This is a genomic window from Rhodanobacter thiooxydans (assembly GCF_021545845.1).
Taxonomy (GTDB): domain Bacteria; phylum Pseudomonadota; class Gammaproteobacteria; order Xanthomonadales; family Rhodanobacteraceae; genus Rhodanobacter.
In genome coordinates this window covers 2,838,938-2,892,958 of the sequence record NZ_CP088923.1, presented here as the reverse complement: position 1 = coordinate 2,892,958, position 54,021 = coordinate 2,838,938, and the positions used below count along the sequence as shown (strand labels likewise).

Here is a 54,021-nt window from a genome sequence, read left to right as displayed (position 1 = left end):
ATGTGTCGCATGACGGTAGAGGCCGATGCGGCCGAGCAGGTGGTCGAGCAGCCACAGCACGGGCAGCAGCAGGACGGCGAGCACCAGCACACCGGGAAAGTAGATGCCGCCGAGGGAGACTTCATACGGCATGGGCGGCTCCCGGCGAACGCTGCAGACGGTGCTGGCGGGCGACGCCGGCGGCCAGCATGGAATCGCCGTCCTCCAGTGCGCCCAGCAGCAGGTGCAGGTGTTCGCGCAGCGTCGGGTGAGTGAAGTCGATCTGCGCCAGGACATGGCGGATGCGGGCGAGCGCAGCGGCGCGGTCGGCCGGGTCCAGCCGTTCGTAGACGCGGGCCAGCGCGTCCAGCGCGGCGGCGAGGTCGGCGTGCAGCGCGGGCGGCGGCGCTTGTTCGGCCAGGTCGTGGCGCAGCTCGATCAGGGTGTGGCCGGTTTCATGCACCATCAGGGCCCAGCCCAGCAGTTCGTGCGAATGCCGACTGCCCGGCCGGGTCTGCGCCACGATCTGCTGGAACAGGTCGCGGGCGAGGCTTTCGAAACGCGGCAGCAGGCCCGGCAGCGGCGCGCTGGCGGCAAGCCGGACCAGCCCGCGCAGGCGGCGCAGCAACCGGCGACGACGCCCCTTGCTGCCGTGGCCCGAGGGAATCAGCTTGAAGATCGCCACCGCAAGGCAGGCGCCCACCGCGAAAGTCAGCCCGCTGTTGAGATACATCGGCGCATCGACGTGCGGCGCCTCGCCGATCGCCAGCGCGACCAGGATGCCCACGCTCATGGCGGTGCCGATGATGGCCAGCCTGGGCCGGGTGACCAGGTACAGCGACAGCATCAGCAGCGGCAGCGTGCCGAGCACCAGCAGCGGGTAGGTGGGCAGCAACGGCAGCACGCTGTAGGTGGGCAGCGCCACGATCGGCGCCAGCAGGTGGCCGGCTGCGATGCGCTTGGAGACGAACACCGGATCCGGCGCCGCCGAGGCCATCGAGATCAGCGCCACCAGACCAAACAGGACGATGCCGCCGCCGGTCCAGCCGCTGGAGAGCCACAACAGCGACAGCACCAGGGTCACTGCCGCCGAACGCAGCATCGCCAGCATCACGGCATGGCTGTCGTTGGTACGGGCGAAGTGCACGCGGCCACGCGCTCGCGGCAAGGGCTTGCCGGCGCGGCGGCCCAGGTCCAGGTGGGCCTTGATGCGCACGTAGTCGCGCAGTTCGTCGAGAAAGCGGCGGATCAGCGCGTAGCCGGTATCGAAGTCGTCGTGGCAGGGCGGCTCCAGCGCGGCGCGCTCGTGCGTCGCCTGCATGACGATCCGTCGACGGCAGGCGGCAAGCTCGTCGGCCAGCCGGTCCAGGTCGTCGCGCGTGGCACGCTGGTCCAGTGCATCGCCCAGTGGGCGTAGCAGGCGCATCAACGCCTGCACGGCGGCGGTCGAGCCCTTGCGCCGCAGGCGGTCGATCAGGTGATGCAGTAACTGGAAGCGCGAAGCCGAGACCATGAAGCGCTGGTTGAGCAGCTTCAGTACGCCGTTGCGGGTGCGCAGGGAAGGGTCGTCGAAGAACGCGGCGGTGCGCAGGTCCTCGAAGCCGAGTGCACCGCGCACCACGCGCATCTGCGTGCGCTCCATCGCCTCATGGTCGACCAGCGCGCCGCGGCTGCTGTCGCGGATGAAATCCAGGAAGCCGTCGAAGTTGCGGTCGGCGCTGCCGCGCAGGTCGCCGCGCAGGCGGACCGGGAACACCGCGTCGAACACCACGCTGGCCACCAGCAGGCCCAGCAGCACCTCGGAGGTGCGCGCGAACGCGCTGTCGAACACGTTGACCGGATGGTGCATGGCCGGCAGCACGATCATCGCTGCGGTATAGCCGGCCAGCACGAAGGCATAGGCGCGGAAGTGGCGGAACAGCACCGCACCGCCGGCGCACAGCCCGGCCCACAGCGAGATGAACAGCACCAGCGGCAACGGCTGCTGCGGGAACAGCGCCACCGCCAGGATGGCGCCAGTGCAGCCGAGCAGGGTGCCCAGACCGCGATAGAGACTCTTGGCCAGCACCATGCCCGACTGCCGGTTCATCACCACGATCACGGTGACCATCGCCACCGACGGTGAGCCCAGTTGCAGTCGCATCGCCAGCCAGCCGGTGAGGTAGATCGCCAGCAGGGTCTTGAGGACGAACAGCCACGCGGCCTTCTCGCCGGCCATGGCGTGGGCGATCTGCTGGCGCCAGGACGGCGCCGGCGTTGCCGGCAGTTCCGCGCTCGCGGCGTTGCTCATCCCTGCGACTCCACCCCGCGCAGCACCTTCTTCAGCAGGTGTTCCAGCTGGCTGCGCTGGGCGTCGGTGATGCCGGCGAAGAAGCCCTGCAGCTGCAGGGTGACCGCCGGCACCACCTGCCGGATCAGCGCCTCGCCTTCGTCGGTGAGCTGCACCAGCAGCTTGCGGCGGTCCCCGTTGCTGGGCGAGCGGGTGAGCAGGCCCTTGGCCAGCAGCTGGTCGATCAGGCGGGTGGTGTTCGACGACTTCTCGCTGGTCGCTTCGCCGAGCTGCGACGGACTCAGCCCGCCCTTGCTGCCGTCGAGCATCATCAGCACGTTGTATTCCGGGTGGGTCAGGTCATGCGCGCGCAGCAGCAGGTTGGCGTGGTCGCTGAACAGCTTGTGCAGCAGCTTCACCATGCGTACCAGCATGGCCTGGTCGCGGGGGAAGCCGCGGTGCCTGCGCGTGCTGACCGCGAGCTTCTGTTCGATGGCCAAGAAGTCGCTCATATCTTCGTTGTGATTGTTTCCATAACTGTATATTACAGTAATGTACTAAAAAGAGAAAGAGGGCGGCGATCCCGCAGGACGGAGGGCCGATGGGATAAAATCCGCCGGTGAGCCCCGCGCTGTCCCCCGCCGTGAAGATTGGCCTCTCGATTGCCGTGGCGACCGGGTTGTACGGCGTGTCGTTCGGCGCGCTCGGCGTCGCTTCCGGGCTCGGCGTGTGGCAGACGGTGGCGCTGAGCGCGCTGATGTTCACCGGCGGTTCGCAGTTCGCCTTCATCGGCGTGCTGGCCGGCGGCGGCGCCGGTTCGGCAGCGTTCGGAGCGGCCACCTTGCTGGGCGTGCGCAACGCAGTCTACGGCATGCAGCTGAACCGCATGCTCAGGCCGCGCGGCTGGCGCCGGCTGCTTGCCGCCCAGCTCACCATCGATGAATCTGCCGCCACCGCCGCGGGCCAGCTCGATCCCGGCGAGCAGCGCCGCGGCTTCTGGAGCGCGGGGCTGGGTGTGTTCGTGCTGTGGAACCTGTTCACCCTGGCCGGCGCGCTGCTCGGTGACGCGCTGGGCGATCCCCGCCGCTGGGGCCTGGACGGCGCGGCGGTGGCCGCGTTCCTCGGCCTGCTGTGGCCGCGCCTGCGCGCCCGCGAGCCGGTGGCGCTGGCCGTGGTCTGCGCGCTGGTGACCGTGCTGGCGATGCCGCGGGTGCCGCCGGGCGTGCCGATCCTGCTCGCTGCACTGGTCGCGGCGCTGTGGGGCTGGTTCAGTCGCGGGCCGGCGGACGAGGGGCTGGAGCCGGACGTCGATCCGGTCGGTTTCGATGGTGCCGACACACCGCCGCAGGAGCACCGCTGATGGCGCTGTGGGGATGGCTGTTGCTGGCCAGTGCGGCGGCGTACGCGATCAAGCTGGCCGGTTACCTGGTGCCTGCGCGCTGGCTGGAGAACGAACACATGAGCCGGGTGGCCGGCACGCTGACGATCGGCCTGCTGGCTTCGCTGACCGCGATGAACACGTTCAGCGCCGGCCCGGTGTTGGCATTCGACGCCCGGCTCGGCGCCTTGCTCGCCGCCGCTGCCGCTCTGTGGCTGCGCGCGCCGTTCCTGCTGGTGGTGGTTGCGGGCGCGCTCGTGGCGGCGCTGCTCCGGCTGGCAGGTATTGGCTGACGTGGTGCCGGCGGCCCGTCAAGTCGAGTTGAAGCGCCCCCACAAAAGCTTGATGGTCACGCCGGCCAGCAGGAGGCTGCCGATCACCAGCATGGCTTCGCCCGAGTGCTGCTGGTCGTCGAGCAGGTAGTTGTTGCACAAACGTATCGGCGAGACCAGATACAGCCAGCCCAGCCGGAAAAACGTGGCGATCAGTTCGAGCAGGAACACGCCGCGTACCACGAAACCCATGCGCGGCCAGCCCAGCCCCAGCGGCAGGCCGATCAGCAGCGGTACGCTGGTGAATTTGGCGAACGCCATCCAGGCCTCGCTGGCGGCGGCATCCAGCGAGCGCGGTAGCATCCAGAACATGCCAGCCAGGCTGGCCAGCACCAGGCTGGTGATGCCGTGGTGGTTCCAGCGCGCGATGCTGGCGTCGAGCCGCGGCGGCAGCGCGGCCGGCAGCAGGTAGCCGACGCCGATCAGCAGCGGGATCTGCACCAGCATCTGCAGGGTCATGCTGCCCTCCAGCCACGCCCGCGCCGGCAGCAGCAGCAGGGCTACGAACAGCACGGCGGCGAAGGCCGGCGCCAGTCGCTGGCGTCCGGCGATGCTCATGGCAGCTTGCGCCGCATGACCTGCGCGACGGCCTGCGGATTGCCCCCGTCCAGGATCCGCACCAGCCGCCCCTGCGGGTCGACCACCTGGATCGCGGCGTTGTGCACGTAGCCGCCCATCCCGTCCGGCACCACGGTGACGCCGAAGGTGCGCAGCAGCTGCCGCAGGTCGTTCTTGCTCGTCGGCCGGGCGATGAGCCAGCCGTGGTCGCGGCCACGGAAGCGCTGCCGGTAGGCCGCCAGCTCGGCGGGCGTGTCGTGCGCCGGGTCGAAACTGATGCTGAGCAGCACCAGCCGGCCGTCGGCCAGCGGCGTGGCGAGCTGATCCTGCAGTTGCGCAAATTCGCCGCCCAGCGCCAGGCACCAGGTCAGGCAGCGGGTGTAGATGAAGTCGACCAGCACCCAGCGACCGCGCAGCTCGGCCAGCTTGACGTGCGCGCCTGACTGGGTTTCCAGCGTCACCGCCGGTACTGGCGGCGGGTCGTGCCGCACCGCGAGGCGGCGTGCGGTTTCGCTGGTGAATGCGTGGAAACCGTCGGTGGCAACCGTCAGCACGGCGCCACCGAGCACCAGCAGCAGGGCGCTAGCCAGCAGGGTGCGCAGCATCGGCATCGACCGGCGCCTTGAGCAGGCCGACGATGATGCGCGTGGCGAACACCAGCATGCCCAGGATCAGCACCATCGCGGCGATGGAACCGGCCCGGTCGTATGGCAACCATTCCGGCAGGTGCGTGGAGAAGCGCCGCGCCACGCTCATGTGGCCGGCGTACAGGAACACCATGCAGAAGCTGATGCCACCCACGACATACAGGAGCAGGCCGGCGCGGTCGGTTCCGCTGTTCACCGGCGCCCGCCGGCGGCTGCCGACCACGTGGTAAAGCAGGGTGAGGACCATCGGCAGCACGCCGAGCAGCAGGTAGAAGTGGAAATGCCCCGGCACCCATTGCGTGTTGTGCATCACCCGGTTGACGCCGATGGTGCCGTCGATGATCGCCGGCACGATGCCGGCGGCCCAGCCGAACAGCGCCAGCACGGCCAGCATCGAGGGCATCGTCCAGCGCAACCCGGAGCGATGGATGTTGGTCAGCACGCCGTAGGCGGTGACCAGGAACACTGGGAAACCGGCCGCATAGGAGATGATCTGGCCCATCACCAGCATCCAGCGCGGCTCCGCGTAATCCATCAGCAGGTGGTGCGGGAACACGATGATCACGAACACGGTGCTCGCCGCCCACGACCACAGGAACGGGCGCGAGACCCCGTAGGGTTTGCCGGTGTAGCGCGGCAGCAGTTCGTAGACCGCGATCACGCCCATGTAGATGGTGGCGTTGATGATCATGTGGCCGAACCAGTAGATCAGGTTCTTCGCCACCAGCGCGTTCAGCGCGATCTCGGGGTCGTAGACGTTGATCAGGCACATCACCAGCACCACCGCGCCGGCCAGGATGCCCAGCGAGTTGGCGATGATCACCATGGTGCTGGCGACCACGGCCTTGGGATGGGTCGGGTCGATCGCGCCGCCGAACAGCCATTGCAGGCCCAGCCCGCGACCCAGGTTGCCGTAGCGCTGGATGATCGCCGCGGCGGCGTCCAGGTAGAACAGCAGCATGCCCACGCCGATCAGCAGGTAGCCGACCATGAACACGGCGGCGGCGCCGTTGCTCCACAGGCCCATCGAGTGCACCGGCAGCGGGTACAGGAAGGTCCACGCGCTGGCGAAGTCGCCGACGAACACCGCCCAGATGATGCACAGCGCACCCAGCATGAACAGCACGTAGTTGCTCACGAACGCCCACAGGTGCAGCGACACGTACTTGCGCAGGAAGAACCACATCACCGCGATGCTGGCCAGGCTCATGGCGCCGACCATGCCGGCGCCGTGCATGGTCATGATCTTGTAGAACATCGCGGCCTGCACCGGTGTCCAGTCGGCCTGGGTCATGCGCATGGTCAGGCCCAGCAGCATCATCAGCACGAACAGCAGCAACGCGGTGATCATGTACAGGTTGAACGCCACGTGTTCGCCGCGCGGCAGTTTTTCGTCCTGCGGGTAGAGTTCGAGCGAGCTCATGACTTGTCCCCCCGGGCAGCGACGTCGAGTTCGGCGGTCATCCCGTTGTGCGCGACGCCGCAGTACTCGAGGCACATGATTTTGTAGGTGCCCGGCGTGCGGAAGGTGTACAGGATCTTGTTGGTGAAGCCGGGCATCGCCTGGGTCTGGATGACGATGCGCCCATCCGGGGCGTAGATCGCGAAGCCGTGGTTGACGTCGCCGGCGGTCACCCGGAACTCCACCGGCTCGCCTGCGGTCAGGTGGGTCTGGCTGACGTCCCAGGTCCATTGGTGGCCGACCACATCGACCACCTGCGCCGCCTGCAGCGGCGCATGCTGCGCCGGGATGGGAAAGGGTCGCAGGCTGGCCCAGGCGATCCCGATACCCAACAGCAAAAGCGCCGCGAACAAGACGCGGCGCAAGCTGATGGAAGTTCGATGTGCCCGCTCTGCCTCGGCGGTATCGGCTGGCCTGCCAGCCTGCGCGATCGCGTAGATGAAGCCCAGTGTCACCAGCCCCATGCCTGTCAGCGTGATCGCCCAAATCACGTTCTGGAAAATCATGGCCGTGCCTCCCCGAAAAGCACCACGTCGAAGCCATTTACCCTATCCGGGTGGCAGTGTCAAGGAAGGGTGGTGAGGAAAAGTTTGTTGCTGTTCTGCTGCTGTCCGGAATAAATCCACGCCCTGCGCCCAAGGCCACCATTCCCGCAATCTTCCCGACCGTCATCCCGGCGAAGGCCGGGATCGCACTTGATTCGGTGGCCTGAATGCGTAGGGCAGTGCGACAACTCGCTGCGCTCGCCCCTGCGGAGCCAGCCTTCGGCTGTTCAACGCTCACGTGGCTCGCTTTTGTCCCGCCTTCGCAGCAATGACGGCAAGGCGAGCGGAGATTTTGGGGCGAGGTTGCGGGTGATGACCGCCCAACACTGTGCCGCAGCTCTTCCGCCGCCCTGCGGCGAATTCATTCCGGACAGCAGTGCGGGGAAGCCAGGATGACGGCCGTGGTACCTGTCCCGGAACGGCCTTCCAGACGGCCGCGCTGCGACGCGCGTGACGCCGGCACGGCCACCTGTCGAGTCGAGGTCCCAGCCGCGGTAGCAGCGCGTTACGGGGAACCGCCGAGTCGCGAAGCGATGCGCACCTCGCCGGTCAGCACCTTGTGGATCGGACACTTGTTGGCGATCTGCAGCAGGCGCTCGCGCTGCTCGTCGTCCAGCTCGCCCTGCAGGGTGATCACGCGGGTGATGTCGTTGCCCGACTCGGGCGTGCCGTCGGGGTTGAACGCGAGCTCGACGTCGACGTGTTGCAGCGGCCACTGCTTGCGCGCCGCGTACATCTGCAGCGTGATCGCGGTGCAGGCGCCCAGCGCGGACAGCAGCAGCCGGTGCGGCGCCGGACCGGTGTTGGCGCCGCCTTCGTCGAGCGGTTCGTCGGCGTGCCAGGTGTTGCCCTGGTCGTCGGTGAAATCGACCGCGTACGGCGCATTGCCGGTGCTGGCGCGGACGGTGGGGATGCGCATGGCGGGTTCTCCTTCGTCGGGTTTCAGATCACGTCCCACATGTAGCCATCGTGCGCTAGCACCGCGCCGGCCAGCTGTTCGATCGCCTCGTCCTCGTTGCGTTCCAGCCCGCGTACGTTGCGCGCCATGCGCCGGCGCGCCTGGCGTGCGAATACCTCGGCGATGTTCACGGCTTCGTTGGCGGCGGGATGCGCCTGTTTCAGCAGACTGTCGGCGCGCGACAGCACGCACAGGCCTACGAACAGGTCGATCGCGATGTCGCCCAGGCGCTTCTGCGCGTGCTGCATGTCGGCCACCTTCTTGCCGTAGCGGCGCAGCAGCGCGTCGGAGGATCTGGACAACTCCACCGTGTACTTCTCGTAGGTGGCGGCCACCTTGCGCAGCCGCGGCGACAGCTCGTGCGCGATGCGGTCGATGCCGTAGCCGGTGGCCTCGCGCATGCGCCGGCCGGTGTAGCTGCCGAGCACGCCGAAGCCCTTGATCGGCTCGTTGAAGATGTCGCCCACCGCGGCCTTCAGCTCGCTGAGGCCCGCGCCCACGCCCTTCAGACCGGACAGCGCGATGTACAGCCGCAGGATCTCGTTGGTGCCCTCGAAGATCGACAGGATGCGCGTGTCGCGGGTGATCTGTTCGTACGGGAACTCGCGCATGAAGCCGTTGCCGGCGGCGATCTGCAGCGCCTCGTAGGACGCGCGCTGCACCGCTTCGCTGGCGAACACCTTGCTCATCGCCGCCTCGACCGAGTAGTCGCTGCCGCCGCCGTCGATCAGGTGCGCCACCATCCACACCGCGCTCTCGGCGGCGAAGCAGTCCACCGTCATCTGCGCGATCTTTTCGCGCACCAGGCCGAACTCGGCGATCGGCTGGCCGAACTGCTTGCGCTCCTTCGACTGCGCGCTGGCCAGCCGGATCAGCGTGCGCATGCCGCCCACCGCGCCGCCGCCCAGGCCGGTGCGGCCCGAGTTGAGGATGCTCATCGCCACCTTGAAGCCCTTGCCGACCGGGCCCAGCACGTTTTCTGCCGGCACGCGCACATCGGCGAACGCCACCGTGGTGGTGCTTGATGCGCGAATGCCCATCTTGTCCTCGTGCGGGCCGTGGCTCACGCCGGGCCACTTCGCCTCGACCAGGAAGGCGGTGATCTTGCCCTCGGGCGTGTCGGTGCGCGCGAACACGGTGTAGAAGTCGGCGATGCCGCCGTTGGTGATCCAGATTTTCTCGCCCGAAAGCGTCCAGCTGCCGTCGTCGTTGCGCACCGCCTTGGTGCGGATCGAGGCGGCGTCGGAGCCGGCGCCGGATTCGGTGAGGCAGAACGCGGCGATCATCTCGCCGCTGGCCAGCTTCGGCAGGTAGCGTTGCTTCTGCTCGTCGCTGCCGAACAGCAGCAGGCCCTTCATGCCGATCGAGCTGTGCGCGCCGATGGTCAGCGAGACCGAGCTGTCGTGGCTGCTGGTCTGGCCCAGCACGCGCGCGTAGGCGCCGTTGGACAGTTCCATGCCGCCGAACTGCTCGGGGATGATCAGGCCGAACAGGCCCATCTCGCGCAGCGCCTGGATGAACTCGGCCGGCTGCTCGGCGTCGCGGTCGTACTGCTTCAGCTCGGCGCCCTTGTCGGCGAGGAACTGGTCGATCGCGTCGGTCATCGCGCCCAGCATTTCCTTGTCGCGGGCGTTGATCTCGGGGTAGGGGAACAGGTTCTCTTCCAGGATGTTGCCCAGGAACAGCTGCTTGGCGACGCTGTCGTCGCTGCGCAAGGTGGCAGAAGCGGGGGTGGCGGGCGGCGACGAGCTCATGACGCGATCTCCATGAAAGGCGAAGCGCCATTCTGGCACTTTCGCCGCGCCCACTCATGTTGCCAATCGACGCACCCGGCGCGTCGCGTGGCCATGCCGTCCGGCGGCGACGACGGGCCGCCGGTGCTTGAAACGTTTTCCGGCGCACCCAGATCACCGCTTGTGGTACGTCATATCGGCGGGTTTTCGGAGGTAGGGCCATGGCAACCGGTTGGGCGGGCGACGGCGCCGTGCAGGAGCAGATCGACGCCACGGTCGACGATGCGGTGCAGCGGGCGCGCCAGCAGTTGCGCAAGGGCCCGGGCCTCAAGCACTGCGAGGAGTGCGACGCGCCGATTCCCGCGGCACGGCGCCAGGCCGTGCCCGGCGTGCGCCTGTGCGTGGCCTGCCAGGAAGCGCAGGACGCGGAGCAGCGCAGCGCCAGCCTGTACAACCGCCGCGGCAGCAAGGACAGCCAGCTGCGCTGAAGCCCATGCTTGGAGTGCGACGGCGCTCCTCACTTGCCGATCGAAATGCGGCGCTCGCCTAGCGTCCTGCCGCTCGCACCCCATGCCCGCACCCTGTACTCGCCTGGCGGCAGATAAAGCGCGGCTCGCTCGTGCACGTCCAGTAAGGTGTATCGGTCGGCCGGGGTGGCATCGTCCGGTTCGTTTGCCAGCCGTGCCTCGATAACGCAGGGGCGGGTTCGCGCGCACAGGGCGGTGTCGATCAGCCATGCGTGGCGCCGCTGGTCGCTGCGCAGCCAGTCGGGACGCGGGGTGTCGCTGGTGGGCGGGAGGATCACGCTGACGTCATTGCGCTGGGGGTAGGCGCTCCACGGCTTGCCGTTGACACGATTCAGCAGAACCATCGCCCTGGCCGGGTGCAATGCCGCAATCAGTTGCTGGTAAGGCGGCGACTGTCGCGGGGGGGATCGACTCCGCTGAATACGGTCTGGTTGATGGACAGGGGATCGAAACCGCTCAATCGCTTCAGTTCCATCGCCATCGGTCTGACATCCTCACCCAGCCCGCCGGGAGCCTTGTCGATGTGCGCATAACCGGCATGCACGAACAGGCGTGCCGCCGGGTCTGCCATGAAAACACGGCGATACAGATTATCGGCCTGGCTGTTTTCCCGGATCTTCGGCGTCATGTCGGATGACTCGTACGGCACGATCACGAAGCCGAGCCGGATCGCCTCGCGCACGATGTCGCCGTACAGCGGTTCGCGCAGGTATTCGCTGCCGCTCGTGGCCAGTGCGTAACCGCGGTGGGCCAGTTCGGTATCCCTTTTGTCGAGCGCCTCGGCAGCGAAGTGGGTGAAGCCTAGGCACGCAGGCGCGGCAGCAAGGCCAGCGTGAGCAGGCGGGTATGCGGGTCGTGATAGGCTTCGTTGACCATCACGATGCGGCGGTTCGCAGCGAGCCTGGTGATGGCATCCACCGCGTTGACGGCCTGCCATTGCGTCGGTGACGGCATGGCCCGGTCGGCGCGGCCCGCACTGGCGAACGGAAAGTCGCTGACGGCGGCCCGGTACAGGCCGAGATTAGCGTCGGCAAAGGCGAGGAACTGGCGCGCCTGCTTGCGGTCGTCGTCCGAAAGTTACGGCATCAGCCGATGCAGGTACTGGTAGCGCGCCAGGTCGTTGGGCAGCGGCTTGAGTTCCTGGAAGAAATTGCGCGCCTGCGGTCGAGCTGCCTCCATGGCCGTCGCCATGGGCGCCGAGAACGCGGACAGGCAGAGCAGGGTGGCGACGAATCGTGGCGACATGGGCTGGATCACATATGCGGGTTCGCCGAATCTACACACGCGGGTCCCGTGCCGGAAGCCGTCCGGTCAGTTGTTCCGGATCATCCCGCAGAGCGGGATAGATGACCGCTGCCTCGGGATGCAGACGAGGATGGTACTTGTGCGTCCGATGGACAAACGGCAAGCTGGATCCCATTGACTGGCCGACTTGGTGTCGCGGGACAGTCGGCAACGGGTCACTGGCGTGTTAGAGCCGCATGATGCGCATTGCAACTGCCATAGTCCTTCTTTTAGTCGCTTCCTCTGCCTGGGCGCAGAAGTGCACCACTGCAGAGGCGCAGGCCGCTGAGAGCTCCGTTGATTCGCTTGCCTCATGGCAATCCATCTATGCATCCTATAGGCAGTATGGTCATTGCGACGATGGTTCCATTGCTGAGGGATTCACCGACAAGATCGTCCACCTGCTTGCTACTCGCTGGGATTCGCTCAGCCAAGCACAGCAGCTCATCGCCAGTGACCCCAAGTTCCGAGTCTTCGTGTTGCGCCACATCAATGGCTCCGCCTTGACTACTGAGCTGAATAGAGTCGCAACCTCAGCTCGGAACCAATGTCCTAGGTCGGCTGCGCTTCTCTGCAAGCAAATCGCAGGGGCTGCCAGTGAGCGGTAGCGGCTCTAAAACTTCATTCAAGCCGAAGCCGCTTCGCGGCTCGGCTTATTTCAGGCGATGGCATGGAGGCAGCGCTCATTTCCACTTCATTGAACCCGTTCGAACTCGCCGCCGGCATCAACTACTTTTTTGCGTTGCTGCCGGATGAGCAGACGCGTCGTGCGATCGCCGGCGTGGGCGAGCGTTTCCGCAAGTCGCACCGGGTCGAGGGAACGCCGGTCGGCATCGACGACCTGCACCTGACGCTGTGCCCGATGGGCAAGCCTGAGCGATTGCGCCGGCCGCTGGAAGAATCGCTGCTGGCCGCGGCCAGCGACGTGCGCGCCCAGGGGTTCACCGTGACGCTGGATGCAGCGATGCGCTTCAGCGCCAGGGACGGGCAGTTCCCGTTCGTGCTGTGCGCGGACGGGCTCACCACCGCCGCGGCGCTGGAGCTGCGCAAGGCGATTGCCGTGGCGCGGGCCTGCAGGTCAGTGGCGTGTCCAGCTTCCTGCCGCACGTGAGCCTGCTGCACGGCCATGCGGTCGACGCGGTCGAGGAATCGGTCGCGGCGATCCAGTGGCAGGTGTCCGAGTTCGTGCTGATCCGCAGCTTCTTCGGCCAGTCGAAGTACGAAGTGGTAGGCCGCTGGCCGCTGGCGGCAGGCGCCGCGCCCGAGCCACTCGACCTGCTGGCGGAGCTGGCCAGCGTGGTGGACCTGCCGGATCTTGCGGAGCTGACTGACTGGTCCGACGTGGAGTGATTGGCGCCGGACGCGGCTCGCGTCAGATCGGCGGCTCGGCGTTCGCGGCGCGCACCTCGCGGCGCCGCTGGCGCGCCAGGCTGTGTTCGCGGTGGGCGATGTACAGGCTGGCACCGATGATGATGGCCGCGCCTGCCGCGGTGTAGCGATCCACCTGTTCGCCGAAGATCCACCACGCCAGCACGGCCACGATCAGCAATTGCAGGTAGCTGAACGGCGCCAGCAGCGAGGCGTCGGCCAGCCGCAGCGCGCGCGTCCAGCACCAGTGGCCGCTGGTGCCCAGCGCGCCGGACAACACCAGCCACGGCCAGATGGCGGCATGCGGCCATTGCCATACGGCCAGCGCGGCGGGCAGCGACAGCGGCACCCACAGCAGCGTGGTCAGCAGCACGATGCGGTCGGCCGGCTCGCTGCCGGTCAGCGACTTGATGCTGATCGTCACCGCGCCGGTCAACGCCGCCGCGAGCAGGGCCACCAGGCTGCCGGCGGCGAACGCCGCGCTGCCGGGCCGCACGATCACCAGCACGCCGATGAAGCCGGCCACCACCGCGCTCCAGCGGCGCCGGCGCACGACTTCGCCGAGAAAGATCACCGCGCCGATGGTGACGAACAAGGGCGAGGAGTACGACAGCGCCACCGCCTCGGCCAGCGGCAGGTTCACGATCGCCCAGAAGCCGGCCAGCATGCCGCCCATGCCGAGCACGCAGCGCATCACGTAGAAACCGAAGCGCGGCGTACGCAGCAGCGCCCAGCCGTGCCCATGCAGCAGCGGCAGGGCGAACAAGGCACCGAACGCGCTGCGGAAGAAGGTGATCTGGAACGGGTGCAGCTGGGCCGAGGCGAAGCGGATGGTCACCGCCATCAGCGCGAAGAAGCCGGCGCTGCCCAGCATCAGCAGCACCGCGCGCAGCGGCAGCGGGGTGGGAACGGGCGGCGATGCGGGGATCGGGTCCAGGGCCGTGGCGGGGCAGTTCGAGGTGGCGCGCATGGTACCCCACTTGCGCGCCGGCTTTGGCGCCGCCGGGCGCGGCGCTTCAGTGTGCGGGCGGCGTCGCGGCTTCCGTGGCCTCGCTCGACCACGCCTGCAGCCGCTCGCGCACGGCCGGTTCCAGGCTCTTCAGTCCCCAGCGACGGCCTTCCGCCAGCGCGGCGTCGGTCGACTGGCCGCCGAGCAGCGCGGCGCGCAGGGCGATCATCGCACCCACCCGGTTGCTGCTGGCGCAATGCACCAGGGTCGGCTGCTCGCCGGCCTCGCGCAGCAGGCGGTCGAACTGCACCACGCGGTCGCGGGTGAGATCGCCGGCGCCGCGGATCGGCAGGTTGTGATAGCCGATGCCGGCCGCCCGCACGGCGGCGGCTTCGTCGAAGTCGGGCGTCTCGCTGTCCAGGCTGAGGTCGATCACCTGGCGGGTGCCGGCGCGCTTTAGCGCGGGGATGTCACTGGCCTGCAGGCGCCCGGAGGCCACGCGGTGCGGCGCGGGGAACGCAACATGAGGAAGCCCGGCCAAGGCGGCTTCTTCCGGCGCGGCGGCGGCGACGGAAGCGGACAGGGCAAGTGCCAGCAACAGCAGCAGTAGGCGGTACATCGGCGTATGTCTCGGGGAAGGGGGAGACGGTCAGGATAGTCGAGTCGGGGCTCGAGTGGTCGAGGATCCGGCGATGATCACGGGTGCTGCCGTCCGGGCCACCTGGCCGGGGCAAGCCATGCTCCGCTGGCCAGTATAATCGCTGGCCCATTGATTGGACGACCAGGATCGACCGATGTCCGACATCCCCGCCTGCCCGCTGTGCGCGATGGAAAACACCTATCCGGACGGCGACAACTACGTCTGCGCCGACTGCGGCCACGAGTGGCCGATCGCGGCGGCAACCCAGGCAGGCGACGCCGCGCTGGTGGTGCGCGACGTCAACGGCAACGTGCTTGCCAGTGGCGACACGGTGACGGTGATCAAGGACCTGAAGGTGAAGGGGTCGTCGATCCCGCTGAAGCAGGGCACGGTGATCCGCAACATCCGCCTGGTCGACGGCGACGACGAGCACATCGAAGGCAGCTCGGACAAGATCAAGGGGCTGGTGCTGAAGGCGTGTTTCCTGAAGAAGGCTTGAGAGCCTGTTCATGATCTCCAAGTGCCCCGCGTTGTCATCGAGCGACTGCCTCGCAGCCGCTCGATGACAACCCTTCGGGCCGGGTCTGTTTGTCCGCATGCCGGCGTCATCACTCGGTCGTGGACGGACGTCCACTCCTCAGCTCCTCAAAGCCGAGTCCATCCATGGACTCTCCCCGCGTGCCCACGTTCTTCCTTGGCCTGCGGACAAACAGCTCCCGGCGCGGGGTACTTGGAGATCATGAACAGGCTCTGAGCGCGCGCGGGCCTACTGGCGTGCTTCGAGCCGCAGCCCGCGCGGGGTCAGCCGGCGCTCGACCAGTTCGAACAGGCCCTGCACCAGCAGCGCCAGCACGGCGGCCGGGATCGCGCCCTGCAGGATCAGGCCCACGTCGTCCAGCCGGATGCCGGTGAGGATCGGCTGGCCGTAGCCGCCGGCGCCGATCAGCGCCGCCAGCGTGGCGGTGCCCACGTTGATCACCGCCGCGGTCTTGATCCCGGCCAGGATCGAGCGCATCGCCAGCGGCAACTCGACCCAGCGCAGGCGCACGCCGGGCGGCAGGCCCAGCGCGGCGGCGGACTCGCGCAGTTCCGGGGCGATGCCGATCAGGCCGGCGTGTGTGTTGCGCACGATCGGCAGCAGGCTGTACAGGAACAGCGCGGCGATCGCCGGCCAGGTGCCGATGCCGAGCAGCGGGATCATGAACACGAACATCGCCAGCGACGGCACCGTCTGCAGGATGCCGGTCAAGCCGATCAGCCACTGGCCGAGACGCCGCCGCCGGGCCGCCAGGATGCCCAGCGGGATCGCCAGCAGCATGGCCAGCCCGAGCGAGATCGCCACCAGCCTGAGGTGTTCGACGCTGCGCTGGAGCAGTTGCGTCCACCGGCCGCCCTCGTGGTCGTGCGCATGGATGCCGAGGAAACTGGCAGCCACCACGTTTTCCTTCACGCCGCGCAGCTTCACCCGCGCGTTCATCGCGCGCATCGCGTCCTCGTCGATGCTGCCGGCGAATTTGCGCAGCACGCCGACGAAGGCGGGGGCGCTCTGCTCCAGCGCCAGGCGGTACAGGTAGACCGCGTCGTAGCGCGGGAAGTAATGGCGGTCGTCGCGCAGCGTGCGCAGGTGGTAGTAGGGGATTTCCGCGTCGGTGCTGTACAGGTCGATCGCGTCGACCGCGCCGCTGGCCACCGCGCGGTACGACAGCGCGTGGTCGAGACCGCTCACCTTCGCCTGCGGCAGGCCGTAGCGTTGGCGCAGGCCGGGCCAGCCGTCGCCGCGGTCCATGAACTCGTTGGAAAAGCCGAAGCGCAGGCCGGGGTGCTGCAGCAGGTCGGAAATGTCCCGGATGCCCAGCCGCGCGGCGACATCGTCGCGCATGCCGAGCGCATAGCTGTCGCTGAAGCCGAGCGAGTCGGTGATGCCGACGCCCAGGGGTTTCAGCCGCGCGCGCAGGCTGGCGATGTCCGCGTTCGCCGGCATGCCCTTCAGCAGTTCCTGGGTGAGCGTGCCGGTGTACTCGGGATAGGCGTCGATCTCGCCGTCGAGCAGGGCGCGCCACAGGATGCGGGTGCCGCCCAGCTCGCGCCGGTGCATCGCGTCGATGCCGGCTTCGCGTGCGCCGGCCAGCGCCAGTTCGCCGAGGATCACCGACTCGGTGAACTGCTTGGAGCCGATGCGTACCGGCGCGGCCTGCGCCGGCGCGGGCTGCAGACATGGACCCAGCAGCAGGCAGGCCGCCAGCAGCATCGGCGCGCTCAGCAGGCGGTGCATCACGGAGCCTCCGGCAAGCGTCGCTGCGCGGCGACGAAGCGGCTGACGAACGCGTCGGCGGGGCACTCGCGCAGGTCGCGGAAAGCTCCGTCCTGCAGCACAGCGCCCTGGCGCAGCAGCACCAGCCGCTCGGCGAACCAGGCCGCTTCGGCGAGGTCGTGGGTGACCACGATCACCGTCTTGCCGAGCTGGTTGAAGATCTGCTTCAGCTCGTCCTGCAGCTCGTGCCGCACCACCGGGTCGAGCGCGCCCAGCGGCTCGTCCAGCAGCAGCGCGTCGGGGTCGGCCATCAGCGCGCGCATCAGCGCCACGCGCTGGCGCTGACCGCCGGACAGTTCGGCCGGATAGCGCTCCAGCACGTTCGCCGGCAGGTGGGTCAGCGCGGCGAGCTGTTCCGCGCGCTGGCGGATCCGCTCGCGATCCCACCCAAGGTAGCGCGGCAACAGGGCCAGGTTGCCCAGCGCGGTGAGGTGCGGAAACAGGCCGCCGTCCTGGATCACGTAGCCGACCCGCCGACGCAGCGGCAGCACGTCGGCGCGCTGCAGGGGCTGGCCGTCGATCTCGACATGGCCGTGGTCCGGCCACTCCAGCCCGAGCAGCAGGCGCAGCACGGTGGACTTGCCCGAGCCGCTGCTGCCGATCAGCGCGGTGGTGGTGCCGGCAGCGAACGCCAGGGTGACCTGTTCGAGCGCCTGCAGCCTGCCGTAGCGCTTGCCCGCCTGCACCAGTGCGAAGGCGATGCCGCCGGCGGACTCAGCCGTGGACATGGCGCGTCATGGCAGCTCGACCTTCGGTTCGGTGGCGGGGAAACGGCGCGGGCGGGCGATGCCGCCGCGGCCGCGGTGCGCGCGTGAGCCTATCAGCAGGGCGGATCCGGCTGCTACCGGCGAGCGCCGTGCTGGCCGGGCCGGGCCGCGGCGTCGACGCCACGGATCGTTGTGGCGTGCCGCTCATCCGCGCGTGGTCGCCGCCTTGCCGCTCGGCGTCGTACATCGCGCCGTCGGCGCGCCGCCGCAGCTGCCTGGCGCCCTCGCCGTGGTCGGGATGGAGCGCGCCGGGCTCTCAATCCAGCGGCGCGGTCATGATCAGCCGGCCGACCGCGTAACCGCGCTGGCGCGAGTGTTCCTTGAGCTGCAGGAACAGCGCCTGGTCCATCGCGGGGCGGCGCGAGAGTATCCACAGGTGCTTGCGCCCGGGGCTGCCGATCACCGCCCACTGGTAGTCGGCGTCCACCTCGATCACCCAGTAGTCGGCCCAGGCCATCGGCAGCCAGGTCAGCCAGGCCGGCGCGAAGCGCACCTCCAGCGCCGCGGGCTGGTTGTCCTTGATCCGCGCTACGCCATCCACGGACATCGGGCCCTTGCCGGTGCGGCAGGTGTTGTGGATGTGCACGGTGCCATCGGGGTTCGGTGTGTAGGTGGCGATCACGGCACCCAGGCAGTTGCGCTCGAAGTACATCGGCAGGCGCGCGACCTCGTGCCACTGGCCGGCGTAGCGGTGCAGGTCCAGTGACGGCACCGGCTGGTTCGGCAAGCTGGCAGCGCCAACCGGCCAGGTGCAGGCCAGGGTCGCCGCGATCAGCAATCGGCAAAACACATGCATGGCCTGGTTCCGTGGAGCGTGCGTGGTGCGGGAGGGACCAAGGATGGTTGAAGCATGGCAGGCGGTCTAGCGGTAGCGCGCTTCCTGCAGGTCGATCTCGCGCACCAGCCGGCGCGAGACCTCGTCGGAGATACGGCGGTGGCGCGCCAGTTCGAAGACCGCCTCGCGCTGGCCCTGCAGCGCGGCCAGGCGCAGCTCGCGTTCGGCCGTGTCGGCCTTGCGCAGCTGCCGCGCCTCGTCTTCGCTGGAGGCGTCCTCGTCCAGCCAGTGCTGGTACAGGGCGATCACCCGCGTGGCGGCGTTGGTGTAGGTATCGACGTCGCCGGCCGGCGCCTTTTCCAGCAGTTCATGCTGGGCTTTCTCGACGGCGGCGATCGCCGCCTTGGCGGCGCTCCGGCGGGCCAGGTTCTCCTCCCGCTGCACCGCCGGCTCCGGCGGCAGCTGCAGGCCTTTCAGCAGCGGCGGCAGGCCGATGCTGGCAACCAGCAGCGAGAGCAGGATCACCGCGGTGGCGAGGAAGATCGTCAGCTCGCGCGCGGGAAAGGGCGTGCCGTCGGGCAGCAGCAACGGCAGCGTCATCACGCCGGCCAGGGTGATCGCGCCGCGAACGCCGGCCAGCGAGGTCGCCAACAATAGGCGCCAGTGCGGCCGGCTCACCGGGGTGCCGTGATGGTGCGCCTTGAGCACGTTCAGCCGCAGCGAGATCCAGACCCAGGCGAGGCGCAGCAGCGCCAGGCCGATATTGATCGCCAGCGCGTACACCAGCAGCCACCAGGGGTTGCGATGGCCGCTTTGCGCCACCGATTCCATCGCGCCCTGCAGACTGGCGGGCAGCTGTTCACCCAGCAGCACGAACATGATGCCGTTCAGGGCGAACTGCACGGTGTTCCACACCGCCGTGCGCTGCACGCGCGTGGTCGCCAGCAGGCGGCCGCTGAGCTCGACATAGCTCATGGTGATGCCGGCCGCCACCGCGGCGAGAATGCCCGAGGCATGCACCTGTTCGGCCAGCAGATAGGCGCCGAACGGGATCAGCAGGCTGATCAGGATCGGCGAGCCGGCCTCCTGGCCGAAGTGCCGCGACAGCCAGCGTTGCGCGAAGCTCACCGCCACGGTGAACGCCACGCCGACGCCGAACCCGGCCAGCGCCACCCACAGGAAGGTCAGCGACGCGGACAGCAGCGAGAAGCTGCCGGTCATCGCCGCCACCGCGAAGCGGAAGCAGACCAGGCCGGATGCGTCGTTGAGCAGCGACTCGCCTTCGAGGATGTGCATCAGCCGCTTCGGGATCGGCACCCGCGCAGTGATCGACGACACCGCCACCGGGTCGGTCGGCGACACGATCGCCGCCAGCGCGAACGCCACCGCCAGCGGCATCGCCGGGATCAGCCAGTGGATCAGGAAACCGACGCCGACCACGGTGAACACCACCAACCCCAGCGCCAGCGCCAGGATCGCGCCGCGGTCGCGCATCAGCCCGTCCTTGGGGATGCGCCAGCCGTCGAGGAACAGCAGCGGCGGCAGGAACAGCAGGAAGAAGATGGCCGGGTCGAGCGCCACGCCATGCTTGAACACGCCGGTGATCACCGCGCCCAGCCCGATCTGCACCAGCGGCAGCGGCAGCGAGAACGGCAGCATGCGTACCAGGTAGCCGCTGCCGACCACCGCCAGCAGCATGGCCAAGGCTACTTCGATCGAGTTCATGGGATGTCCGGGTGCGTTTGCGACCTTAGCAACACGGCGGCCGCCGCGTCGAGCGACGGCGACGACATGCCGGGAGCGACATGGCATACCATCGACGCTCCCGCGACCGATCCGTTCCCCAGGAGATCGCATGCCGCCGATCATCATCGTTCGCCAGCTCGGCAAGACCTACGCCTCCGGCTTCCAGGCGCTGAAGCGGATCGACCTGGAGATCCGTCGCGGCGAAATCTTCGCCCTGCTTGGCCCCAACGGCGCCGGCAAGACCACCCTGATCAGCATCATCTGCGGCATCGTCAAGCCCAGCGAGGGCAGCGTGCTGGCCGACGGCCACGATGTGGTGCGCGACTATCGCGCGGCGCGCGCGAAGATCGGCCTGGTGCCGCAGGAGCTGACCACCGACGCGTTCGAGACGGTGTGGAACACGGTCAGCTTCAGTCGCGGCCTGTTCGGTCGCGCCGCCAACCCGGCGCACATCGAGAAAGTGCTGAAGGACCTCTCGCTGTGGGACAAGCGCAACAACAAGCTGATCACCCTGTCCGGCGGCATGAAGCGGCGCGTGATGATCGCCAAGGCGCTGTCGCACGAGCCGCAGATCCTGTTCCTCGATGAGCCCACCGCAGGCGTCGACGTGGAATTGCGTCGCGACATGTGGGCGATGGTGCGCGCGCTGCGCGACACCGGCGTCACCATCATCCTGACCACCCACTACATCGAGGAGGCCGAGGAAATGGCCGACCGCATCGGGGTGATCCACAAGGGCGAGCTGATCCTGGTCGAGGACAAGGCCGAGCTGATGGAGAAGCTCGGCCGCAAGCAGCTGACCCTGCACCTGCAGAATCCGCTGGAAGCCATCCCCGCGGCGCTGGCCGGCTACCCGCTGCAGCTGTCGGCCGACTGCCGGCAACTGGTCTATACGTTCGACGCGCAGGGCGAGCACACCGGCATCGACGTGCTGCTGCGCCGGCTCGGCGAGGCGGGCATCGACTTCAAGGACCTGCAGACCCGGCAGAGTTCGCTGGAGGACATCTTCGTCGGCCTGCTGAGGGAACGCGCATGAATCTTTACGCGATCCGCGCGATCTACCGCTTCGAGATGGCGCGCACCGGGCGCACCCTGCTGCAGAGCATCGTCTCGCCGGTGATCTCCACCTCGCTGTACTTCGTGGTGTTCGGCGCGGCGATCGGCTCGCACATGAACGGCATCGACGGGGTCAGCTACGGCGCCTTCATCGTGCCGGGGCTGATCATGCTGTCGCTGCTCACGCAGAGCATCTCCAACGCCTCGTTCGGCATCTACTTCCCGAAGTTCGTGGGCACCATCTACGAGATCCTGTCGGCGCCGGTGTCGCCGTTCGAAATCGTGGCCGGCTACGTCGGCGCGGCGGCGAGCAAGTCGATCATTCTGGGCCTGATCATCCTGGCCACCGCGCGGCTGTTCGTGCCGTTCGGCATCGAGCATCCGCTGTGGATGCTGGCGTTCCTGCTGCTCACTGCGGTCACCTTCAGCCTGTTCGGATTCATCATCGGCATCTGGGCGGACAACTTCGAGAAGCTGCAGCTGGTGCCGCTGCTGGTGGTGACGCCGCTGACCTTCCTCGGCGGCAGCTTCTACTCGATCCACATGCTGCCGCCGTTCTGGCAGAAGGTCACCCTGTTCAATCCGGTGGTGTACCTGATCAGCGGCTTCCGCTGGAGCTTCTACGGCGTGTCCGACGTCGGCATGGGCGTCAGCGTGGGGATGACCGCGGTGTTCCTCGCGATCTGCCTGGCCGCAGTGTGGTGGATCTTCCGCAGCGGCTACCGCCTGAAGGCCTGAGCCGGGGATGCCGGCGTATTCAGGTCAGCGCGGTGTGCGCATGGAACGGCAGCTCCCGCGCGCCGGTGCGCAGCACCGCCGGTTCGGCCGCGTCGAGCTGCTCGCGGCGGGCGTCGATTACCACCAGAATGCGTCCTGCGGCGATCTCGTCGCTGAACTTGCGGCTCACCGTATCGGGCACCTCGAAGCCGACGATCTCGCCGATGCAGGTGCCGAAGGCGGCGCCCAGCGTCACGCCCAGCGGCGGCACGGCGGCCGCGGCCAGCCCCAGCAGCAGGCCGGTGCCGCCGCCGCAGACGCCGCCGCGCACGGCGGCGGGGTAGAAGTCGTTGCGTCCCTGCATCAGGTGATCGGGGATCTTCTCCAGTTCGATGTCCTCGCGGGCGACCAGCGAAATGTCGCGGTCGTCGACACCGGCTTCGCGCGCGGCCGCCATCGCGGCACGCGCGGCCGGCAGATCGTTGGTACTGAATACGCAGCGGGTTTTCATCGGGGCAGGCCTCCGCTTCCGGCATGGGCGCTGCCGCATGGGCGGGCCGGTCGACCCCGCGGGGCCACGCGGCAAGACGGGCTTGCACGCTTGGCTCTTAGTCCCCGGGGCGTTGTGGGCACGTGACCCGGTTGTTATGGCCGGGCAAGGCGCGGCGCAGCGAGGGAACGGGTACGCTCGCGTGGCGGGGTCGCTCGCAATGAACGAATCGCGGATGAACGAGTCCATAGCGGATACGCGACGACAGAAGGGGTGAACGTGCGCAGGCAATCATCGACAGGCAGCTGGATCGGCGCGGTGGTAGTGGTACTGGCCGTCGTGGCGGGCGGCGTGTACCTCGCGCGCAAGGCGATGCAGCCCGGCGTGCCGGCATCCAGCACGCCGGCCGCGGCGGCATCCACCGCCGTGCCTCCCGCCACGGCGTCGGTCCAGCATCCGATCGAACAGGTGCAGACCGGCCCGGCAACGGCATCGACCGCGGCGCTGCCCGCGCTGGGCGACAGCGATGCCAGCGTGGCCGCGGCGCTCGTCGCGCTGGCCGGGGACAGCGAGCTGTCCTCGTTGCTGGTGAGCCAGCAACTGGTCGCGCGCATCGTCGCCACCGTCGATGCGCTGCCGCGCCACGACGGGCTGGCGGCATTCACGCTGCCGGCGCATGCGCCCAAGGGGGCATTTGCGGTCGAGGAGGTGGGCGGTGCCACGGTCCCCGGCGCCGCGAACGCCGCGCGCTACGCGCCGTACATGCGGGTGGTCGACGCCGTCGATCCGCAGGCGCTGGTGGCCTGGTACGTGCACGCCTATCCGCTGTTCCAGCAGGCGTATCGGCAGCTGGGCTACCCGAAGGGCTATTTCAACGATCGCCTGATCGTGGCGATCGACGACATGCTGGCCGCGCCGGAACCCGCCCAGCCGCCGGCCCTGGTGCGCTCGAAGGCATACTACGTCTACGCCGACCCGGCGCTGGAATCGCTGTCGACCGGGCAGAAGCTGCTGCTGCGCGCGGGCACGGCCAACGAGGCGAGGATCAAGGCCAGACTGCGCACGATCCGCGGCCTGCTGGTCGGACAGGCCTTGCCCGCGCCGGCGGGCACGGCGGGCTAGTTTCGCGCGTCATCTCGGCCGCCACCTGACGATGAACCGGCAACTTTCGCCTCCCGGCCCGACCCAGCTCGACCTGCTTGGCGGCAATAACGCGCAACCGGCCGAGGTGCATCGGCTGTTCCTGGCCCTGTTGCCGGACGCGGCGACGCGCGCCCAGCTGGCGCAGGCCGCGGCCGCGCTGCGCTCCGGCCAGCCCGGGCTGCGCGCGCGCTGGGTGAAGCCGGCGCGCTACCACGTCACGCTGCATTTTCTCGGTGACCACGCGTCGCTGCGGCAGGACGTGGTTGCCGCCGCCACCGCGGCGGCGCAGCGCTTGCGCACGCCATCGTTCGAGTGGGTGCTGGACCAGGCCGCCGGCTTCCGCGGCCGGCAGCCGCCATGCATTCTTCGCAGTGCCAGCGTGCCCGCGCCGCTGCAGCAGCTGTGGCACGAGCTGCGCCATGCGCTACTCCTGGCCGGGCAAGGCCGTCGTCTCGAAGCGGGCTTCACGCCGCACGTCACGCTCGCCTACAGCCACGGCGTGGTGCTGGATGCCACGCCAGTCGCGCCATTGGTGTGGCCGGTCGATCGCGTCGCGCTGCTGCACAGCGTGGTCGGCCAGGCGGATTACCACGTGCTGGCGGAATGGCCGCTGTCGCACGACAGCCCAGGAATTCAGGCATAGGGTGTTCCGTCCTTGTGCGAATAACGGTCTGCGCCGCGTTCCAGATGCAGGTCGATGTCGGGATAGCTGCAGGCATCCTCGTTCGAGCGTGAGCCGATTTCCAGGTAAACGGCCATTTCCCCGCTGCGATTGATCAGGTGGTGGCCATCGGCGACATTGCGGGGAAACGCCGCACAGTCGCCGGCGCGCAGCACTTGTTCGCCGGCGTCGCTGAGTAGCACCAGTTCGCCCGACAGCACGTAGACGAATTCGTCCTCGTGCGAATGCCAGTGGCGCTGGCTGGACCAGGCGCCTGCCGGCAAGTGGGTGAGGTTGACGCCGAAGTCGGTCAAGCCGCCAGCGTCGCCCAGCGCCTGCTTGCGGCGTTCGCCGGCGAACGCCGCATAAGGCGGCGGATAGCCGGAGCCCTTGCGTTCCGGGACGGTAGCTGTATCGATTCTTGGCATGACGGTTTCCCTGGAATGGTTGCCGGTAGTTGCGATTGACGAGTTTGTGCGCGCCGTCCGCGCTAGGATGGTTGCGTCGATGACGAATCGGCGGGAGGCAGGTCCGATGAAGCGCTGGTCGAGGGTGGCATGGATCATGTGCTGCTGCATGCTGCCGGTAGTCACGGTGCTGGCGGCGGAGACCGGCCAACCCACGGCAAGCCGGCCGATGGTGGCGCAGATCGCGCTGGATGGTCCGATCGGTCCGGCCGCCGCCGAATACTTCGACGACGCCTCGAAACGCGCCGTGGCCGATGGCGCGGTGGCGATCGTGCTGCGCCTGGATACGCCCGGCGGGCTAGCCGACTCGATGCGGCAGATCATCGCCGGCATGCTGGCCAGCAAGGTGCCGGTGCTGGTGTACGTGGCCCCCGCTGGCGCCCGCGCGGCCTCGGCTGGCACCTACATCCTGTATGCGGGGCAGATCGCCGCGATGGCGCCGGCGACCCACTTGGGCGCGGCCACGCCAGTGTCGCTGGGTGGCGCCACGCCGATGCCGCTGCCAAAAACCGGCGAGCAGCCGGCGCCGGCGGGTTCTGCTGCCAAAGACGAAGCGGCAGCAGGCAACGACGCCGAGTCGCACAAGGTGATGAACGACGCGATCGCCTACATCCGCTCGCTGGCGCAGTTGCGCGGGCGCAACGCGCAGTGGGCCGAACAGGCGGTGCGCGGTGCGGCCACGCTGACTGCCAGCGAGGCCGCGCAGCAGCACGTGGTCGACTTCGTGGCGGCGGACGTGGCCGACCTGCTGGCCAAGGCAGACGGGCGCAAGGTACGGGTGGGCGAGCGCGATGTCACGCTGCAGCTAAAGGGTGCGTCCGTGCGCGAGTACGCACCCGGCGCGCGCACGCGCTTCCTGGCAATCATCACCAATCCCACCATCGCCTACCTGCTGCTGCTGGCCGGCATCTTCGGACTGGCGCTGGAAGCGATGCACCCCGGCGCGATGCTGCCGGGCATCGTCGGCGGCATCAGCCTGCTGGTCGGCCTGTACGCGCTGCAGCTGCTGCCGGTGAACTACGCCGGGCTGGCCTTGATGGCGCTGGGCGTCGGCCTGCTGGTGGCGGAGGCGGCCAACCCCAGCGTGGGCGCGTTCGGCGTCGGCGGACTGGTGGCGTTCGTGACGGGCTCGGTGATGCTGATGAATACCGGTGTGCCCGGCTATGGTGTCAACCTCGGCGTGATCGCCGGCATCGCGGTGGGCGCAGCCGCGCTGCTGGCGCTGATCGTGTGGCTGGTGTTCCGTTCGCGCCGCGCGCATCAGGCCACCGGCGACGCGGCGATGCGGATGGATATCGGCGAACTGCTGGAGCCGGTGGGCGCCAACGGCGAGGCGTGGATGCTGGTGCGCGGCGAGCGCTGGCGCGTGCATAGCAATATCGCCTTGCCGGCTGGTGCGCGGGTGCGCGTGGTGTCGCGGCAGGGTTTGCTGTTGCGGGTCGAGCCGGCGCCAGCCGACGCGACCCATCCATGAGAGACGGGAGATGATCATGTTCGGATTCGTCGGCGTTCTGGTAATCCTCGGCATGCTGCTGCTGTTCTCCGCGGTGAAGATCCTGCCGGAGTACCAGCGTGGCGTCGTGCTGACCCTGGGCCGCTACACCGGCACCAAGGGCCCCGGACTGGTGCTGCTGGTGCCGTTCGTGCAGCGGATGATCCGGGTCGATCTGCGCGTGACCGTGATGGACGTACCGCCGCAGGACGTGATCTCGCGCGACAACGTCTCGGTGCGGGTGAACGCGGTGGTCTACTTCCGCGTGGTCGAGCCCGACAAATCCGTATTGCAGGTGGAGAACTTCCTGCAGGCGACCAGCCAGCTGGCGCAGACCCGGCTGCGCTCGGTGCTCGGCCAGCACGAGCTGGACGAGATCCTGTCGCAGCGAGATTCGATCAACCACACCCTGCAGGCAATCCTGGACGAGGCCACCGACCCGTGGGGCATCAAGGTCGCCAACGTGGAGCTCAAGGACGTCGACCTCAACGAGACCATGGTGCGCGCGATCGCCCGCCAGGCCGAGGCCGAGCGCGAACGCCGCGCCAAGGTGATCCACGCCGACGGCGAGCTGCAGGCCGCCGAGAAGCTGCGCGACGCCGCCGCGCTGCTGTCGCAGCAGCCGCAGGCGCTGCAGCTGCGCTACCTGCAGACGCTGGCCGACATGTCCAACAGCGGCAAGTCCTCCACCGTGGTGTTCCCGCTGCCGCTGGACCTGATCAAGCCGTTGCTGGAGGCGCTGCCGGCGAAGCCGCCCGTGGAGCGCTGAACTGGCGCCGCCGTCGCGGGCGTGCGAATAATGCCGCCATCCCACTGCCAAGACGGTGCGCCACCATGGATGCAGCAAGTTCACCCGGAAGCCTGGTCTGCGTTGGCCTGGGCATGACCCTGGGTTCGCACCTCGGCCCGCTGGCGCGCAGCCATATCGAACAGGCGGACGTGGTGTTCGCCGGGCTCTCCGACGGCATCGTCGAGATGTGGCTGCACAAGATGCACCCGGACGTGCGCAGCCTGCAGCCGTACTACCGCGAAGGGAAGTCGCGCATGCAGACCTACCGCGAGATGGTCGAGGCGATCCTCACCGAGGTGCGCGCGGGCAAGCGGGTGTGCGGGGTGTTCTACGGCCATCCCGGCGTGTTCGCCTGGGCACCGCACAAGTCGATCGAGGTGGCCCGCAGCGAGGGCTACGCGGCGCACATGGAACCGGGCATCTCGGCCGAGGACTGCCTGTACGCCGACCTCGGCATCGACCCCGGCCGCTACGGCTGCCAGCACTTCGAGGCCAGCCAGCTGCTGTTCTACCGGCGCCGGATCGACCCGACCGCCTACCTGGTGCTGTGGCAGGTGGGTCTGGTTGGTGACCAGTCGTTGGCGCGCTTCTCTACCGGGCCGGCCTACCGCGAACTGCTGGTCGAGGTGCTGGCGCGCGACTACCCGCAGGACCACGAGATCATCATCTACCGCGGCGCCACCTTGCCGATCCAGCAGCCGCGGATTCGCCGGATCCGGCTGGGCGACCTGCCGCAAGCCGAGGTAGGCATGGAAGACACCGTGGTGCTGCCGCCGACCGGCCCGCTGCAGCCTGACCTGGCGATGCGCGCACGGCTGGACGCGCTGGACAAGGCGGAAATCAAGCAGGATGCTGGCGTTTTGTGAGCAAGTAGGCAAGTTGCCGTTGGCGTCGTCCCTAGGATGAATCGGCGCGGTTTGAAGCCTCACTGCGGGGCAAACCATTCCACCCCTGCGAATCAGGCCAGCCGCGTCATTCCAATCCATTGACTATCCGGGAGATACGCCATGTCGAATATCGTCGATTTTCTTGAGAACGTCGGTCAGAACGCCAGCTTGCGCTATGCTTCCGCAGGGGACATGCAGCGCATGCTGGCCCATAGCCAGTTCGATCAGGATATCAAGGAGGCTGTGCTGGCCAAGGACCAGGAACGACTGACTGCGCTGGTGGGGGCACAGAATGTATGCTGCTTGCTAGTTCCTGCGCAGGTACGGTGTTGGCTTGTTCCCGGTATCAACGATGAAGACGAGTACTGCCACGAACAGCGTGCTTGAATGGGAATGGCCTCGCTGGCGCATAGCGCCAGCGAGGCAGCGTTCCCCAAGACGTTGACCAAGCCAACAACAGTCGGGGGGAATGCATATGTCGGACGTTGTCGAGTTTCTTGAACGGATGGGGCGGGACGCACAGTTGAGCCGAGCATCGGTCAATGAGCTTGAGCATGTGATGGCGAGCACGGGGCTGGATTTGACTTTGCAGGATGCGATCCTCTCAGAGGATTCATCGACATTGAAGGCATTGCTCGGCATTGCGACACATTGCGCGATGCTTGCGCCCGGCGAGGAGCAGGAAGAGCAGGAGGATGAAGGCGGCGACGAAACTCCAGAGCGCGAGGACGAAACAAGCCGCTCCGCGTCGAGTGCGTGGAGTTGACCGGCTAAGTCAATGCCCGCATCCGTAGTGAATCGCCGGATGGTGATCGCGGGGTGGATATTGCTCGGATTATCCGGGAGTACTGCCCATGCGGCTGTGCTCCCGACTATTGACCAGAGCGCCTCCCTGCTGAAGGAGGCCGATAGCAGCAGAACACAGAACTACGACAGATTCCTGGAGCTCTTGCAGCATCTCGACAAACAGGCTGCGAAGTTGCCGCCCGCGCAACAGGAATATCTGCATTACCTTCAAGCATGGCAGGCAGCTTACGTCGGCGATTACGCAACATCGGATCGGTTGGCTGATACCGTGTTGAATCATTCGCGGGATTCGGTTTTACGCTTTAAGGCAGACTCCCTCGTGGTGAACTCTCTTGCGGAGCGTTCCCGTTACGAGGATGCGTTCCGACGCTTGAATTTGCTGCTATCGCGGCTGCATACGATTTCTGACCCGGATGCTCGTGCCCTAGCGCTCACCGTCGCTACGCTCCTCTACGAGGAGTCTGGGCAGTACGACCTTGCCTGGAATTATGCTGACCAGCTTGCCAATGAAACCCAGCAGCCGAACGATTGGATATGCAAAACGGGCTACGCAAGACTGGTGGCGCTCTACAAGGCAGGCAAGCTGGACGGAATTAACGAGAAGTTTCAAAAAGGCATAGATCTGTGCGAGAAGGTGGGCGACGAACTTTATGCCAATGGCGTTCGCCTGTACCTGGCGAGAGTTGCATTGGGGCGGGGGCATTCAGAAGAGGCAATTACACTACTGAAGAGCAGTTACGATGCAGTGGAGAGAAGTGGCTACTCGTGGTTGCTCTCGCAGGTTGATGCGCTATTGGCCGAGGCATACTTGCGTACCGGCCAGATTGCCTTATCGAAGCAATCGGCACTCCAAGTGGTTGCTCGAAGTGGTGGGAACAAATATTCGGAATCCTTGAGTACTGCCGAGCGCGTTCTCTATCTTATTGCGAAAAGTCAGGGAGACCTGCGGGCCGCTCTTGACCATCACGAGCGCTATATGGCGTCAAACAATGGTTGGCTGGATGAAGTGGGGGCCAGGGCACTCGCTTTTCAGATCGTCCAGCAACAACTTCTCGCCAAAAAACTGCAGTTAGACACATTGAGCAAGCAGAACCAAATCCTGCAGCTCCAGCGAAACCTCGACAAAAAAGCTTCCGAAACGAGTCGTCTATACATATTGCTGTTGCTTACGGTGCTGGCTTTTATCGGCTTCTGGGCCTACCGCATCAAGCGCTCGCAACTGCGTTTCATGCGCCAGGCGCGGCGCGACGGGCTCACGGATATCTTCAACCGGCAGCATTTCATCAACGAGGCCGAGCAGCAGTTGCAGTACTGCCGGAAGTCGGGGCGGGAAGCCTGCCTGGTGCTGATCGACCTGGACCACTTCAAGGCCGTCAACGACACTTACGGACATGCGGTGGGTGATCGCGTGCTGAAGCGTGCCGTGGCCGCCTGCCAGGCGCATCTGCGTTCCACCGACATCTTCGGCCGCCTGGGCGGGGAGGAGTTCGGCATCGTGTTGCCGGAGTGCACGCTCGAGCAGGTGCTTGCCCGGACCGAACGGATCCGCTTGGCGATCGTGGAGGTCTGCGGCGATGCTGCCGAGGAAATCTGCGTTTCGGCCAGTTTTGGCGTGGCGACCACCAAGCATTCCGGGCATGACCTGCGCCAACTGCTGATCCACGCCGACGACGCCTTGTATCGGGCCAAACGCGAGGGCCGCAATCGGGTCAGCGTCAGCGACGGCCGGTCGAAACCGCAACTGGGCGCGGTTGCCGTGACGACCGAAGGCGTGCAGTAGCTGAGCCGGATGGCTGCCGTTCCGCCTGCCGCCTGGGGCAAGGATAGGCACCTCAATGCGATGGCACGGCGTCGAAGGAATGGTGTATTTTGGGCCCGTCAGGCAGCCAGGTTTGCAGCTTGCAGCGCGCAATGCGCGGGAAACGGGGGGAAGGCCGGCAGAGGAATTTCATGCGGCCATCACCAGATAGCCGGCAATCATCCTGACAGGGGGATGACCGATGTTCGATGTGATCGATTTTCTGGAACGGGTGGGACAGGACGCGCGGCTGCGCCATGCATCTCGGGATGATGTGGGGCTTGTGCTGTCCGGTCCCGAGGTTGATCCGGAGTTGCGCGTGGCGATCCTTGCCGGGGATGGCCAAAGCCTTGCGACCAAACTGGGGAAAGGGGCTTTCTGCTGTTATATCAATCCAGGCAAGGAAGATGAGGACGAGGATGATAAAGACGATAAGGATGACAAGGACGATAAAGACGAGGACGGCAAGGGCAGGGTGAAGGAAAAACCATCAAGGAGGCCCAGAAAATGACCCGTATAACTCGGGTTGCCGTTAGGCGTGGGTGATCAGACAAATGTTTCGACAGGGAGCAAGGCGCTGTCTGCTCCTCGCCGTATGGGCAATATGGTTGCTTGCGCGTGCCGGCGCGGTTATTGCGGCCGAGCCGCAGCACGCCTCTTTGCCCCAGGACCCTGCACAACTTCTCAAACTGGCTGATGGCGCCGAGTCGAATAACATCGATGAGTTCAACGCATTGATGCAACGACTCGATGACAGCAAGTTGAGGCTTTCCCCACAGCAGCAATTGCACCGACGCTATCTCGATGCGCGACAGATTGTCTTTCGCGGGGACTTCAAGACGGCACTTCCCTTGATGAAGGCGATCGCGGATCAGTCGGAAGATCCAACCCTGTCGTTTCGCGCCGCTGCGACAACGGTAGACCTCCTGGTGACGCAATCCCGATACGAGGAGGCATTTGCACGGTTGAGCCTCCTTCTGGAAGAGCTTCCACGAGTAACTGAAGGACGAGTCCGCATACAAGCCCTTGGCGTTGCTTCGCAGTTGTACCTCGAAGCGGGCCAATACGACTTGGCGATCGACTATGCGGAGCAATTGATCAAAGGAGCCGAGAGCCCCAAGAGTGCCTGCATCGGTTGGTACTACAAGCTCGATGCACTTCTTCGGGCGGGGCGATGGCAGATCGTCGAGGAAAAAATCCGCAACGGAAGGGAAGCCTGTGACCGGGCCGGCAATATCCTGATTGCCGGCATGTTCAAGACAGTCGTCGCAAAGTTGGAAATTGAGCGGGGGCGATCCGCCGAAGCCATCAGCCTGCTGCAGGAAAATTATGCGGATGTTCAGCGCAAGCGCTACCCGCCGCTTGTTTCCGATTTTGACGATTTGCTGGCACAGGCTTACTGGAAACGTGGCGATGCCGGACTGGCAAAAATACATGCACTTCGTGTTGTCGAGAAAAACAAAAGCATCGGAGGCGTATATTCCGCATCGACTGCCTCTGCCTATCGGGTTTTGTACCAGGTTGAGGAGAAGCAAGGCGACTTGGGCGAAGCTTTGGCCTATCTCAAAGGCTACATGGTCGCCGACAAGGGTTATCTGGATGATGTGAGCGCGAAGGCACTGGCGTACCAGACCGTCAAACAGCAGGTACTGGCAAAGAAACTGCAGATCGAGGGGCTCGACAAGAAGAACAGGATTCTTACCCTGCAGGACGAGCTGGATCGCAAGGCGGCAGAAACCAGCCGGCTGTATATCGCGCTGCTGCTGCTGGTACTGGCGTCCATCGCACTGTGGGCCTATCGGGTCAAGCGTTCGCAATTGCGTTTCATGCGGCTGGCGCGGCGCGACGGCCTCACTGGCATCTTCAATCGGCAGCACTTCGTCAACGAAGCCGAGCGGCAGTTGCGTTACTGCCGCAAATCGGCGCGCGACGTCTGCCTGGTGCTGATCGACCTGGACCACTTCAAGCTGGTCAACGACACGCATGGGCATGCAGTAGGCGACCGGGTGCTGAAGCGTGCGGTCGATGCCTGCCAGGCGCATCTGCGCTCTACCGACGTGTTCGGTCGTCTCGGCGGGGAGGAGTTCGGCGTGCTGTTGCCCGAGTGCACGCTGGACAGCGTGCTGCCAAGGGTCGAGCAGATGCGTACGGCCATCGCCGCCGCCTCCAGCGCCGGGGATGCGCCGGCCATTCCGATCTCGGCCAGCTTCGGCATCGCTGCCGCAGCCAGCAGCGGCTACGAGCTGCGGCAGCTGATGATCGATGCCGACCGCGCCATGTACCGGGCCAAGCACGAGGGACGCAATCGGATCAGGGTTTACGAGGTCGGCATGGGCAGCTGAGGGCCGCGCGGTAGGGCCTGGCTTGCAGGTGCCGCTGCAGCCGGCGATTGCGGCAGCTCGCATGGACAGCCGTGCAGGTGCGCGCTACAAAGGTCGTCGATGCCATTGCCGGGAGTGTTTCGATGCGTGTGAGGAGTTCCGTCCTGCTGGTCGCACTGGGCCTGGCCGTGTTGCCGCTGCAGGCGGCCGCCGCCGAAGCCGACACGACGCGGGCGCCATCGATCAACGCCGCCGATTTCGTCCGCTTCGACCAGACGCTCAGCTCCGATGCGTTCGGCGGGCGCAAGCCCGGCACCATCGGCGCGCAGCGCACCACCGATTTCCTGGTGGCCGAGTTCAAGCGGATGGGGCTGCAGCCGGGCAACCACGGTTCGTGGTTCCAGACCGTGCCGGCCGACTCCACCTTGCTGCTGAATACCGATGTCAGCCTGGACGTCACCGCGCGCGGCAAGCCGCTGAAGCTGGCGTACCGCACCGACATGGTGGCGCAGACCCTGCAGGCGAAAGCCGAGGTTGCGCTGAAGGATTCGCCGGTGGTGTTCCTCGGCTACGGCGCGGATGCGCCCGCCTGGCACTGGAACGACTACCGGGACGTCGACGTGAAAGGCAAGACGGTGATCGTGCTGGTCAACGATCCCGGCTTCGCCAGCCGCGATCTGAAGCTGTTCAACGGCCGCGCGATGACCTGGTACGGCCGCTGGCCGTACAAATACGCGCAGGCCGCGCTGCAGGGCGCCGCCGCCTGCTTCATCGTGCACACCAGCGACGCCGCGGCCGGTTATCCGTGGAGCGTGCTGCAGAACGGCGCGGTCGGTCCGCAGCTGAGCCTGCCGGCCAACGTCGATCCGTCCCCGCGGCTGCCGGTGGCCGGCTGGCTGACGCGCGACGCAGCCACCCGGCTGTTCGCCGCCGCGGGCCTCGATTTCGCCGAACTCGAACGGGCCGCGGCGAAGCCCGGCTTCGAGCCGGTGCCGTTGCACGCGACCGCCTCGATCACCCTGCACAACAAGATCGGCCACATCGAATCGAAGAATGTGCTGGCGATGGTCGAGGGCAGCTACAAGCCCGACGAGGTGGTGGTCTACACCGCGCACTGGGACCATCTGGGCACCGACCACAGCCGCAAGGGTCACCAGGTCTATGCCGGCGCCGTCGACAACGGCACCGGCCTGAGCATGCTGCTGCAGATCGCCGGCGCGTTCGCACACCAGGCAAAGCCGCCTGAGCGCAGCGTGCTGTTCTTCATGCCGACGCTGGAGGAATCGGGCCTGCTCGGTTCGCAGTACTACGCGGCCAAGCCGGTGTTCCCGTTGAACCGCACGGTGGCCGACATCGCCGTCGACGCGTTGCCGATGATCGGCCCCGCGCATGACATGACGGTGATCGGCAAGGGCCAGTCCGAGCTGGAGGACATGCTCGCCGGCGTGCTGCGCAAGCAGGGCCGGGTGATTTCGCCGGAGACCACGCCGGAAAACGGCTTCTACTTCCGCTCCGACCATTTCAACTTCGCGCGGGCCGGCGTGCCGGCGCTGCTGGCCAGTTCGGGCCTGGATCTGATCGAGGGCGGCCGCGCTGCCGGCCAGAAGGCGGCCGAGGACTACACCGCACACCGCTACCACACGACGAACGACGTGTTCGATCCGCACTGGAACCTGGAAGGCATCCTCCAGGACACCCAGGCGCTGTACGAGTTGGGGCAATACCTCAGCCATGCCGGCGTGTGGCCGCAGTGGTACGCCGGCAATCCGTTCAAGGACAAGCGCGACGCCATGATGAAACCGCCGGCATCGCCGGCGGCGCCATCGACGTCGAAGTGACCCACATGGAGCGCTGCTACCTCAGGGTTTCGCCGGTGGCGTATCCAGCCGGTTGAAGTTGACGATGGCGTTGAGCACCAGCGGGTAGCTGCCGATGGTTTCGCCGCGCCAGATCGGGTTGCCGGCGAACAGCAGCACGTGGCCCTTGCCGTAGCGGGCGTCGACCACGGCGGCACGCTCGGCCATCTCGTCGCCGCCGTCGAGCAGGCCGGAGATCAGCAGGTTCTTCGCCTCGGCGTAGCGCAGGATCACGCGCGGGCGCTGCTCGGCGGGAATCACCCACGGGTTGTTGCGCATCTGCTCGGCGTTGAGCGGCAGCGGTTGCCACGGCTTGACGTCGGGCAGGGCGGCCGGGGCGGTCGAGGTGCGACCTTCGGGGGTGTCCGTGTCGTGCGGGCCGCCGCGTCCGGTCGGGCGCTGGAATTCCTTCGCGGTCGGCAGCCCGTGGTCGCCGGTGACCAGGTTGGACACCTTGAACGACTGGCCCGCCGCGCTGTACAGCGCCAGCTCGTCGCTGTCGTAGCCGGCGGCAATCGGGCTGCCGCGGTCGACGAACTTCGCCTGCAGCACGCTGCCGACCACTTTCAGCTTCTCGGTTTTCGTGACGAAGACGCCCGGCGCCAGGCCCTCGTCGATGGCGAACTTTGCGGTGTCCTCGGCGGTGACCAGCAGGCCGCCGGCCTGCACGAAGCGCTTGAGGTGGGCGATGCCGCTCTCGCCGAGGCCGGGGCGGATGTCGTCGGTCGCGTCGATGTGGCCGAGGTTCGGCGTCAGCGCGGTGGTTTTCCACGGCAGCGGTTCGCCCCACATCGGCAGGCCGTCGACGATGCGCTGCGTGCTGGTATCGCCGACCGGGGCGAACAGGATCACGTCGTATTTCGCGCGCAGGTCGCCAGCCTTGGCCACGTCCTGGGTGCTGATGTAGTCGTACGGCACCCCGAGCTTGTCCAGCGCCATGCGCCACCAGCCTTCGGTCTGGGTGCTCAGCCAGGTGTGCATCAGCGCGATGCGCGGCAGCTTCGCCGACGGCATGTCGAGCGCGGCCAGGCCCTGCGGTACGGTGACCGGCACGTCGAGCAGGCGCATCGGCGCCTTCAGGATCGCGGTGTCGGTGACGCGCACCACCTGCACGTCGAACAGGTCACCCATCGACCAGCCGGTGTCGTCGTAGGGGTGCTGCTGTGGGTCCTTTGGCGACCAGTACTGGCGGTCGAGCAAGGTGTCGGCGATGCGCGAGTACGGCTGGTCCATGCGCACCACGTAGCTGCCGGCAGGGAAGGTCCGCGTCTTTGCTTTCTTCCTGTCGTCGTCCTGCTTCGGCAGGGTCACCGTGACCGGTGCGCTGGTGCGGCTGATCTCCGCGTGCTGCAGCTGCAGGATGCGCAGCAGCTGGGCGCGCGAGCCGCTGCGCTTGTCGCCGGCCGGGAACACGTAGGCGGCCGGGCCGGCCTGCTGCGGCTTCTCGATCGAGCGCTTGGCCTTCAGGTAGAAGTTCTTCAGGAACTGCTGGCCGTTGCCGGCGAAGTAGTTCAACGCGGTGAGCAGGCCGGTCTGCTGGTAGTTGTTGTTGTTGCGCTGTGACCACAGCACGGTCGGCAGCGGCGGGTTCGGGCGGTACCAGGTGCGCTGGTATTCCTCCGGTTCGAGGATGCGCTGCACGGTGTCGGCGCCGGCGTTGCCGTAGGTCTCGTACAGGCGGCTGATGCCGTTGTGCATGGCGGCGATGAACATCAGGTAGCCGGGGCTCCAGGTGTCGAAGCCGCCGTGGGCGAACACGCCCGGCATGCCGAGCCTGGTCATCTGCTGCACATTGTCCCAGCCCAGCTGCTGCCACTCGCCGGCGAGGATCGGGTCGATCCAGGCGTTGTACGGGCCGTCGCCCACGGTGTTGTCGTACAGGAACGGCACCGATTCGTGCAGGTCGTGCAGCACCTGCGCGTGCCAGCCGACGAAGGTGTCGGCCACGTTGCGGGTGAGGTTCAGCGACATGCCCATCGCGTCGCGGTTGTTGTCGTGCGCCACGTAGTGGCCCCAGTACAGCAGCCGCGGGTAGTTCTGGCCTGGGTGCGCCAGGTGCCAGTTGTACAGGTCGACCATGCGGTCGCGGCCGTCGACCTCCACCACCGGGGTGATCAGGGTGATCACGTGCGAGCGGATGCGCTGGATGTACGGCGCCTCGTCCACCGCCAGGCGATAGGCCAGCTCCATCAGCGCGGTGGGCGAACCGGTCTCGGTGGAGTGGATGGCGCCGGTGATGTAGTAGACCGGCGTGGACTGCGCGACCAACTGGTCGGCGACGGCGTCGTCCATGCCGATGCGGCGCGGGTCGGCCAGCTTGGCCAGGCGCGCCTTGTTCGCGTCGAGATCGGCCAGCAGGTTTTCGTCGGCGATCGCCACCGCGATCATCTCGCGGCCTTCCTCGCTCTTGCCGATCGAGAACACCTTCACCCGCGGGCTGGCCGCGGCCAGTTCGCGGAAGTAGCGATGGACGTCGGCCACATGCGGCAGGTAATCCGGCGCGCCGGCGATGCGGCCCAGCACCTTGTCCGGCGTGGGCACGCTGGTGGAGGCGGGCAGGTAGTCGGTCAGCGGCGAGTTGAATGAGGGGGCGGTGGTGAATTTCAGGATCTGGTCGGTATAGGCCTGGTCGACCGGTTGGGTCGGGTCGCGAGCATACGGCGTTGAACTGTCGGATCCGGTCGCCGCAAACGCACCGAAAGTGCCTGACGCCAGCAGGACGGCGAGCAAGAGCCGGACGGGTGCGTGCATGATGAGTTTCCCCGGGAGTCGTGTGGCGGCTGATCGTCGCACTCTGCCAGAACGGTGTGGCTGCGCGTAGCCCATCAGTTGGGCAGGGCAATCCTGTGCCGCCACGGCGATCGGTTGCCACATGGGCGAGCTGTGACGACGCGCTCCTGCCGGAACCGGGCAGGAGCGCGCCTGTCCCCGCAGAGGGTCAGTGGGTGGCGGTATTGCCGCTCCCTGTCGCCGTGACGCCGGGGCCGATGCTGGAGCCGATGAACTGCACAAGCTTTGCATACAGTTCGGCCTGGTTGGCTTCGTTGTAGAAGCCGTGCATCTCGTTGGGCTTGTACAGCCACTCGTGCGCGATGTTCCGTTTCGCCAGCGCCTGGTGCAGGCTGAGGCCCTGGACGGGCGGCACGCGCTTGTCCTCGCCGCCGGCCACCAGCATTACGCGCGCCTTGAGCCGGTCGAGCTGGTTGATCGGCGAATGGGTAGCCAGCACGTTCATGTCGTCGCCCAGCTGACGCTTGAGATAAGCCTCGCCGTAGCTCGATTGCGGGATGTCGCCGCGGCGGTGCATCAGGGGCAGGTCGTAGACGCCCACGTAGCCGATCGCGCACTTGTACAGGTCCGGTTCCTTCACCGCCCCTTCGAGTGCCGCATAACCGCCATAGCTGGCGCCGTAGATGCAGATGCGCTGCGGGTCGGCGAGGCCTTGCGCGATGGCCCAACGGGTGGCGTCGGTGACGTCGTCCTGCATCTTGCCGCCCCACTCCCTCCAGCCGGCGCGTTCGTAGTCGTAGCCGTAGCCACCGGAACCGCGGTAGTTCACCTGCAGCACGACGTAGCCACGGGTGGCCAGCGCCTGCACGTCCGGCTGGTATTCCCAATGGTCGCGGATGCCGAACGGGCCGCCATGCACCAGCACCACCATCGGCAGGTGCCTGGCGCTTTCCTTGCCGGGCGGATAGCTCACGTAGCCGTGCAACTGCATGCCGTCGCGTGCCGCGAAGTCGAGCGGCTGCATGGTGGCCATCCGGGCAGGGTCGATCCACGAGGCCCGGGCCAGCAGCGGCGTGAGCCTGTTGGCCTTGGCGTCGTACAGCAGGAACGTGCCGGGATCGGCATCAGCCTCGACCAGCACCACGCTCAGGCTGCCGTCGCGCGTGCCGGAGACGAAGCGGACGTTCTCGCCAGGGAACTGCTTCATCAGCGCCAGCAGGGTCTGCGCAGCGAGTGACTGCGGGTCGAACAACGCCGCGCCGCTACGACCGTCCGTGAAGCCCACGCCGAGGATGCTGTCGTCGGCCAGGCCCTGCAGTATCCGGGTTGCTTCGACGTGTGGATTGCTCCACACGACGCTGAGCGACTGCTTTGCCGGATCCCAGCGGCAAACGCCGAAGGCGGCGGGGGCCGAACAGGTGAAATACGCCCCGCTGTCATCGCGGTTGAATTCGATCGGTATCGCGCGGTTCCTGCTTGCTTCCGGCAGCAGCTGCCAGCCATCACCATCGATCGGATGCTGGTAGACCCTGACGTTGCCGTCATTGTCAAAACCAGCCGCGAAGCGGATCCGCCCCTGGTGGTCGGCGACGAAGCTTGCGCCACGCATGGGGGCAACGATGAGTTGTGTCTTGTTGCCGTTGCGCACGTCCATGCGGTAGGCCACGGGGATGGCGCCCTCGAGCCCGGCTCCCGACCACGAACTGATGGATACCAGCACATGCTTGGGATCGTCCGGGATGGTGGCGATCAGTTCGGCACTGCCATATTCGGCCGTCGCCCGCTGGATGTGCGAGCCGGTGCTCATGCCACTGCGGCGGTAGCCGTACAGCATGTTCGCGCCATTGCCGTCGGCGTTGACCGCGAATAGTTCGCCGGTGGCAAACGGCGCATCGTAACCGCCGACACGTTCGCCCACGGAATACAGCACGCGGGTAGCGGACGCCCACCAGAAAGCGATCACGTCGTCCTCCTGCCGCGGGCGAACCAGGTTGCCCTGGTGATCGGACACCCGGATCAGGGCCAGCACGGTCTGCCCGTTCACCACTGCGGTGGCGGCCAGGTACTTGCCGTCCGGCGAGATTTTCACGTCCTTGTACTGGGCATGTCGCGCCAGCTCGGCATAGGAGACCGGCTGTGCCTGCAGCACGGCAGTAGACAGCAAGAGCAGACCCGCAACGATCCAGCGCTGCATCCTCATCGCTGATTTCCCCTGTCGTGATTGAACGACCGTACAACCTGCCGGCTGCCTCAGGGCGGCATTTATAGCAGGGCGCCGACCGCATCGGGACGGGTGCGGCGCTGGAGCGGATCGGGGCGGCCGGTGGTCTGGTCGCCTCGCGATCGAGCGTGATGCTGCAGGCTAGGACTGCTTGTCCAGCAGCGCCGTCAACTGGTCGAGTTGCGCGCGGTAGCGGTCGAGCACCTTGGCGGTGAGTGCGGCGTAGTGGCTGGCCTCGTCCCAGCGACGCGCCTCGATGGCCTCGCGCACGCCGGGCACGGTCTTGACGTCGTAGCCGGTGAGCATGCCCGGCGCATAGATGAAGTGCTTGAACCAGCTGCGCCCGGGTAGCCCGGCGGGATCGGTGAGGCGCTGCTCCATGCTGCCGGCCAGGCGGTCGAGCTGCTGGCGCTGCGCGGCGGTGAGGTTGAAGCCGGCGGCGGCACGCTTGTCGTAGGCGGCCCGGCAGGCCTTGGCGCTCTGCGCAAGCCGCTTCGCCGCGCGGTCCAGTGGGGCGAGGTCGATCGCCGGCATGTCGGAATCGCGTGCGGGCGGGGCGACCGGCCGTGTCGGGTCGGCATTGAGCGCGAATGCATGGCTGTCCAGCAGCTGGTGCTGCCGCTCGGTAGCCTCGCGCGTGTCGTCGACCAGCTTGTGCAGTTCGTCGAGGTAGCGGCCCAGCGTGTCGCTGAAGTCGCCGAAGCGCAGCGGCAGCACGTTGGCCTCGGCGCTGCGCAGCATCACGTGGCCGGCGACCTTGGCCAGCGCCATGCCGTAGTCGAAGCTCGGGTCGCCAAAGCGCGCGTAATGGTCGAACGAGTCGTAGCGCGAGTGGTAGATGCCGCCGTCGTCGTCCTCGCCGCCGAAGCCGAGGTCCAGCGAGGCGATGCCGAGATGTTCCAGGAACGCGCTGTAGTCGGAGCCCGAGCCCAGCGCGGCAAGCGGCAGGTCGCCGCCGGCCGCCGCCAGCTTGGCGATCGCCTTGACTTCCGGCTTGGCGTCCTTGTTGTTGCCGGCCACTTGCATGTGTGCACGCAGTCGCTCGCGCACGCTGACACCGGTTTCCGGGTCGGTCACGCCGGCGGCCACCTGGTTGACCAGGTGCTGCAGCGAGTGACTGCCGCCGGCGCCGAGGAAGCCGCGGCCGTTGGTGTCGGAGTTGAGATACAGCACGGCCTTCTGCTGGAGTTCCGCGGCATGCGTCTCGGCCCATTCGGTGGAACCGAGCAGGCCGGGCTCCTCGCCGTCCCAGCTGGCATAGACGAGCGTGCGTTGGGGTCGCCAGCCCTGCTTGACCAGGCCGCCGATGGCCTTGGCCTCGGCCATCAGGGCGATGGTGCCGGAGAGCGGATCCCACGCGCCGAAGGTCCAGCCGTCGTGGTGGTTGCCGCGCACGATCCACTGGTCCGGCTCGGCCGAGCCCTCGATGGTGGCGATCACGTCGTAGACCGGTTGCTGCTTCCAGTCCGACTGCACGGTCAGGTGCACGTTCGCCGCGCTCGGGCCGACGCGGTAAGTCAGCGGCAGCGCACCGCGCCACCCGGCCGGGGCCACCGGGCCGGCCAGCGCCTGCAGCAGCGGCGTGGCGTCGGCGTAGGAGATCGGCAGCACCGGGATCTTCAGGATGGTCTTTGCGTCTTTCAGCGCCAGCCGTTTCGCGCCGGGCGTGGAGCCGATGCCCGGAGTCAAGGGGTCGCCCGGATACAGCTGCATGTCGGCCACCGAGCCGCGCTGCACGCCCTGCGCCGGGCGCCAGCCGCCCTGCGGATAGACGTCGCCCATGGCGTAGCCATCGTCGTGCGGGTCCGAGTAGATCAGGCAGCCGACCGCGCCATGTTCCTGCGCCAGCTTCGGCTTCAACCCGCGCCAGCCGTGGCCGTAGCGGGTGAGCACGATCTTGCCGCGCACGTCGATGCCGCGCCGGGCCAGTTCCTTGTAGTCGTCGGGCATGCCGTAGTTGGCGTAGACCAGCGGCGCGCTGACATCGCCGTCGGCCCCGTAGACGTTGTAGGGCGGCAGCACGCCGGCGAGGCCGGAGGTGGCGTCGCCTTCGATGGCTGGTTCGTGCAGTGCCGCGACGTACGGTTTCGGCCCGAGCAGCTCCAGCGCCACCTTCTTCGGTGTGGGGTAGAGCACGCTGAAGGTCTCGATGTGCGCGTTCCAGCCCCATTCGCGGAACTTCGACAGGATGAACTCGGCATTCGCCTTGTCGTGCGGCGAGCCGACCTGGTTGGGCTGCGATGCCATCTGCTTGAGCCAGCCGCGCAGCTCGGCGGGATCGAGCTGGGCGTCGAAGCGCCGTTCGAGATCCTGCTGGGCCGTCGCCGCGCTGGCGCTGAAGCCGAACAGGGCGGCGGCGTCGGTGCGGTCGGCTGGGCTGGCGGCCGCCGCGGCGAAGGCTGCCAGCAGGCAGCCCAGGCTGAGCAGCGGCCGGAGAGCGGATCGGGTCATGGTGATTTCCCCTGGATAGTGGTGGCTGCGGCCGGCCGTGCTGGTGCGAGCGGCTCGGCGGGGTCGGATGGCGTGGCCGCGTCCTGGTCGCGGATGGTAACGTCGTTGGCGAACAGCTGGTGGCCGTCCGCATCGGTGTAGCTCAGCCGGTATTTGCCGGGACGCAGATAGAGCAGGTTGTGGGGTTCGATCAGCCCGTTGCTGATGCGGTCGCTGGTGGTGGGGTTCAACGGCAGCGGGTCGAGCACCAGGCGGTCGGCGGGTATCGCGTCGGCGCCTTCGCCGGCATAGCGCGCCTCGACCATGCACGGGTAGACGTGGTTGCAGCGTTCGCCGCTGACCAGATACGGCTTGCGGCTGCCGCCGAGGTCCAGCCAGGTGGGGCGGCCGCGTTTGATCCGCTCGGGCGGGAAGAACACGCTGACGTCATAGCCCGCGCGCAACGACCACGGCTGGCCTTTCTTGTCCACGAACACGATCGGCGCGTCGGGGCGCAGTTGCTGCATCACCGGGGCGTAGTCGGGGTGGTCGTCGCTGGCCGACGGGTGGGGATACAGCATGGTCTGCTCCACCGTGAGCGGATCGATGCCGCTGAGCTTGTGCAGGTGCTCGGCCATCGAGGAGCCGCCCAGGTAGACGCCCGATTCCTGGATGTGCGCATAGCCGGCGTTGACCACCAGCCGCGCCTGCGGGTCGTTCTTGAACACCTCGCGGTAGAGGTTGCGCGCCTGCTCGGCTTCGCGGGCGTCGCCGGTAGCCGCGGAGAGCGCTTCGTAGGCCACCACCTTGAAGCCGAGCTTCAAGGCGGTGCGCACCATCTCGGCGTAAATCGGCTCCTCGGTATAGAAGCCGCTGCTGGCGACCGGATAACCGCGCGCCTGCAGCCCGGTGTCGGTCTGGTAGAGCGTCTCGGCGGCGAAATAGTTGAAGCCCTCCACGCGCAGCTTGCCCAGCAACTGCACGGTCAGCGTGCGGGTGAGCGGTATGTTGTGCGCTTCGTTGAGGAACACCGCGCGGTAGTTCCTGGCCAGCTCGGGAATCGCTTCGAGCGCGGGGCGGGCGCGGTAGTCGGCGTTGCCCAGCGGCGAGGGGCGGTCGTCCGGCAGCGCCGGCTGCTTGATCGAGAAGCTGGCCGCAGCATCCGGGTAATTGCCGACGAACGTCTGGTACCAGCTCAGGTACTGGCCAAAAATGATGTGGAACGCCGGGTCCGGATCGGTGGCGTACGAGTAGCGCATCACCCGGTACTGGGCCAGCAGGCTCTTGTGCTGGTTGGCCTCCTGCATGATCTGCTCGGACTTCTGCGCGGCGGCGACCTGCGCCGCCTGCCATTGCGCAGCCGACTGCGCATGGCCCAGCCGACCGCACAGGCACAGCGCCAGCGCAAGGCCTAGTGCAGGAAGGGGGCGGCGCCTTGGCATCGGGTACTCCTGATACGGTGTTCGGGAGGTCGTCTGACGGCTCTGCCGGGCGCCAGGCTGTGCAGGCCCTGGAAAAGCCGGCCTGGGGCATGGCGTGGTCGTGGATCGAGCATGCAGCATGAACTGCCGCGGCGCCCCGTGCCAAGCGGCACGGGTTCATCAGCGCGAATCGGGCGCACAATCGGTAAACCCTTGGCCCACTGAAGGAGTACGACCATGCGTCCTGCCATCCTTGCCGTGTTGCTTGCCGCCAGCATTCCCGCGGTGGCCCTGGCCCAGACGGAGAAACCGCACGAGGCGGCGGTCTCCGCCGCGGTGCAGAAAGCGCTCGCTGATCCCGCCCGCCAGACCGACCGCGCTGAGGACACCCGCCGCCAGGTGGCCCAGGTGATGGCCTTCGCCGAAGTGAAGCCGGGCCAGAAGGTGCTGGAACTGGTGCCGGGCAGCGGCTACTGGACGCGCGTGTTCAGCGCCGTCGTCGGCCCGCAGGGACACGTCTACACCGTGTGGCCGCACGAGATGGGGAAATACTCCGCAAAAAGTTTCGCCAACTGGCAGGGCCTGGTGGCCACACCGCACTATGCGAACGTCAGCCTGTTGCAGCAGCCGGCCGCGCTGTTGAGCGCGGCGGAGCCGATCGACCTGGTATTCACTGCGCAGAACTACCACGACTACCATGACCCGTTCATGGGCCCGGTGGACATGGCCGGCTTCGACAAGCGGGTCTACGACGCGCTCAAGCCGGGTGGCCTGTTCGTGGTGATCGACCACATGGCCCCGGCCGGCTCCGGCCTCGCCGACACCGACACCCTGCACCGCATCGACCCGGCCGTGGTGAAGCAGGAAGTGGAAGCGGCCGGCTTCGTGTTCGACGGCGAAAGCGACGCGCTGCGCAACCCGGCCGACCCGCTCAACGCCAAGGTGTTCGACAAGTCGATACGCGGCCACACCGACCAGTTCGTCTACCGCTTCCGCAAGCCGGCGAAATGATTCGCCGCGCCGCCGCCGCTTGAGTCGCGGCGGCGATCGGCGCCACCATCGGCTGCCGGGCGGCCCGCCGCCCCGCAGCTGATGCCGTCCGGAGTGCCGTGAATCCCGTCCCGCCCATCCCGCCAAACCTCGACCCGGCCGACCCGATGCCGCAGCCGCCGAGCGAGCCGGATGCCGCCGATTGCTGCGGTGAGGGTTGCGTGCGCTGCGTCCACGACGTCTATGAAGAAGCGCTCGAGCGCTATGAGGCGGCGCTGGCGGCGTGGCATGCGCGTCACCCCTGAGCGCATGCCCAGCGCCATCCGCTATCGCCTCGCCGGCCCGGACGATGCGCTGGCGATCGGTCGGCTGGCACGCCGGGTGACGCGGCGCTGGATTCTGCCCAAGCAACCGGCCAGTGCGGCGGCCGAGCTGCTTCACGGCATGAGCGCGCGGGTGATCCGCAGGAAGATCCTCGCCGGTCAGCGCTTCCACCTGGCCTGCCAGCAGGACGGTCGCCTGGCCGGCGTGGCGGCGATGCGGGACGACTGCCACCTGTTCCAGTTTTTCGTCAGCACCCGCCTGCACGGTCGCGGCATCGCACGCCAGCTGTGGCGGCGCGCGATGCGGGATGCGGTGCGTCGCGCCGGCACGCGGCAGTTCACGCTGAATGCCTCGGCCATGGCGGTGCCGGTGTATCGGCACTTCGGCTTCGTGCGGAGCGGGCCGCCGACGGTCAGCCGCAGCGGGTTGCTGACCCAGCCGATGCGACTGGACCGGTACTGACGGGCACCACGCGCCGGCGCCGCATGGCGGCTTCCAGGAATTTTGGTCATGCCGTCGCCATCGTTGGTCGCCTATAAAACGCGCCGGGGAATCCTTGCCAACCCGCGAGGATTTGACGATGCGATTGAAGACATGGATGACCCGCGGCCTGATGCTTGCGGGGTGGGTGGCCTGCTGCCCGGCGCCGGCTGCGCCGGTGTTGCCGGACCACCAGGGGTCGATGCAGGTGCCGTTCCGGCCCACACGGTCAGCCTCGATGCGTACAGGGGGCAGCCCGTGCAGGTCAACTTCTACGGCGTGGAAGACCGCAGCCTGCAGACTTCGTTGGTGCTCGGCGACGTCAGCGTCACGCCACGGTAGGAGCGGCAGCGGGAGGCGCGTTATCGCCTCCCGCCGCGGCGCCTCGCGGCGGGGGCCGCGGATCGCTCACACCCCGGAAAAGTTGCGCCGCAGATCCTGCCGGCAGCGCGCCACCAGGTTCGGCGCGAAGACCTCGGGCCAGCCCTGGCTGAGGTCCGGGTCCTCGGCCAGGCGCTCGTGCTCGGCCAGCAGCTGGGCCATCGCCAGCAGGTCGGCCACCGCCAGCGCGTTGCCCAGCGGCGAGGCCGCTGGTGTCGGCTGCAGTCGCCGCTCGGCCAGTGCGTCGACCACCCGCCGCGGCAGCTCCCAGTGCTGCGCCACCTGCAGCGAAAGCTGCGCGGCGAGGTCGGCACAGCCGGCAAGAAAGCCAGGCGACGGCGGCTCGGCGTCGTCGGCGGGGCCGATCCGGTCCAGCAGACGGATCACCGCGCCATCGCCGGCATGGCAGACGATGCCCGCCAGGTAGGCTTCGAACGCATCGCTGTGGTTGTGGCGGCCGAGCCAGGCGCAGGCATGCGCGCAGCGCTCGGCGTGATGCCACAGGCGCTCGCCGGCGGCCTGCCCGAACGCGCCGGCATGGGCTTGCAGGATGGGCTTCATCACGTGCTGGGTGAGTATCCGGCGCAGTCCGTCCTGGCCCAGCAGCACCACCGCCTGCTGCAGGCTGGTGATCGGCTGCGCCGCACGGTAGTGCACGCTGCCGGTGACCCGCATGATCTCGCCGACCATCAGCGGATCGCGGCCGATCAACCGGGCCAGTTCGCCGCCGCCGGTGTTGTCGTTCCTCAGCGCGCGCAACAGCTGCGGCAGCACCGTGGGCAGGCGTGGCAGGCTGTGCATGTCGAAGCGGCTGCCGAGCAGCTCCAGCTGCCTGAGCGTGGCGAGCTCGGCCGCGCCGGGTTCGCTGGCGTGGCTGTCGGCCAGGCCGAGCACGAAACGATGGAAGCGGTCGCGGATGGCCGCCAGCGGCAGCGCCGGCCGGGCGGCGACGGTGGTGCGCGCCGGCGTCGTGGCGGCAGGCGGCGCGCGTCCTGCGCGTGGCTTCGGCCGTCGGCTGCGGAAAATGCGCCGCCACATGTTCCCCATCGTCCCCCTCATCCCCGCGTGCCGACTCCCGGGTAACCCGTTACGGGCTATCGGCGCCCTGCGGGGAAAGTTTAGCGAGGATGCGGCGCCGGCCCGGCCTACTTGGTGCTCTTCTTCTTTTCCTGCTTGGCGGCCCGCTTTTCCTTCAGGGTCTTGGCCGGCTTCTTCTTCTCGTCCTTCTTGGTGTCCATGCCCTTGCTCATGCTGCTCTCCCAGTGAGGTTGAATGACGGCGACAGGTGACGCGTGACACGATGTCAGTCTAGGTCGTTTCGGCGCCCGTGGGGCGGCCTGGCGCGGGGCAGCCGCGGCGGTGGCAATCCGCGCGGCAGCCCCCACATCGTGGCCATCCCATTCGGTGAGAGCCTGACATGATCCCGTTTTCCATCCTCGACCTGGCGCCGGTTACCGAAGGCAGCGACGCCGGTCAGGCGTTCCGCAACACGCTGGACCTGGCCCGGCTGGCCGAACGGCTCGGCTACCACCGCTACTGGCTGGCCGAACACCACAACATGCCCGGCATCGCCAGCGCGGCGACGGCGGTGCTGATCGGCCACGTGGCCGGCGGCACCTCGACCATCCGCGTCGGCGCCGGCGGCATCATGCTGCCGAACCACGCGCCGCTGCAGGTGGCCGAGGCGTTCGGCACGCTGGCCTCGCTGTACCCCGGGCGCATCGACCTGGGCCTGGGCCGCGCGCCCGGCACCGACCAGCCCACCGCACGGGCGCTGCGCCGCTACTTCGACAACACCGATGCATTCCCGCAGGACGTGCTGGAACTGCTCGGCTACTTCGAGCCGGCCAAGCCTGGGCAGCAAGTGCGGGCCGTGCCCGGCGCCGGTATCGAAGTGCCGGTGTGGCTGCTCGGTTCCAGCCTGTTCGGCGCGCAGCTGGCCGCGCAGCTCGGCCTGCCGTACGCGTTCGCCTCGCATTTCGCGCCGGACGCGATGGACGAGGCGCTGGCGCTGTACCGGCGCGACTTCCGCCCGTCGGCGCGGTTGCAGCGGCCGTACGCGATGCTGGGCCTCAACGTGGTCGCGGCCGACAGCGACGCCGCGGCGCGGCGGCTGTTCACCACCCAGCAGCAGACTTTCATCAACCTGCGCCGCGGCAAGCCGGGGCTGGTCCCGCCGCCGATCGACGACATCGAGGCGTACTGGACGCCGCCAGAGAAGCTGATGGTGGAGCGCGCGCTGGCCTGCACGGTGGTCGGTGCTGCCGATACGGTGAAGGACGGCATCGCGGCGTTCATCGCCAGGCACCGGCCGGACGAGCTGCTGCTTACCGCCAACGTATTCGAGCACGCGGCGCGGCGGCAGTCGTTCGAGATCGCGGCGGCGGCGCGTGATCGGCTTGGTACCGGCCGCGAACCGGCCACCGATCGGGGATAATGCCGTGTTCCCCATGACCGAAGCCCACCACGCATGAAAACTCCCAAGGGCCTGCAGGACCTGATCGACGAAGGCGTGATCGACCAGGTGCTGCGGCCGCTGAAGAGCGGCAAGGAGGCCTCCGTCTACGTCGTGCGCTCGGGCGAGGACGTCCGCTGCGCCAAGGTCTACAAGGACATGGCGCAGCGCAGTTTCCAGCAGCGCGTGCAGTACCAGGAAGGTCGCAAGGTGCGCGGCAGCCGGCAGATGCGGGCGATGGGCAAGGCCACCAAGTTCGGCCGCAAGGAAGCCGAGGCGGCGTGGAAGAACGCCGAGGTCGACGCGCTGTACCAGCTCACCGCCGCCGGCGTGCGCGTGCCCAAACCCTACGGCTATTTCAGCGGCGTGCTGGTGATGGAGCTGGTCACCGATGCCGACGGCCATTCGGCGCCGCGGCTGGGCGAAGTGGAACTGTCGGCCGACACCGCGCGCGACTACCACCGTTTCCTGATGCAGCAGGTGGCGCGCATGCTGTGCGTGGGGCTGATCCACGGCGACCTGTCCGAATACAACGTGCTGGTCGGGCCAGCTGGCCCGGTGATCATCGACCTGCCGCAGGTGGTCAGCGCCGCCGGCAACAATGCGGCGCGCACCATGCTGCGCCGTGACGTCGGCAACATCACCATCAGCCTGGCGCGCTTCGCGCCGGAGCTGCTGGACACCCACTACGGCGAGGAGATGTGGGCGCTGTACGAACTGGGCGAATTGCACCCGGACAGCGAACTCAGCGGCCGCTTCGAGTTCGACGAAAGCATCGCCGACGTCGACAGCGTGATGCAGTCGATCATCGACGCGCGGGAAGAGGCGCTAATCCGCCAGCAGGGGCGCGAGGCGGCGGTGCAGGAAGGTTGAGCGATTCCAGGGCACGGATTGTTGGGGTTCGCTGCGCTCACCCCAACCTACAAGCTGCCCAGCCGCTTGTGCGTAGGAGCACGCTCGCGGGCGATGCTTTTTCGAATCCCGAATCCCGAGTCCCGAGTCCCGAGTCCCGAGTCCCGCCACAAGAGCATCGCCCGCGAGCGGGCTCCTACATGTGGCAGAGGAAATGGCTCAGTGCGCGCTGACGTCGACCAGCGCCACGTCGAATACCAGCGAGGCGTTCGGCGGGATGTCGGCGCCGGCGCCGCGGGCGCCGTAGCCGAGCGCGGCAGGGATCAGCAAGGTGCGCTTGCCGCCCACGCGCATGCCGGCCACGCCCTGATCCCAGCCGTCGATCACCCGGCCCGCGCCCAGCGTGAAGTTGAACGGTGCGCCGTGGTCGTACGAGCTGTCGAACTTGGCGCCGTGCTTGTCCTTCGCGTGCTCGTCGTACAGCCAGCCGGTGTAGTGCACCAGCACGTCCATGCCGGCCTTCGCCTCGGCGCCGGTACCGATTTTCTGGTCGATCACGGTGAGCTTGTCGACCTGTCCGCTGGCCTGTGCCGGCGGTGGGGTGCCGCAGGCGGCGAGGGCGAACACGGCGAGCAGGGGCAGCAACCAGCGCATGGGTGACTCCGAAGGATTGAAGAGGTCGGGCGGGATTATGCGGGAAAGCGCGGCGCGTCAGCCGGCCGTGCCGCGTCAGCCGACCAGTTCGGCCATACCCATGCGCCTGAGCGGTTCGACCGCGACCGCGCCGGTTTCGCTGATCAGCTGCAGTTGGCCGTCCTGCACCAGCGCCTGCAGGCGCATGCCACGCTGCAGCAGCGCGGCCAGTTCGGCGACGGTGGCGGCGGGGATGTCGAGCACGCTGAGGTTGCGGTGGCGGCCGAGCGCGTGGCCGAGCTTGTTCCACCAGAGCTCCGCGGCGTTGCCGCCGTAGCTGACCACCACGACCTGACGCGAGCGGCCGCAGGCCTTGCGGATGCGCGCCTCGTCGGGCTGGCCGAGCTCGATCCACAGTTCGATCTCGCCGCTATATGCCTTGCGCCACAGCGCCGGCTCGTCCTCATCGCTGAGGCCCTTGCCGAACTCCAGCCGTTCGTCCGCGTACAGCGCGAACGCGAGCAGGCGCACCATCAGGCGCTCCGCGGTCTCCGACGGGTGCCGCGCCAGGGTCAGCGCGTGGCCGGCGTAGTAGTGCCGGTCCATGTCGCTGACCTGCAGCTCGACCTTGTGGATGGTGGCGTTGAGTGCCATGGGGATCTCTCGGGACAACAGCCGCCCATTCTACGCGCAGGCGGCGGTCCAGGCCGTCGGGAATAACCATCGGCGGGCATTCCACGCTATCTTGCGTCGCAGCCATCCACCCCGGGGGAGAGCCATCCTGTGAGCGCACAGCCAATGTCCAGCGCGTCGCCGCGCGTCGAATTCACCCTGCGCGGGGTGGTCATCGGCATCGTGATCACCGTGGTGTTCACCGCGGCCAACGTGTTCTTCGGCCTCAAGGCCGGCCTCACCTTCGCCACCTCGATTCCGGCGGCGGTGATCTCGATGGCCATCCTGCGCTCGCTGAAGAACTCCACCATGCAGGAGAACAACATCGTGCAGACGGTGGCCTCGGCCGCCGGCACGCTGTCCTCGATCATCTTCGTGCTGCCCGGCCTGATCATCATCGGCTGGTGGAACGGCTTCCCGTTCTGGATGAGCTTCGGCATCTGCGCCACCGGCGGCATCCTCGGCGTGATGTACACCATCCCGTTGCGCCGCGCGCTGGTCACTGACTCGGACCTGCCGTACCCCGAAGGCGTGGCTTGCGCCGAGGTGCTCAAGGTGGGCGCCAGTTCGGAGGAGGCGGCCGAGTCGGTGGAGTCGGGTGGCGCGGGGCTGAAGGCAGTGGTCGCCGGCGCGATCGTCTCGGCGGCGTTCTACGTGATCGTACAGACCAGGCTGTTCGCCGCCGCGGTGTCCAGCTATTTCCGCGTGGGCGACAAGGGCGCCGCCACCGGGTTCGACTTCAGCCTGTCGTTCGCGCTGTTCGCGGTGGGCCACCTGGTCGGGCTGTGGGTCGGCGTGGCGATGCTGGTGGGCGCTTTGATCGGCTGGGGCTGGGCGGTGCCGCACTTCCTGCTGCTGCATCCCGCCGACGGCGCCGCCGATGCGGTGGCGCAGGCCGCCTGGAGCCATTACGTGCGTTTCGTCGGTGCCGGCACCATCGGCGTGGCGGCGATCTGGACGCTGGCCAAGCTGGTCAAGCCGGTGATCGGCGGGCTGGCCGGCGCGATGGCCGCTTCGCGCGTGCGCAAGGCGGGTCAGCTGGCCACGCTGCCGCGCACCGAGCACGACATGCCGATCGGCATGGTCGGCCTGATCACGCTGCTGTGCCTGATCCCGGTGGGGTGGCTGCTGGGCCATTTCAGCAACATCAGCGGGCTGGGCGAGCACACCACACTGCTGGTGGCCGGCGGCGTGGTGTTCGTGGTGATCCTGAGCTTCCTGGTCTCCGCCGTGTGCGGCTACATGGCCGGTCTGATCGGTTCGAGCAATAGCCCGCTGTCGGGCGTGGGCATCCTGGTGGTGATCATCGCCGCGCTGCTGCTGGTGCTGGGCGTGAAGTCGATGATGCCGGCGGAAGCGGGCAAGGCGCTGGTGGCCTTCGCGCTGTTCATCACCGCCATCGTGTTTGCGGTGGCCTCGATCGCCAACAACAACCTGCAGGATCTCAAGACCGGCCAGCTGGTGGACGCCACGCCCTCGCTGCAGCAGTGGGCGCTGGTGATCGGCGTGGTCGCCGGCGCGCTGGTGATCCCGCCGGTGCTGGACCTGCTCAACCAGGCCTACGGCTTCCTCGGCGCACCGGGCGCGGACCCGTCGCGCGCGCTGCCGGCGCCGCAGGCCGGGTTGATCTCGGCGCTGGCGCAGGGCGTGATCACCGGCAACATCGACTGGAGCCTGATCACCATCGGCGGTGCGATCGGCGTGGGCATCATCGTGCTGGACGAGGCGCTGGCGCGCACCGGCAAGTCGATGCGGCTGCCGCCGCTGGCAGTGGGCCTGGGCATCTATCTGCCCACTTCCACCACGCTGATGGTGGTGGTCGGCGCGCTGGTCGGCGCGTGGTTCGAGCAGCGTGCCGATCGCGGCCCGAAGGCGGAGGCCACCAAGCAGCTGGGCGTGCTGCTGGCTTCCGGCCTGATCGTGGGCGAGAGCCTGCTCGGCGTGATCGTGGCCGCGCTGGTGGCGTTTTCCGACAAGCTAGGCTTCGCCGATCGCAACGCGCCGCTGGCGCTGGTGGGCGACAACTTCCACGATGCCGCGATCTGGATTGGCGGCGTGGTGTTCGTGGCGGTGACCTGGGCGATGTACCGCTGGATCGGCCGGATGGGCCGGGCGGTGTAGGGCGCAACGGCGGGGCCGACACCGTGCGCGGAACACGCTGCTGCCGCACGGCGGAAGCGCGCTCCGCCAACCGGCTCCCGCCGGCCGCCACGTACAATGCCGCCATCGTTCGAGGTGGAAGGGATGACGTGACTGCTGGCGGATTCCTCGCGGCCACGCCGGATGCGGCGCTGGCCGCGCTGTTCGTGCCGTTCGAGGCTGGCGAGCTGCACTTGCCGGCCGACGGCCGCGTGCTGTTCCTGCGCGCCCGTGCCGGCGTGCGCCTGCGCGAGATGGTGCAGCCTGGCTGGCTGTGCGAGCAGAGTTTCCTGCCGTTCGCCGACGAGCTGGGCCGCCATGGCCTGCGCGTGGGCGAAGCGGCAGCTGATAAAAAATTTCCGTTGGTGCTGCTGTTGCCGCCGCGCCAGCGCGACGAGGCGCGCGCGCTGTTCGCCCGCGCGCTGCGGCTGCTGGCGCCGGGCGGCACCGTGCTGGCGGCAATGCCGAATGCGGAAGGCGCGAAGTCGGGCGAGGCGGACCTGGCGAAACTGGCCGGCGCCGTGCAGCACCTGTCCAAGCACAAGTGCCGGGTGTTCTGGGGTACGCCGCAGCCGGCCGACATCGATCACGACCTGCTGGCCGCATGGCTGGCGCTGGACGCGCCGCGCGACATCGCCGACGGCTATCTCAGTCGTCCCGGCCTGTTCGCCTGGGACCGCGTCGACCGCGCCTCGGCGCTGCTGGCGGAACACTTGCCGGCGGACTTGCATGGCCGCGTGGCCGATCTCGGCGCTGGCTACGGTTATCTTTCCGCGCAGGTGGTGGCGCGTTGCCCGCGGGTCGAGGCGATCGACCTGTACGAAGCCGAAGCGCGCGCGCTGGAACCGGCGCGGCTCAACCTGGCGCGGGCGCAGCGTGAATGCGGCCGCGACGTGGCGCTGGCGGTGCGCTGGCATGACGTGACCCGCGGCCTGGCGCAGCGTTACGACGCCATCGTCAGCAACCCGCCGTTCCACCAGGGGCGTGCCGACCTGCCCGAGCTGGGTCGCGCGTTCATCGTCAGCGCGGCCGAGGCGCTGCTGCCGGGCGGCCGCTTGCTGATCGTGGCGAACCGCCATTTGCCGTACGAGGCGGTGCTGGCCTCGCGTTTCCATGAGGTGCGCACGCTGGCCGTGCAGGAAGGATTCAAGGTGATCGAAGCAGTCGGGGTGCGCGGATGAAACTGGTCAAGCTGATTGCCAACCTGGGCTACGGCAGCCGCAAGGACGTGACCCAGTTGTTCCGCTCCGGCCGCATCACCGATGCCGATGGCGAGGTGCTGTACGCCGACGACGTGGTGCCGTACGGAACCATCCGCGTCGACGACGAACCGCTCGACCCGCCGCCCGGGCTCACCCTGATGATGCATAAGCCGCTCGGCGTCACCTGCTCGCGCAAGGACCCAGGCCGGGTGGTCTACGACCTGCTGCCGCCGCGCTACCGCGTGCGCACGCCGGCGCTGTCCACGGTGGGCCGACTCGACCGCGACACCTCGGGCCTGCTGCTGTTCACCGACGACGGTGCCTTGCTGCACCGGATCATTTCGCCGAAGGCGAACGTGACCAAGGTCTACGAGGCCA

General features: G+C 67.7%; 56 protein-coding genes (2 of these 56 only partly in view). 28 read left to right on the top strand and 28 right to left on the bottom strand.

What is annotated here, in order from left to right:
- The 3 genes in view from LRK53_RS13115 to LRK53_RS13105 are tightly spaced (each overlapping or abutting the next) and all read right to left on the bottom strand, a layout consistent with a single transcriptional unit that may run on beyond the window.
- Positions 1-132: the 5' portion of a DUF1656 domain-containing protein gene (locus tag LRK53_RS13115; protein ID WP_027491824.1), read on the bottom strand. It extends 69 nt beyond the left edge of the window; only the first 132 of its 201 coding nucleotides appear in the window; it begins with the start codon at positions 130-132; its stop codon lies off the left edge, out of view.
- On the bottom strand, positions 122-2,269 hold the full coding sequence (locus LRK53_RS13110) for an FUSC family protein (RefSeq protein WP_027491823.1): 2,148 nt from the start codon (positions 2,267-2,269) through the stop codon (positions 122-124). Before LRK53_RS13110 ends, LRK53_RS13115 begins: the two co-directional genes overlap by 11 nt.
- Complete coding sequence (locus LRK53_RS13105) at positions 2,266-2,760, bottom strand: MarR family winged helix-turn-helix transcriptional regulator (RefSeq protein WP_027491822.1); 495 nt, start codon at positions 2,758-2,760, stop codon at positions 2,266-2,268. The genes LRK53_RS13110 and LRK53_RS13105 overlap by 4 nt, the downstream gene beginning before the upstream one ends.
- A 131-nt stretch (positions 2,761-2,891) precedes the next feature.
- Between LRK53_RS13105 and LRK53_RS13100 the strand changes: the two genes are divergently transcribed.
- Positions 2,892-3,608, top strand: a complete 717-nt coding sequence (locus tag LRK53_RS13100) for an AzlC family ABC transporter permease (protein ID WP_235642282.1) — start codon at positions 2,892-2,894, stop codon at positions 3,606-3,608.
- Complete coding sequence (locus LRK53_RS13095) at positions 3,608-3,919, top strand: AzlD domain-containing protein (RefSeq protein ID WP_027491820.1); 312 nt, start codon at positions 3,608-3,610, stop codon at positions 3,917-3,919. Before LRK53_RS13100 ends, LRK53_RS13095 begins: the two co-directional genes overlap by 1 nt.
- An 18-nt stretch (positions 3,920-3,937) precedes the next feature.
- Here LRK53_RS13095 and LRK53_RS13090 read toward each other — a convergent pair whose 3' ends face one another.
- From LRK53_RS13090 to LRK53_RS13065, 6 genes are all read right to left on the bottom strand, one after another.
- The gene (locus LRK53_RS13090; protein WP_027491819.1) at positions 3,938-4,516 is read right to left on the bottom strand and encodes a hypothetical protein; all 579 of its coding nucleotides are present in this window, start codon (positions 4,514-4,516) and stop codon (positions 3,938-3,940) included.
- Positions 4,513-5,127, bottom strand: a complete 615-nt coding sequence (locus LRK53_RS13085; protein WP_027491818.1) for an SCO family protein — start codon at positions 5,125-5,127, stop codon at positions 4,513-4,515. Before LRK53_RS13085 ends, LRK53_RS13090 begins: the two co-directional genes overlap by 4 nt.
- Positions 5,099-6,586, bottom strand: coding sequence for a cbb3-type cytochrome c oxidase subunit I (locus LRK53_RS13080; protein ID WP_027491817.1), 1,488 nt, complete (start codon positions 6,584-6,586; stop codon positions 5,099-5,101). Before LRK53_RS13080 ends, LRK53_RS13085 begins: the two co-directional genes overlap by 29 nt.
- Positions 6,583-7,131 carry a cupredoxin domain-containing protein gene (locus LRK53_RS13075; RefSeq protein WP_051257501.1) on the bottom strand — a complete coding sequence of 183 codons (549 nt, stop codon included), beginning with the start codon at positions 7,129-7,131 and terminating at the stop codon, positions 6,583-6,585. Before LRK53_RS13075 ends, LRK53_RS13080 begins: the two co-directional genes overlap by 4 nt.
- Before the next feature lie 544 nt (positions 7,132-7,675).
- Complete coding sequence (locus LRK53_RS13070) at positions 7,676-8,089, bottom strand: OsmC family protein (RefSeq protein WP_027491815.1); 414 nt, start codon at positions 8,087-8,089, stop codon at positions 7,676-7,678.
- Positions 8,090-8,112: 23 nt separating this feature from the next.
- Positions 8,113-9,882: an acyl-CoA dehydrogenase family protein gene (locus LRK53_RS13065; RefSeq protein ID WP_027491814.1), complete on the bottom strand. Its 1,770-nt coding sequence runs from the start codon at positions 9,880-9,882 to the stop codon at positions 8,113-8,115.
- A gap of 200 nt (positions 9,883-10,082) precedes the next feature.
- On the opposite strand from LRK53_RS13065, the gene LRK53_RS13060 reads away from it, so the two are divergent.
- Positions 10,083-10,349: a DksA/TraR family C4-type zinc finger protein gene (locus tag LRK53_RS13060; RefSeq protein ID WP_027491813.1), complete on the top strand. Its 267-nt coding sequence runs from the start codon at positions 10,083-10,085 to the stop codon at positions 10,347-10,349.
- 29 nt (positions 10,350-10,378) lie between these two features.
- Here LRK53_RS13060 and LRK53_RS13055 read toward each other — a convergent pair whose 3' ends face one another.
- The 4 genes from LRK53_RS13055 to LRK53_RS13040 all read right to left on the bottom strand — a co-directional run bounded on the left by LRK53_RS13055 (position 10,379) and on the right by LRK53_RS13040 (position 11,633).
- Entirely contained in the window at positions 10,379-10,732 is a 354-nt protein-coding gene (locus tag LRK53_RS13055) for a hypothetical protein (protein ID WP_027491812.1), read from the bottom strand.
- Between the two features lie 26 nt (positions 10,733-10,758).
- Positions 10,759-11,070, bottom strand: a complete 312-nt coding sequence (locus LRK53_RS13050; RefSeq protein ID WP_185754580.1) for a hypothetical protein — start codon at positions 11,068-11,070, stop codon at positions 10,759-10,761.
- 119 nt (positions 11,071-11,189) lie between these two features.
- Positions 11,190-11,342, bottom strand: coding sequence for a hypothetical protein (locus tag LRK53_RS13045; protein WP_185754579.1), 153 nt, complete (start codon positions 11,340-11,342; stop codon positions 11,190-11,192).
- A 123-nt stretch (positions 11,343-11,465) separates the two neighbouring features.
- Positions 11,466-11,633: a hypothetical protein gene (locus LRK53_RS13040; RefSeq protein WP_185754578.1), complete on the bottom strand. Its 168-nt coding sequence runs from the start codon at positions 11,631-11,633 to the stop codon at positions 11,466-11,468.
- Between the two features lie 709 nt (positions 11,634-12,342).
- Here LRK53_RS13040 and LRK53_RS13035 point away from each other — a divergent pair.
- Together LRK53_RS13035 and LRK53_RS13030 are read left to right on the top strand one after the other, a co-directional pair.
- Positions 12,343-12,783, top strand: coding sequence for a 2'-5' RNA ligase family protein (locus LRK53_RS13035; protein ID WP_235642280.1), 441 nt, complete (start codon positions 12,343-12,345; stop codon positions 12,781-12,783).
- Positions 12,759-13,022 carry a hypothetical protein gene (locus LRK53_RS13030; RefSeq protein WP_235642278.1) on the top strand — a complete coding sequence of 88 codons (264 nt, stop codon included), beginning with the start codon at positions 12,759-12,761 and terminating at the stop codon, positions 13,020-13,022. The genes LRK53_RS13035 and LRK53_RS13030 overlap by 25 nt, the downstream gene beginning before the upstream one ends.
- 22 nt (positions 13,023-13,044) lie before the next feature.
- Here LRK53_RS13030 and LRK53_RS13025 read toward each other — a convergent pair whose 3' ends face one another.
- Both LRK53_RS13025 and LRK53_RS13020 read right to left on the bottom strand, forming a co-directional pair.
- Positions 13,045-14,010, bottom strand: coding sequence for a DMT family transporter (locus tag LRK53_RS13025; RefSeq protein WP_081666549.1), 966 nt, complete (start codon positions 14,008-14,010; stop codon positions 13,045-13,047).
- Between the two features lie 46 nt (positions 14,011-14,056).
- Positions 14,057-14,608 (bottom strand): protein tyrosine phosphatase family protein, encoded by a 552-nt coding sequence (locus tag LRK53_RS13020; RefSeq protein ID WP_027491808.1) that lies wholly within the window; start codon positions 14,606-14,608, stop codon positions 14,057-14,059.
- A gap of 175 nt (positions 14,609-14,783) precedes the next feature.
- Here LRK53_RS13020 and LRK53_RS13015 point away from each other — a divergent pair, with 175 nt between their 5' ends.
- Positions 14,784-15,128 carry a zinc ribbon domain-containing protein YjdM gene (locus LRK53_RS13015; RefSeq protein WP_027491807.1) on the top strand — a complete coding sequence of 115 codons (345 nt, stop codon included), beginning with the start codon at positions 14,784-14,786 and terminating at the stop codon, positions 15,126-15,128.
- 267 nt (positions 15,129-15,395) lie between these two features.
- Here the strand turns inward: LRK53_RS13015 and LRK53_RS13010 are convergent, their stop codons facing one another.
- The 4 genes from LRK53_RS13010 to LRK53_RS12995 all read right to left on the bottom strand — a co-directional run bounded on the left by LRK53_RS13010 (position 15,396) and on the right by LRK53_RS12995 (position 20,207).
- Positions 15,396-16,904: an ABC transporter permease/substrate-binding protein gene (locus LRK53_RS13010; RefSeq protein ID WP_027491806.1), complete on the bottom strand. Its 1,509-nt coding sequence runs from the start codon at positions 16,902-16,904 to the stop codon at positions 15,396-15,398.
- Positions 16,901-17,668, bottom strand: a complete 768-nt coding sequence (locus tag LRK53_RS13005) for an ATP-binding cassette domain-containing protein (RefSeq protein WP_235642276.1) — start codon at positions 17,666-17,668, stop codon at positions 16,901-16,903. Before LRK53_RS13005 ends, LRK53_RS13010 begins: the two co-directional genes overlap by 4 nt.
- Before the next feature lie 295 nt (positions 17,669-17,963).
- Positions 17,964-18,503: a lipocalin family protein gene (locus LRK53_RS13000; RefSeq protein ID WP_037089050.1), complete on the bottom strand. Its 540-nt coding sequence runs from the start codon at positions 18,501-18,503 to the stop codon at positions 17,964-17,966.
- 66 nt (positions 18,504-18,569) lie between these two features.
- Positions 18,570-20,207, bottom strand: coding sequence for a Na+/H+ antiporter (locus LRK53_RS12995; protein WP_027491805.1), 1,638 nt, complete (start codon positions 20,205-20,207; stop codon positions 18,570-18,572).
- Positions 20,208-20,337: 130 nt separating this feature from the next.
- Here LRK53_RS12995 and LRK53_RS12990 point away from each other — a divergent pair, with 130 nt between their 5' ends.
- The gene (locus LRK53_RS12990) at positions 20,338-21,264 is read left to right on the top strand and encodes an ABC transporter ATP-binding protein (RefSeq protein ID WP_027491804.1); all 927 of its coding nucleotides are present in this window, start codon (positions 20,338-20,340) and stop codon (positions 21,262-21,264) included.
- The gene (locus LRK53_RS12985) at positions 21,261-22,022 is read left to right on the top strand and encodes an ABC transporter permease (RefSeq protein ID WP_027491803.1); all 762 of its coding nucleotides are present in this window, start codon (positions 21,261-21,263) and stop codon (positions 22,020-22,022) included. Before LRK53_RS12990 ends, LRK53_RS12985 begins: the two co-directional genes overlap by 4 nt.
- Positions 22,023-22,041: 19 nt before the next feature.
- On the opposite strand, the gene LRK53_RS12980 is transcribed toward LRK53_RS12985, so the two are convergent.
- Positions 22,042-22,512, bottom strand: a complete 471-nt coding sequence (locus LRK53_RS12980; protein ID WP_027491802.1) for a hypothetical protein — start codon at positions 22,510-22,512, stop codon at positions 22,042-22,044.
- A gap of 258 nt (positions 22,513-22,770) precedes the next feature.
- Here LRK53_RS12980 and LRK53_RS12975 point away from each other — a divergent pair, with 258 nt between their 5' ends.
- The gene (locus tag LRK53_RS12975; protein WP_235642266.1) at positions 22,771-23,613 is read left to right on the top strand and encodes a DUF3014 domain-containing protein; all 843 of its coding nucleotides are present in this window, start codon (positions 22,771-22,773) and stop codon (positions 23,611-23,613) included.
- Between the two features lie 31 nt (positions 23,614-23,644).
- Positions 23,645-24,277, top strand: a complete 633-nt coding sequence (thpR, locus tag LRK53_RS12970) for an RNA 2',3'-cyclic phosphodiesterase (RefSeq protein ID WP_027491801.1) — start codon at positions 23,645-23,647, stop codon at positions 24,275-24,277.
- On the opposite strand, the gene LRK53_RS12965 is transcribed toward thpR, so the two are convergent.
- Entirely contained in the window at positions 24,268-24,861 is a 594-nt protein-coding gene (locus LRK53_RS12965) for a cupin domain-containing protein (protein ID WP_235642265.1), read from the bottom strand. The two genes, thpR and LRK53_RS12965, sit on opposite strands and share 10 nt — an antisense overlap.
- Between LRK53_RS12965 and LRK53_RS12960 the strand changes: the two genes are divergently transcribed.
- The 9 genes from LRK53_RS12960 (at position 24,830) to LRK53_RS12920 (ending at position 34,695) form a co-directional block, all read left to right on the top strand.
- Positions 24,830-26,236 (top strand): NfeD family protein, encoded by a 1,407-nt coding sequence (locus tag LRK53_RS12960; protein WP_425504509.1) that lies wholly within the window; start codon positions 24,830-24,832, stop codon positions 26,234-26,236. The genes LRK53_RS12965 and LRK53_RS12960 overlap by 32 nt on opposite strands.
- A gap of 16 nt (positions 26,237-26,252) precedes the next feature.
- Positions 26,253-27,023, top strand: coding sequence for a slipin family protein (locus tag LRK53_RS12955; protein ID WP_037089073.1), 771 nt, complete (start codon positions 26,253-26,255; stop codon positions 27,021-27,023).
- 65 nt (positions 27,024-27,088) lie between these two features.
- On the top strand, positions 27,089-27,910 hold the full coding sequence (locus tag LRK53_RS12950) for an SAM-dependent methyltransferase (protein WP_051257500.1): 822 nt from the start codon (positions 27,089-27,091) through the stop codon (positions 27,908-27,910).
- Between the two features lie 141 nt (positions 27,911-28,051).
- On the top strand, positions 28,052-28,318 hold the full coding sequence (locus tag LRK53_RS12945; RefSeq protein ID WP_027491797.1) for a hypothetical protein: 267 nt from the start codon (positions 28,052-28,054) through the stop codon (positions 28,316-28,318).
- Positions 28,319-28,406: 88 nt separating this feature from the next.
- Positions 28,407-28,697, top strand: a complete 291-nt coding sequence (locus LRK53_RS12940) for a hypothetical protein (protein ID WP_027491796.1) — start codon at positions 28,407-28,409, stop codon at positions 28,695-28,697.
- A gap of 12 nt (positions 28,698-28,709) precedes the next feature.
- Positions 28,710-30,518 carry a GGDEF domain-containing protein gene (locus LRK53_RS12935; protein ID WP_235642258.1) on the top strand — a complete coding sequence of 603 codons (1,809 nt, stop codon included), beginning with the start codon at positions 28,710-28,712 and terminating at the stop codon, positions 30,516-30,518.
- A 220-nt stretch (positions 30,519-30,738) separates the two neighbouring features.
- The gene (locus LRK53_RS12930) at positions 30,739-31,047 is read left to right on the top strand and encodes a hypothetical protein (RefSeq protein ID WP_027491794.1); all 309 of its coding nucleotides are present in this window, start codon (positions 30,739-30,741) and stop codon (positions 31,045-31,047) included.
- A gap of 97 nt (positions 31,048-31,144) precedes the next feature.
- On the top strand, positions 31,145-32,878 hold the full coding sequence (locus LRK53_RS12925) for a GGDEF domain-containing protein (RefSeq protein WP_235642257.1): 1,734 nt from the start codon (positions 31,145-31,147) through the stop codon (positions 32,876-32,878).
- 122 nt (positions 32,879-33,000) lie between these two features.
- Positions 33,001-34,695: a M28 family peptidase gene (locus tag LRK53_RS12920; RefSeq protein ID WP_027491792.1), complete on the top strand. Its 1,695-nt coding sequence runs from the start codon at positions 33,001-33,003 to the stop codon at positions 34,693-34,695.
- A gap of 21 nt (positions 34,696-34,716) precedes the next feature.
- Here the strand turns inward: LRK53_RS12920 and LRK53_RS12915 are convergent, their stop codons facing one another.
- The 4 genes from LRK53_RS12915 to LRK53_RS12900 all read right to left on the bottom strand — a co-directional run bounded on the left by LRK53_RS12915 (position 34,717) and on the right by LRK53_RS12900 (position 43,536).
- The gene (locus LRK53_RS12915; RefSeq protein WP_235642255.1) at positions 34,717-37,464 is read right to left on the bottom strand and encodes a M14 family zinc carboxypeptidase; all 2,748 of its coding nucleotides are present in this window, start codon (positions 37,462-37,464) and stop codon (positions 34,717-34,719) included.
- 187 nt (positions 37,465-37,651) lie between these two features.
- Positions 37,652-39,643 carry an alpha/beta fold hydrolase gene (locus LRK53_RS12910; RefSeq protein WP_051257499.1) on the bottom strand — a complete coding sequence of 664 codons (1,992 nt, stop codon included), beginning with the start codon at positions 39,641-39,643 and terminating at the stop codon, positions 37,652-37,654.
- Between the two features lie 162 nt (positions 39,644-39,805).
- Positions 39,806-42,115, bottom strand: coding sequence for a transferrin receptor-like dimerization domain-containing protein (locus tag LRK53_RS12905; protein ID WP_027491850.1), 2,310 nt, complete (start codon positions 42,113-42,115; stop codon positions 39,806-39,808).
- Positions 42,112-43,536, bottom strand: coding sequence for a hypothetical protein (locus tag LRK53_RS12900; protein WP_037089042.1), 1,425 nt, complete (start codon positions 43,534-43,536; stop codon positions 42,112-42,114). The genes LRK53_RS12905 and LRK53_RS12900 overlap by 4 nt, the downstream gene beginning before the upstream one ends.
- A gap of 216 nt (positions 43,537-43,752) precedes the next feature.
- Between LRK53_RS12900 and LRK53_RS12895 the strand changes: the two genes are divergently transcribed.
- The 4 genes from LRK53_RS12895 (at position 43,753) to LRK53_RS12880 (ending at position 45,651) form a co-directional block, all read left to right on the top strand.
- A complete protein-coding gene (locus LRK53_RS12895) occupies positions 43,753-44,526 on the top strand; it encodes a class I SAM-dependent methyltransferase (RefSeq protein WP_027491788.1) in 774 nt (257 codons plus the stop codon).
- Between the two features lie 98 nt (positions 44,527-44,624).
- Complete coding sequence (locus LRK53_RS12890; protein WP_037089039.1) at positions 44,625-44,810, top strand: oxidoreductase-like domain-containing protein; 186 nt, start codon at positions 44,625-44,627, stop codon at positions 44,808-44,810.
- Positions 44,794-45,291: a GNAT family N-acetyltransferase gene (locus tag LRK53_RS12885; protein ID WP_027491787.1), complete on the top strand. Its 498-nt coding sequence runs from the start codon at positions 44,794-44,796 to the stop codon at positions 45,289-45,291. Before LRK53_RS12890 ends, LRK53_RS12885 begins: the two co-directional genes overlap by 17 nt.
- Positions 45,292-45,339: 48 nt before the next feature.
- On the top strand, positions 45,340-45,651 hold the full coding sequence (locus tag LRK53_RS12880) for a hypothetical protein (protein WP_185754577.1): 312 nt from the start codon (positions 45,340-45,342) through the stop codon (positions 45,649-45,651).
- A gap of 66 nt (positions 45,652-45,717) precedes the next feature.
- Here the strand turns inward: LRK53_RS12880 and LRK53_RS12875 are convergent, their stop codons facing one another.
- Positions 45,718-46,728 (bottom strand): HDOD domain-containing protein, encoded by a 1,011-nt coding sequence (locus LRK53_RS12875; protein WP_235642254.1) that lies wholly within the window; start codon positions 46,726-46,728, stop codon positions 45,718-45,720.
- A gap of 379 nt (positions 46,729-47,107) precedes the next feature.
- Here LRK53_RS12875 and LRK53_RS12870 point away from each other — a divergent pair, with 379 nt between their 5' ends.
- The gene (locus LRK53_RS12870) at positions 47,108-48,127 is read left to right on the top strand and encodes an LLM class flavin-dependent oxidoreductase (RefSeq protein ID WP_027493078.1); all 1,020 of its coding nucleotides are present in this window, start codon (positions 47,108-47,110) and stop codon (positions 48,125-48,127) included.
- Between the two features lie 33 nt (positions 48,128-48,160).
- On the top strand, positions 48,161-49,018 hold the full coding sequence (locus LRK53_RS12865) for a PA4780 family RIO1-like protein kinase (protein WP_027493077.1): 858 nt from the start codon (positions 48,161-48,163) through the stop codon (positions 49,016-49,018).
- Between the two features lie 198 nt (positions 49,019-49,216).
- Here LRK53_RS12865 and LRK53_RS12860 read toward each other — a convergent pair whose 3' ends face one another.
- Together LRK53_RS12860 and LRK53_RS12855 are read right to left on the bottom strand one after the other, a co-directional pair.
- The gene (locus tag LRK53_RS12860) at positions 49,217-49,651 is read right to left on the bottom strand and encodes an FKBP-type peptidyl-prolyl cis-trans isomerase (RefSeq protein WP_027493076.1); all 435 of its coding nucleotides are present in this window, start codon (positions 49,649-49,651) and stop codon (positions 49,217-49,219) included.
- Positions 49,652-49,726: 75 nt separating this feature from the next.
- Positions 49,727-50,284 carry a YaeQ family protein gene (locus LRK53_RS12855; protein WP_027493075.1) on the bottom strand — a complete coding sequence of 186 codons (558 nt, stop codon included), beginning with the start codon at positions 50,282-50,284 and terminating at the stop codon, positions 49,727-49,729.
- Between the two features lie 144 nt (positions 50,285-50,428).
- On the opposite strand from LRK53_RS12855, the gene LRK53_RS12850 reads away from it, so the two are divergent.
- The 3 genes from LRK53_RS12850 to LRK53_RS12840 form a co-directional block, all read left to right on the top strand.
- A complete protein-coding gene (locus LRK53_RS12850; RefSeq protein ID WP_235642663.1) occupies positions 50,429-52,423 on the top strand; it encodes an OPT family oligopeptide transporter in 1,995 nt (664 codons plus the stop codon).
- Between the two features lie 128 nt (positions 52,424-52,551).
- A complete protein-coding gene (locus LRK53_RS12845) occupies positions 52,552-53,622 on the top strand; it encodes a class I SAM-dependent methyltransferase (protein ID WP_027493074.1) in 1,071 nt (356 codons plus the stop codon).
- A protein-coding gene (locus tag LRK53_RS12840) for a pseudouridine synthase (protein ID WP_027493073.1) crosses the window boundary here: on the top strand, positions 53,619-54,021 show its 5' portion. 299 nt of this gene lie beyond the right edge of the window; only the first 403 of its 702 coding nucleotides appear in the window; the start codon lies at positions 53,619-53,621; the stop codon falls past the right edge of the window. The genes LRK53_RS12845 and LRK53_RS12840 overlap by 4 nt, the downstream gene beginning before the upstream one ends.

What these genes read in the sequence shown, in the direction of transcription:
- LRK53_RS13055 (WP_027491812.1), bottom strand. Translation starts at nt 10,732, where the DNA reads ATGGTTCTGCTGAATCGTGTCAACGGCAAGCCGTGGAGCGCCTACCCC.
- LRK53_RS12885 (WP_027491787.1), top strand. Translation starts at nt 44,794, where the DNA reads ATGCGCGTCACCCCTGAGCGCATGCCCAGCGCCATCCGCTATCGCCTC.
- LRK53_RS12960 (WP_425504509.1), top strand. Translation starts at nt 24,830, where the DNA reads ATGAAGCGCTGGTCGAGGGTGGCATGGATCATGTGCTGCTGCATGCTG.
- LRK53_RS13090 (WP_027491819.1), bottom strand. Translation starts at nt 4,516, where the DNA reads ATGAGCATCGCCGGACGCCAGCGACTGGCGCCGGCCTTCGCCGCCGTG.
- LRK53_RS12940 (WP_027491796.1), top strand. Translation starts at nt 28,407, where the DNA reads ATGTCGGACGTTGTCGAGTTTCTTGAACGGATGGGGCGGGACGCACAG.
- LRK53_RS13000 (WP_037089050.1), bottom strand. Translation starts at nt 18,503, where the DNA reads ATGCATGTGTTTTGCCGATTGCTGATCGCGGCGACCCTGGCCTGCACC.
- LRK53_RS13035 (WP_235642280.1), top strand. Translation starts at nt 12,343, where the DNA reads ATGGAGGCAGCGCTCATTTCCACTTCATTGAACCCGTTCGAACTCGCC.
- LRK53_RS12850 (WP_235642663.1), top strand. Translation starts at nt 50,429, where the DNA reads ATGTCCAGCGCGTCGCCGCGCGTCGAATTCACCCTGCGCGGGGTGGTC.
- LRK53_RS13070 (WP_027491815.1), bottom strand. Translation starts at nt 8,089, where the DNA reads ATGCGCATCCCCACCGTCCGCGCCAGCACCGGCAATGCGCCGTACGCG.
- LRK53_RS12995 (WP_027491805.1), bottom strand. Translation starts at nt 20,207, where the DNA reads ATGAACTCGATCGAAGTAGCCTTGGCCATGCTGCTGGCGGTGGTCGGC.
- LRK53_RS12930 (WP_027491794.1), top strand. Translation starts at nt 30,739, where the DNA reads ATGTTCGATGTGATCGATTTTCTGGAACGGGTGGGACAGGACGCGCGG.
- LRK53_RS12860 (WP_027493076.1), bottom strand. Translation starts at nt 49,651, where the DNA reads ATGCGCTGGTTGCTGCCCCTGCTCGCCGTGTTCGCCCTCGCCGCCTGC.
- LRK53_RS12955 (WP_037089073.1), top strand. Translation starts at nt 26,253, where the DNA reads ATGTTCGGATTCGTCGGCGTTCTGGTAATCCTCGGCATGCTGCTGCTG.
- LRK53_RS12905 (WP_027491850.1), bottom strand. Translation starts at nt 42,115, where the DNA reads ATGACCCGATCCGCTCTCCGGCCGCTGCTCAGCCTGGGCTGCCTGCTG.
- LRK53_RS12935 (WP_235642258.1), top strand. Translation starts at nt 28,710, where the DNA reads ATGCCCGCATCCGTAGTGAATCGCCGGATGGTGATCGCGGGGTGGATA.
- LRK53_RS12880 (WP_185754577.1), top strand. Translation starts at nt 45,340, where the DNA reads ATGCCGTCGCCATCGTTGGTCGCCTATAAAACGCGCCGGGGAATCCTT.
- LRK53_RS12915 (WP_235642255.1), bottom strand. Translation starts at nt 37,464, where the DNA reads ATGCACGCACCCGTCCGGCTCTTGCTCGCCGTCCTGCTGGCGTCAGGC.
- LRK53_RS13110 (WP_027491823.1), bottom strand. Translation starts at nt 2,269, where the DNA reads ATGAGCAACGCCGCGAGCGCGGAACTGCCGGCAACGCCGGCGCCGTCC.
- LRK53_RS12985 (WP_027491803.1), top strand. Translation starts at nt 21,261, where the DNA reads ATGAATCTTTACGCGATCCGCGCGATCTACCGCTTCGAGATGGCGCGC.
- LRK53_RS13005 (WP_235642276.1), bottom strand. Translation starts at nt 17,668, where the DNA reads ATGTCCACGGCTGAGTCCGCCGGCGGCATCGCCTTCGCACTGGTGCAG.
- LRK53_RS13095 (WP_027491820.1), top strand. Translation starts at nt 3,608, where the DNA reads ATGGCGCTGTGGGGATGGCTGTTGCTGGCCAGTGCGGCGGCGTACGCG.
- LRK53_RS13085 (WP_027491818.1), bottom strand. Translation starts at nt 5,127, where the DNA reads ATGCCGATGCTGCGCACCCTGCTGGCTAGCGCCCTGCTGCTGGTGCTC.
- LRK53_RS12865 (WP_027493077.1), top strand. Translation starts at nt 48,161, where the DNA reads ATGAAAACTCCCAAGGGCCTGCAGGACCTGATCGACGAAGGCGTGATC.
- LRK53_RS13045 (WP_185754579.1), bottom strand. Translation starts at nt 11,342, where the DNA reads ATGCCGTCACCGACGCAATGGCAGGCCGTCAACGCGGTGGATGCCATC.
- LRK53_RS12900 (WP_037089042.1), bottom strand. Translation starts at nt 43,536, where the DNA reads ATGCCAAGGCGCCGCCCCCTTCCTGCACTAGGCCTTGCGCTGGCGCTG.
- LRK53_RS13020 (WP_027491808.1), bottom strand. Translation starts at nt 14,608, where the DNA reads ATGTACCGCCTACTGCTGCTGTTGCTGGCACTTGCCCTGTCCGCTTCC.
- LRK53_RS13040 (WP_185754578.1), bottom strand. Translation starts at nt 11,633, where the DNA reads ATGTCGCCACGATTCGTCGCCACCCTGCTCTGCCTGTCCGCGTTCTCG.
- LRK53_RS12980 (WP_027491802.1), bottom strand. Translation starts at nt 22,512, where the DNA reads ATGAAAACCCGCTGCGTATTCAGTACCAACGATCTGCCGGCCGCGCGT.
- thpR (WP_027491801.1), top strand. Translation starts at nt 23,645, where the DNA reads ATGAACCGGCAACTTTCGCCTCCCGGCCCGACCCAGCTCGACCTGCTT.
- LRK53_RS13075 (WP_051257501.1), bottom strand. Translation starts at nt 7,131, where the DNA reads ATGATTTTCCAGAACGTGATTTGGGCGATCACGCTGACAGGCATGGGG.
- LRK53_RS12920 (WP_027491792.1), top strand. Translation starts at nt 33,001, where the DNA reads ATGCGTGTGAGGAGTTCCGTCCTGCTGGTCGCACTGGGCCTGGCCGTG.
- LRK53_RS12910 (WP_051257499.1), bottom strand. Translation starts at nt 39,643, where the DNA reads ATGAGGATGCAGCGCTGGATCGTTGCGGGTCTGCTCTTGCTGTCTACT.
- LRK53_RS12895 (WP_027491788.1), top strand. Translation starts at nt 43,753, where the DNA reads ATGCGTCCTGCCATCCTTGCCGTGTTGCTTGCCGCCAGCATTCCCGCG.
- LRK53_RS13015 (WP_027491807.1), top strand. Translation starts at nt 14,784, where the DNA reads ATGTCCGACATCCCCGCCTGCCCGCTGTGCGCGATGGAAAACACCTAT.
- LRK53_RS12990 (WP_027491804.1), top strand. Translation starts at nt 20,338, where the DNA reads ATGCCGCCGATCATCATCGTTCGCCAGCTCGGCAAGACCTACGCCTCC.
- LRK53_RS13065 (WP_027491814.1), bottom strand. Translation starts at nt 9,882, where the DNA reads ATGAGCTCGTCGCCGCCCGCCACCCCCGCTTCTGCCACCTTGCGCAGC.
- LRK53_RS13105 (WP_027491822.1), bottom strand. Translation starts at nt 2,760, where the DNA reads ATGAGCGACTTCTTGGCCATCGAACAGAAGCTCGCGGTCAGCACGCGC.
- LRK53_RS12965 (WP_235642265.1), bottom strand. Translation starts at nt 24,861, where the DNA reads ATGATCCATGCCACCCTCGACCAGCGCTTCATCGGACCTGCCTCCCGC.
- LRK53_RS13025 (WP_081666549.1), bottom strand. Translation starts at nt 14,010, where the DNA reads ATGCGCGCCACCTCGAACTGCCCCGCCACGGCCCTGGACCCGATCCCC.
- LRK53_RS13080 (WP_027491817.1), bottom strand. Translation starts at nt 6,586, where the DNA reads ATGAGCTCGCTCGAACTCTACCCGCAGGACGAAAAACTGCCGCGCGGC.
- LRK53_RS13060 (WP_027491813.1), top strand. Translation starts at nt 10,083, where the DNA reads ATGGCAACCGGTTGGGCGGGCGACGGCGCCGTGCAGGAGCAGATCGAC.
- LRK53_RS12945 (WP_027491797.1), top strand. Translation starts at nt 28,052, where the DNA reads ATGTCGAATATCGTCGATTTTCTTGAGAACGTCGGTCAGAACGCCAGC.
- LRK53_RS12855 (WP_027493075.1), bottom strand. Translation starts at nt 50,284, where the DNA reads ATGGCACTCAACGCCACCATCCACAAGGTCGAGCTGCAGGTCAGCGAC.
- LRK53_RS12870 (WP_027493078.1), top strand. Translation starts at nt 47,108, where the DNA reads ATGATCCCGTTTTCCATCCTCGACCTGGCGCCGGTTACCGAAGGCAGC.
- LRK53_RS12950 (WP_051257500.1), top strand. Translation starts at nt 27,089, where the DNA reads ATGGATGCAGCAAGTTCACCCGGAAGCCTGGTCTGCGTTGGCCTGGGC.
- LRK53_RS12875 (WP_235642254.1), bottom strand. Translation starts at nt 46,728, where the DNA reads ATGTGGCGGCGCATTTTCCGCAGCCGACGGCCGAAGCCACGCGCAGGA.